This window comes from Nocardia nova NBRC 15556 (assembly GCF_001613005.1).
Taxonomy (GTDB): Bacteria; Actinomycetota; Actinomycetes; order Mycobacteriales; family Mycobacteriaceae; genus Nocardia; species Nocardia nova.
Map to the genome: position 1 here is coordinate 173,015 of NZ_BDBN01000001.1, position 56,770 is coordinate 229,784.

At 67.6% G+C, this 56,770-nt stretch carries 52 protein-coding genes and 2 tRNA genes (2 of these 54 cut by a window edge); 27 read left to right on the forward strand and 27 right to left on the reverse strand.

The features are described 5' to 3' along the window. The 4 genes from egtA to egtD form a co-directional block, all read left to right on the forward strand. Positions 1-422: the 3' end of an ergothioneine biosynthesis glutamate--cysteine ligase EgtA gene (gene egtA / locus NN2_RS00770; protein ID WP_063009339.1), read on the forward strand. Its footprint begins 865 nt before the window's first position; only the last 422 of its 1,287 coding nucleotides appear in the window; its start codon lies off the left edge, out of view; it ends in the stop codon at positions 420-422. A gap of 70 nt (positions 423-492) precedes the next feature. Next, on the forward strand, positions 493-1,830 hold the full coding sequence (gene egtB / locus NN2_RS00775; RefSeq protein WP_063009341.1) for an ergothioneine biosynthesis protein EgtB: 1,338 nt from the start codon (positions 493-495) through the stop codon (positions 1,828-1,830). Then, positions 1,830-2,675 carry an ergothioneine biosynthesis protein EgtC gene (gene egtC / locus NN2_RS00780; protein ID WP_063009343.1) on the forward strand — a complete coding sequence of 282 codons (846 nt, stop codon included), beginning with the start codon at positions 1,830-1,832 and terminating at the stop codon, positions 2,673-2,675. The genes egtB and egtC overlap by 1 nt, the downstream gene beginning before the upstream one ends. Beyond that, positions 2,672-3,643 carry an L-histidine N(alpha)-methyltransferase gene (egtD, locus tag NN2_RS00785; protein ID WP_063009345.1) on the forward strand — a complete coding sequence of 324 codons (972 nt, stop codon included), beginning with the start codon at positions 2,672-2,674 and terminating at the stop codon, positions 3,641-3,643. Before egtC ends, egtD begins: the two co-directional genes overlap by 4 nt. A 27-nt stretch (positions 3,644-3,670) precedes the next feature. On the opposite strand, the gene NN2_RS00790 is transcribed toward egtD, so the two are convergent. The 5 genes from NN2_RS00790 to NN2_RS00810 all read right to left on the reverse strand — a co-directional run bounded on the left by NN2_RS00790 (position 3,671) and on the right by NN2_RS00810 (position 7,698). After that, complete coding sequence (locus tag NN2_RS00790) at positions 3,671-4,306, reverse strand: DUF2461 domain-containing protein (protein ID WP_063009347.1); 636 nt, start codon at positions 4,304-4,306, stop codon at positions 3,671-3,673. Positions 4,307-4,367: 61 nt separating this feature from the next. After that, positions 4,368-4,682, reverse strand: coding sequence for a hypothetical protein (locus NN2_RS00795; RefSeq protein WP_051043132.1), 315 nt, complete (start codon positions 4,680-4,682; stop codon positions 4,368-4,370). 276 nt (positions 4,683-4,958) lie between these two features. Then, positions 4,959-5,939 carry a ribose-phosphate diphosphokinase gene (locus NN2_RS00800; RefSeq protein ID WP_030515237.1) on the reverse strand — a complete coding sequence of 327 codons (981 nt, stop codon included), beginning with the start codon at positions 5,937-5,939 and terminating at the stop codon, positions 4,959-4,961. After that, positions 5,936-7,426: a bifunctional UDP-N-acetylglucosamine diphosphorylase/glucosamine-1-phosphate N-acetyltransferase GlmU gene (glmU, locus tag NN2_RS00805; protein WP_063009349.1), complete on the reverse strand. Its 1,491-nt coding sequence runs from the start codon at positions 7,424-7,426 to the stop codon at positions 5,936-5,938. Before glmU ends, NN2_RS00800 begins: the two co-directional genes overlap by 4 nt. A gap of 201 nt (positions 7,427-7,627) precedes the next feature. After that, a tRNA-Gln gene (locus tag NN2_RS00810) sits at positions 7,628-7,698 on the reverse strand. 351 nt (positions 7,699-8,049) lie between these two features. Here NN2_RS00810 and NN2_RS00815 point away from each other — a divergent pair. From NN2_RS00815 to NN2_RS00830, 4 genes are all read left to right on the forward strand, one after another. Next, entirely contained in the window at positions 8,050-8,664 is a 615-nt protein-coding gene (locus tag NN2_RS00815; RefSeq protein WP_063009351.1) for a TetR/AcrR family transcriptional regulator, read from the forward strand. Positions 8,665-8,880: 216 nt separating this feature from the next. Further along, positions 8,881-9,528, forward strand: a complete 648-nt coding sequence (locus tag NN2_RS00820) for a TetR family transcriptional regulator (RefSeq protein ID WP_040721767.1) — start codon at positions 8,881-8,883, stop codon at positions 9,526-9,528. Positions 9,529-9,774: 246 nt separating this feature from the next. After that, positions 9,775-13,389 carry a transcription-repair coupling factor gene (gene mfd / locus NN2_RS00825; protein WP_063009353.1) on the forward strand — a complete coding sequence of 1,205 codons (3,615 nt, stop codon included), beginning with the start codon at positions 9,775-9,777 and terminating at the stop codon, positions 13,387-13,389. Positions 13,390-13,484: 95 nt separating this feature from the next. Beyond that, complete coding sequence (locus tag NN2_RS00830; RefSeq protein WP_081879464.1) at positions 13,485-14,153, forward strand: nucleoside triphosphate pyrophosphohydrolase; 669 nt, start codon at positions 13,485-13,487, stop codon at positions 14,151-14,153. A gap of 34 nt (positions 14,154-14,187) precedes the next feature. Here the strand turns inward: NN2_RS00830 and NN2_RS00835 are convergent, their stop codons facing one another. From NN2_RS00835 to NN2_RS00865, 7 genes are all read right to left on the reverse strand, one after another. Next, entirely contained in the window at positions 14,188-14,487 is a 300-nt protein-coding gene (locus NN2_RS00835; protein ID WP_030515242.1) for an MTH1187 family thiamine-binding protein, read from the reverse strand. 4 nt (positions 14,488-14,491) lie between these two features. Continuing rightward, positions 14,492-14,968: a pyridoxamine 5'-phosphate oxidase family protein gene (locus tag NN2_RS00840; RefSeq protein WP_030515243.1), complete on the reverse strand. Its 477-nt coding sequence runs from the start codon at positions 14,966-14,968 to the stop codon at positions 14,492-14,494. A gap of 133 nt (positions 14,969-15,101) precedes the next feature. Then, entirely contained in the window at positions 15,102-16,496 is a 1,395-nt protein-coding gene (locus NN2_RS00845) for an MATE family efflux transporter (RefSeq protein WP_063009355.1), read from the reverse strand. 28 nt (positions 16,497-16,524) lie between these two features. Beyond that, the gene (locus tag NN2_RS00850) at positions 16,525-17,571 is read right to left on the reverse strand and encodes a PLP-dependent cysteine synthase family protein (RefSeq protein WP_063009357.1); all 1,047 of its coding nucleotides are present in this window, start codon (positions 17,569-17,571) and stop codon (positions 16,525-16,527) included. A gap of 35 nt (positions 17,572-17,606) precedes the next feature. Next, positions 17,607-18,983 (reverse strand): type III PLP-dependent enzyme domain-containing protein, encoded by a 1,377-nt coding sequence (locus NN2_RS00855; protein WP_245658473.1) that lies wholly within the window; start codon positions 18,981-18,983, stop codon positions 17,607-17,609. Positions 18,984-19,170: 187 nt separating this feature from the next. Beyond that, entirely contained in the window at positions 19,171-20,160 is a 990-nt protein-coding gene (locus tag NN2_RS00860; RefSeq protein WP_227463031.1) for an ornithine cyclodeaminase family protein, read from the reverse strand. 25 nt (positions 20,161-20,185) lie between these two features. Beyond that, entirely contained in the window at positions 20,186-21,283 is a 1,098-nt protein-coding gene (locus tag NN2_RS00865; protein WP_063009359.1) for a TauD/TfdA family dioxygenase, read from the reverse strand. Between the two features lie 156 nt (positions 21,284-21,439). Here NN2_RS00865 and NN2_RS00870 point away from each other — a divergent pair, with 156 nt between their 5' ends. The 7 genes from NN2_RS00870 to NN2_RS00900 all read left to right on the forward strand — a co-directional run bounded on the left by NN2_RS00870 (position 21,440) and on the right by NN2_RS00900 (position 27,715). Further along, positions 21,440-22,246: a lytic transglycosylase domain-containing protein gene (locus tag NN2_RS00870; RefSeq protein WP_082856620.1), complete on the forward strand. Its 807-nt coding sequence runs from the start codon at positions 21,440-21,442 to the stop codon at positions 22,244-22,246. A gap of 164 nt (positions 22,247-22,410) precedes the next feature. Then, complete coding sequence (eno, locus tag NN2_RS00875) at positions 22,411-23,700, forward strand: phosphopyruvate hydratase (RefSeq protein WP_063009361.1); 1,290 nt, start codon at positions 22,411-22,413, stop codon at positions 23,698-23,700. A gap of 126 nt (positions 23,701-23,826) precedes the next feature. Continuing rightward, on the forward strand, positions 23,827-24,480 hold the full coding sequence (locus NN2_RS00880; protein ID WP_063009363.1) for an FtsB family cell division protein: 654 nt from the start codon (positions 23,827-23,829) through the stop codon (positions 24,478-24,480). Next, positions 24,477-25,070 carry a DUF501 domain-containing protein gene (locus tag NN2_RS00885; protein WP_063009365.1) on the forward strand — a complete coding sequence of 198 codons (594 nt, stop codon included), beginning with the start codon at positions 24,477-24,479 and terminating at the stop codon, positions 25,068-25,070. Before NN2_RS00880 ends, NN2_RS00885 begins: the two co-directional genes overlap by 4 nt. Next, positions 25,063-26,010 carry a Ppx/GppA phosphatase family protein gene (locus tag NN2_RS00890; RefSeq protein WP_063009367.1) on the forward strand — a complete coding sequence of 316 codons (948 nt, stop codon included), beginning with the start codon at positions 25,063-25,065 and terminating at the stop codon, positions 26,008-26,010. Before NN2_RS00885 ends, NN2_RS00890 begins: the two co-directional genes overlap by 8 nt. 99 nt (positions 26,011-26,109) lie before the next feature. Next, positions 26,110-27,585 (forward strand): peptide MFS transporter, encoded by a 1,476-nt coding sequence (locus tag NN2_RS00895; protein ID WP_063009369.1) that lies wholly within the window; start codon positions 26,110-26,112, stop codon positions 27,583-27,585. Between the two features lie 56 nt (positions 27,586-27,641). Next, positions 27,642-27,715: transfer RNA gene (locus NN2_RS00900), tRNA-Leu, on the forward strand. A 500-nt stretch (positions 27,716-28,215) separates the two neighbouring features. On the opposite strand, the gene NN2_RS36840 is transcribed toward NN2_RS00900, so the two are convergent. After that, a complete protein-coding gene (locus NN2_RS36840) occupies positions 28,216-29,148 on the reverse strand; it encodes a DUF8453 domain-containing protein (protein WP_063009371.1) in 933 nt (310 codons plus the stop codon). 140 nt (positions 29,149-29,288) lie between these two features. Between NN2_RS36840 and NN2_RS00915 the strand changes: the two genes are divergently transcribed. Continuing rightward, on the forward strand, positions 29,289-29,792 hold the full coding sequence (locus NN2_RS00915; protein ID WP_156511179.1) for a DUF3558 family protein: 504 nt from the start codon (positions 29,289-29,291) through the stop codon (positions 29,790-29,792). 12 nt (positions 29,793-29,804) lie between these two features. After that, positions 29,805-30,200, forward strand: coding sequence for a hypothetical protein (locus NN2_RS00920; RefSeq protein ID WP_063009375.1), 396 nt, complete (start codon positions 29,805-29,807; stop codon positions 30,198-30,200). A gap of 41 nt (positions 30,201-30,241) precedes the next feature. Here NN2_RS00920 and NN2_RS35920 read toward each other — a convergent pair whose 3' ends face one another. From NN2_RS35920 to NN2_RS00935, 3 genes are all read right to left on the reverse strand, one after another. Continuing rightward, positions 30,242-30,955: a DUF3558 domain-containing protein gene (locus tag NN2_RS35920; protein ID WP_169812361.1), complete on the reverse strand. Its 714-nt coding sequence runs from the start codon at positions 30,953-30,955 to the stop codon at positions 30,242-30,244. 155 nt (positions 30,956-31,110) lie between these two features. Further along, positions 31,111-31,407, reverse strand: a complete 297-nt coding sequence (locus tag NN2_RS00930) for a hypothetical protein (RefSeq protein WP_030518204.1) — start codon at positions 31,405-31,407, stop codon at positions 31,111-31,113. Positions 31,408-32,448: 1,041 nt separating this feature from the next. Further along, positions 32,449-33,711, reverse strand: a complete 1,263-nt coding sequence (locus tag NN2_RS00935) for a helix-turn-helix domain-containing protein (protein ID WP_063009379.1) — start codon at positions 33,709-33,711, stop codon at positions 32,449-32,451. 852 nt (positions 33,712-34,563) lie between these two features. Between NN2_RS00935 and NN2_RS00940 the strand changes: the two genes are divergently transcribed. After that, positions 34,564-35,181 carry an endonuclease domain-containing protein gene (locus NN2_RS00940; RefSeq protein WP_063009381.1) on the forward strand — a complete coding sequence of 206 codons (618 nt, stop codon included), beginning with the start codon at positions 34,564-34,566 and terminating at the stop codon, positions 35,179-35,181. A 171-nt stretch (positions 35,182-35,352) separates the two neighbouring features. Here the strand turns inward: NN2_RS00940 and NN2_RS00945 are convergent, their stop codons facing one another. Beyond that, positions 35,353-35,934, reverse strand: a complete 582-nt coding sequence (locus NN2_RS00945; RefSeq protein ID WP_063009383.1) for a hypothetical protein — start codon at positions 35,932-35,934, stop codon at positions 35,353-35,355. A gap of 206 nt (positions 35,935-36,140) precedes the next feature. On the opposite strand from NN2_RS00945, the gene NN2_RS00950 reads away from it, so the two are divergent. Beyond that, entirely contained in the window at positions 36,141-36,992 is an 852-nt protein-coding gene (locus NN2_RS00950) for an alpha/beta fold hydrolase (RefSeq protein WP_063009385.1), read from the forward strand. A 78-nt stretch (positions 36,993-37,070) separates the two neighbouring features. Here NN2_RS00950 and NN2_RS00955 read toward each other — a convergent pair whose 3' ends face one another. Beyond that, positions 37,071-37,787 (reverse strand): class I SAM-dependent methyltransferase, encoded by a 717-nt coding sequence (locus tag NN2_RS00955; RefSeq protein WP_063009387.1) that lies wholly within the window; start codon positions 37,785-37,787, stop codon positions 37,071-37,073. Between the two features lie 129 nt (positions 37,788-37,916). Here NN2_RS00955 and NN2_RS00960 point away from each other — a divergent pair, with 129 nt between their 5' ends. Beyond that, entirely contained in the window at positions 37,917-38,297 is a 381-nt protein-coding gene (locus tag NN2_RS00960) for a DoxX family protein (protein WP_063009389.1), read from the forward strand. Positions 38,298-38,477: 180 nt separating this feature from the next. Here the strand turns inward: NN2_RS00960 and NN2_RS00965 are convergent, their stop codons facing one another. Beyond that, positions 38,478-39,695: an acyl-CoA dehydrogenase family protein gene (locus tag NN2_RS00965; protein ID WP_063009391.1), complete on the reverse strand. Its 1,218-nt coding sequence runs from the start codon at positions 39,693-39,695 to the stop codon at positions 38,478-38,480. Positions 39,696-39,922: 227 nt separating this feature from the next. Here NN2_RS00965 and NN2_RS00970 point away from each other — a divergent pair, with 227 nt between their 5' ends. Continuing rightward, the gene (locus tag NN2_RS00970) at positions 39,923-41,140 is read left to right on the forward strand and encodes a cytochrome P450 family protein (RefSeq protein WP_082856624.1); all 1,218 of its coding nucleotides are present in this window, start codon (positions 39,923-39,925) and stop codon (positions 41,138-41,140) included. A 55-nt stretch (positions 41,141-41,195) separates the two neighbouring features. Here NN2_RS00970 and NN2_RS00975 read toward each other — a convergent pair whose 3' ends face one another. Both NN2_RS00975 and NN2_RS00980 read right to left on the reverse strand, forming a co-directional pair. Beyond that, a complete protein-coding gene (locus NN2_RS00975) occupies positions 41,196-42,665 on the reverse strand; it encodes an MDR family MFS transporter (protein WP_063009395.1) in 1,470 nt (489 codons plus the stop codon). 239 nt (positions 42,666-42,904) lie between these two features. Next, positions 42,905-43,909: a phosphatase PAP2 family protein gene (locus tag NN2_RS00980; protein WP_064902079.1), complete on the reverse strand. Its 1,005-nt coding sequence runs from the start codon at positions 43,907-43,909 to the stop codon at positions 42,905-42,907. A 268-nt stretch (positions 43,910-44,177) separates the two neighbouring features. On the opposite strand from NN2_RS00980, the gene NN2_RS00985 reads away from it, so the two are divergent. Next, the gene (locus tag NN2_RS00985; RefSeq protein ID WP_063009397.1) at positions 44,178-45,059 is read left to right on the forward strand and encodes a hypothetical protein; all 882 of its coding nucleotides are present in this window, start codon (positions 44,178-44,180) and stop codon (positions 45,057-45,059) included. Between the two features lie 6 nt (positions 45,060-45,065). Here the strand turns inward: NN2_RS00985 and NN2_RS00990 are convergent, their stop codons facing one another. Next, a complete protein-coding gene (locus NN2_RS00990) occupies positions 45,066-45,920 on the reverse strand; it encodes a DUF1266 domain-containing protein (protein WP_063910627.1) in 855 nt (284 codons plus the stop codon). Positions 45,921-46,042: 122 nt separating this feature from the next. Between NN2_RS00990 and NN2_RS00995 the strand changes: the two genes are divergently transcribed. Then, a complete protein-coding gene (locus tag NN2_RS00995) occupies positions 46,043-46,867 on the forward strand; it encodes an alpha/beta fold hydrolase (RefSeq protein ID WP_063009399.1) in 825 nt (274 codons plus the stop codon). A gap of 22 nt (positions 46,868-46,889) precedes the next feature. Here the strand turns inward: NN2_RS00995 and NN2_RS01000 are convergent, their stop codons facing one another. Both NN2_RS01000 and NN2_RS01005 read right to left on the reverse strand, forming a co-directional pair. Beyond that, positions 46,890-47,753 carry an N-acetyltransferase gene (locus tag NN2_RS01000; RefSeq protein WP_063009401.1) on the reverse strand — a complete coding sequence of 288 codons (864 nt, stop codon included), beginning with the start codon at positions 47,751-47,753 and terminating at the stop codon, positions 46,890-46,892. Positions 47,754-47,889: 136 nt separating this feature from the next. Continuing rightward, entirely contained in the window at positions 47,890-49,194 is a 1,305-nt protein-coding gene (locus tag NN2_RS01005; RefSeq protein ID WP_081879853.1) for a glycosyltransferase 87 family protein, read from the reverse strand. A gap of 84 nt (positions 49,195-49,278) precedes the next feature. Between NN2_RS01005 and NN2_RS01010 the strand changes: the two genes are divergently transcribed. The 3 genes from NN2_RS01010 to NN2_RS01020 all read left to right on the forward strand — a co-directional run bounded on the left by NN2_RS01010 (position 49,279) and on the right by NN2_RS01020 (position 53,415). Beyond that, positions 49,279-50,643 (forward strand): purine-cytosine permease family protein, encoded by a 1,365-nt coding sequence (locus NN2_RS01010; protein ID WP_063009403.1) that lies wholly within the window; start codon positions 49,279-49,281, stop codon positions 50,641-50,643. A 47-nt stretch (positions 50,644-50,690) separates the two neighbouring features. Further along, entirely contained in the window at positions 50,691-51,800 is a 1,110-nt protein-coding gene (locus tag NN2_RS01015; protein ID WP_063009405.1) for a phosphotransferase enzyme family protein, read from the forward strand. An 88-nt stretch (positions 51,801-51,888) separates the two neighbouring features. Continuing rightward, on the forward strand, positions 51,889-53,415 hold the full coding sequence (locus tag NN2_RS01020; protein WP_063009474.1) for an amino acid permease: 1,527 nt from the start codon (positions 51,889-51,891) through the stop codon (positions 53,413-53,415). Here the strand turns inward: NN2_RS01020 and NN2_RS01025 are convergent. Genes NN2_RS01025 through NN2_RS01035 form a run of 3 tightly spaced genes read right to left on the reverse strand, consistent with a single transcriptional unit; the run spans position 53,313 to position 56,465 of the window. Then, on the reverse strand, positions 53,313-53,966 hold the full coding sequence (locus NN2_RS01025) for a hypothetical protein (RefSeq protein ID WP_063009407.1): 654 nt from the start codon (positions 53,964-53,966) through the stop codon (positions 53,313-53,315). The genes NN2_RS01020 and NN2_RS01025 overlap by 103 nt on opposite strands. An 11-nt stretch (positions 53,967-53,977) precedes the next feature. Beyond that, on the reverse strand, positions 53,978-55,213 hold the full coding sequence (locus NN2_RS01030; RefSeq protein ID WP_063009409.1) for a PucR family transcriptional regulator: 1,236 nt from the start codon (positions 55,211-55,213) through the stop codon (positions 53,978-53,980). A gap of 22 nt (positions 55,214-55,235) precedes the next feature. Continuing rightward, the gene (locus NN2_RS01035; protein ID WP_063009476.1) at positions 55,236-56,465 is read right to left on the reverse strand and encodes a PucR family transcriptional regulator; all 1,230 of its coding nucleotides are present in this window, start codon (positions 56,463-56,465) and stop codon (positions 55,236-55,238) included. Between the two features lie 188 nt (positions 56,466-56,653). On the opposite strand from NN2_RS01035, the gene NN2_RS36845 reads away from it, so the two are divergent. After that, a protein-coding gene (locus tag NN2_RS36845) for an esterase/lipase family protein (RefSeq protein WP_063009411.1) crosses the window boundary here: on the forward strand, positions 56,654-56,770 show its beginning. Its footprint extends 1,014 nt past the window's final position; only the first 117 of its 1,131 coding nucleotides appear in the window; it begins with the start codon at positions 56,654-56,656; its stop codon lies beyond the right edge, outside the window.

The following is a 56,770-nucleotide window of genomic DNA, read 5'->3' on the forward strand; positions in this document are numbered from 1 at the left end:
CGCTCGACGACGAGATCGGCCGCCGCCCGGAGGTCGAGGATCTCGACTACCACCTGACCACGGTCTTTCCCCCGGTGCGGGCGGCCGGACATCTCGAGGTCCGCTATCTGGACGCACAGCCGGGTGATCAGTGGTCGGTGCCGATCCACGTCGTGGACGCGCTGATGTCGGCGCCGGCGGTCGTCGCGGAGGCCACCGCGCTGGCCGAGCCGGTCGCCGACGAATGGGCCTCGGCCGCCCGCTGCGGCCTGGCCGATCCCGAGATCCGTTCCGTCGCAGTCGAATTGCTGACTCTCGCCGCCGAACACGCCCGCAGCGACGAGGCGGCCGAGCAGATGTGGGCCGCGGTGCGGCGATGTCGCCGCGGGCGCATTCCGGACGGGGAGGTCGCCCGCTGCGCACCCGCCGAGACGGCCGAATGAGTACGACCGGCGGCGCGCACCTCGCTGCGGTGCGACGAGGCCGCCGGGCACGACCCTTGGGAGAGCACTGATGACCGTTCACATCGGAACCGATCACGCCGCGGCCGAGCGATTACGCACACAGATCGCGGAGGTCCTGACCCGCGCCCGCGCCCGCACGACGGTGCTGACCGAGGCGGTCGACGAGGCCGAGCTGGTTGCCCAGCATTCGCCGCTGATGAGCCCGCTGGTGTGGGATCTGGCGCATATCGGCAACCAGGAGGAACTGTGGCTGGTCCGCGATGTCGGCGGGCGTGAGCCGGTGCGGGCCGATATCGACCACCTCTACGACGCCTTCCGGCATGCCCGCGCCGACCGTCCGGCGCTGCCGCTGCTGGATCCGGTGCAGGCACGCGGGTACGTGCGCACCGTGCGTGACAAGGTGCTCGATGTCCTGAATTCCAGTCCGCTGCGGGGAAACCGTCTGGTGGACAGGGGTTTCGCCTTCGGCATGATCGCCCAGCACGAGCAACAGCACGACGAGACCATGCTGGCCACCCATCAGCTGCGCGCGGGCGTCGCGGTGCTGACAGCCGCGCCCGCACCGGCCGCGCGCGTCGCGGTCGGCGACGAAGTCGTCATTCCCGCAGGCGAATTCACCATGGGCACCTCGTCTGACCCGTGGGCACTCGACAACGAGCGCCCCGAACATCGCGTCCAGCTGCCCGGCTTCGCGATCGACGCGGCGCCGGTGACGAATGCGCAGTATCTGGCGTTCATCGACGACGGTGGCTATCACCGGCCCGGGCTGTGGTCGGAGCGTGGCTGGGCCTATCGTGTGGAGGCCGATCTGACCGCACCCCAGTTCTGGGAGCGAGACAGCGACAACCGCTGGTGGCGACGGGTTTTCGGCACCCTGGCGCCGGTGCGCCCGCAGCAGCCGGTGGTGCATGTGTGCTGGTTCGAGGCCGAGGCCTACGCCAACTGGGCCGGGAAGCGTTTGCCCACCGAGGCCGAATGGGAGAAGGCCGCGCGGTTCGATCCGGCCACCGGGCGGTCGCGGCGATATCCGTGGGGCGACGCCGAACCCGACGAGACCACCGCCAATCTGGGGCAGCGCCATCTGGAACCGGCCGATGTCGGCGCGTACCCTGCCGGTGCGTCACCGTCCGGGGTGCATCAGTTGATCGGCGACGTCTGGGAATGGACCGCATCGGGTTTCGAGCCGTATCCCGGATTCGCCGCGTTCCCGTACCGCGAATACTCCGAGGTGTTCTTCGGCGGTGACTACCGCGTCCTGCGCGGCGGATCCTTCGGCACCGACCCGGTCGCCTGCCGCAGCACCTTCCGCAACTGGGACCACCCGATCCGCCGTCAGATCTTCTCCGGCTTCCGCCTCGCCCGCGACCTGCGACCGGACGAGCGCTGATGTGCCGACATCTCGGCTATCTGGGACCGCCGGCTCCGGTCGGCGAACTGCTCACCCGTGGCACGCATTCGCTGCGCACCCAGTCGTGGGCGCCCGACGATATGCGCCACGGGGGAACCGTCAACGCCGACGGTTTCGGAGTCGCGTGGTGGACCGGGGCAGGAACCGCGAGCCGCTATCGCAACCCCGCGCCGATCTGGACCGACCCCGCGGTCGAAGAGGTGCTGCCGCAGCTGTCCTCGCCCGCGGTGCTGGCCGCGGTGCGTTCGGCCACGGTCGGCATGCCGGTGGAGCGAACGGCCTGTGCTCCGTTCACCGACGGCGGATGGGCGTTCAGCCACAACGGCGTGATCCAGAACTGGCGCACGGTATTGCCCGCGGTGGCAACGCGATTCGGGTCGCCGGATCTGCTGGATGCCGAATCCGCGACCGATTCGGCCGCGCTCTGGGTGGTGCTGCGTGCCGCGTTGAACGGAATCGGCGCGATGTCTTCGACCTTCGCAGGCCGCAGCGAGTCCGACGCCCGGCTCCGGGCGGTCGCCGCCGCGGTGTCGGCGACGGTTCGCGCCGTACTGGCGCAGGCGCCGAGTGCCCGGCTGAACCTGTTGCTCGGGGACGGCGAAACACTCTGGGCCACAACCGTTCACCATTCGCTGTCGGTGCTCGTCGCCGACGATTTCGCGGTGGTGTCCTCCGAACCGTACGACGACGACCCGCGCTGGCAGGCGATTACCGACCGGCAGCTGCTGACGGTGCGGCCCGGCCTTCTCGTGGTCGAGCCGCTGGACGCGGCACAACCTGTTCTCTCCGCAGGACCTGATGAATCCGAAAGGGCCCGTACATGATCGAACCGACGCTGGACATCCACCTCACCGACGACGATCTCGACGCAGCCCTGCGATCGGACGCTCGGATCGGACTCACCGCGAATCCGAAAACGCTGCCGCCGAAGTGGTTCTACGACGCGCGCGGCAGCGAACTGTTCGAAGCGATCACCGAACTGCCGGAGTACTACCCGACTCGCACGGAGCGCGCGTTACTGGAGCGGGTGGTCGGCGAGATCGCGCGCACCGCCCAGGCCGAGGTACTGGTGGAGCTGGGCGCCGGCTCGGCCGCCAAGACGCGTCTGCTGCTCTCGGCGCTGTTGTCCGAGGGGCCGCTGAAGACCTATGTGCCGCAGGATGTGTCGGTGTCGGCGCTGCGCGGTGCCGCCGAGCAGATCAGCACCGAATTCCCGAATCTCGCGGTGCACGGGGTGGTCAGCGATTTCACCCGAACCCTGCACAATCTTCCGCGCGGCGGTCGCCGCATGATCGCCTTCCTGGGCGGCACCATCGGCAATCTGGTCCCGCAGGAGCGGGCCGAATTCCTGGCCGGCGTTCAGCAGGTGCTCGAGCCGGGTGAGCAACTGCTGCTGGGGGCCGGACTGGTCACCGATCCGGCCGTGCTGGTGCCCGCCTACGACGACGCCGCGGGAGTGACGGCCGAATTCAACCGAAACGTCCTGCACGTGTTGAACTCTCGATTGCATGCCGACTTCGACCCGGACGCCTTCGCCCATATCGCCCACTGGGACGCGGAGAACGAATGGATCGAGATGCGGTTGGCGGCAACCCGGGATATGAGGGTCACGGTCGCCGACCTCGACCTGGTCGTGGACTTCGCCCAGGGTGAGCAGATGCGCACCGAGATCTCGGCCAAGTTCCGCGTCGACGGACTCGGCCGGGAACTGGACAGCGCCGGATTCGCCACCGAACAGGTGTGGACCGATCCGGACGACCGCTTCGCCCTGGTCCTCGCCGAACGACGCTGATCGCCCGGCGCGGGTGCTGCGCCGAGGTCAGTTGCCGATGACCGCGGCCAGCCACTCGACGGCCGGCCGCAGGTCTTCCCAGGCGGCTCGGACTTCGGTCGCGGCGCGCGGTGTTTCCAGCCAGGGCGGTGCGCCGAAGTCCTTGTGGATCACGAGAGATTTGTGGCGCAGCAGGTCGATGCGCGGATGGTCGGCGGGGAAACCCTTGGGACGGGTCTTCAGTTGCTCCCCGCCGATCACATAGCCGACTGCCGCCAAACCGTCCAGCAGCGCCTGCAATTCGTAGCCGCGCACCTCGTCGTCGATGGTGGTGCGCAGCCGCGCGAGCTGCTCGGGCGTGGGCGCGTACACCCCACCGGCCACATACAGCCCGGGCGCGCCGATCTGGACGTACCACCCCGCTCCCGGGGCGGTACGGACCACCGCGCCCTGATGGTCCTTGTAGGGCGCCTTGTTCTTGGAGAACCGCACGTCGCGATACGGCCGGAAGATCTTCGCCGGTCCGAAGTCGTTCTCCAGTTCCGTGGTGAGCGCGATCATCGGCGCCCGCACGGACTGTTCGTAGACGTGTTTGTTGGCGGTCCAGAAAGCCTTCGAGTTGTCGGCTTCCAAATCCTCGTAGGAGTCGAGCCCGGCGAACGGGAACCCCGCGAATCCGCTCATACCGCCAACTTAGCGACCGCCGCGGACATATTCCGCGGCGCCCGCTCCGACCGGCCGCCGCTCAGTCGCCCGGCTCGTCGACCACCTCGATGGCGGCGACTTCGGCGGGCCGCTCGTCCTCGTCGCGCAATTCCTGACGATGCCGGCGGCGGGTCCATTCCTGGTCGAGTTCGCTGCGAATCCCCAGGCGGCCGTCGTCGTCGTTCTCGTGATACCTGATCTCCAGGTCGTCGGGCGGATCGTCGATGTAGCGCTGATATTCGCGGATCTCGTCGGCCTGTTCATCGTCACCGAGGTCGTAATCCAGGTCTTCGCGCTCGTCATCGCCCATTTCGAACACCTCGTCCATCAACGGGTAAGTGTCGTCGTCGGCCATCCGTGCCCACCTCTCTCGTAGGCCCGGCACACCCTCAACATTCGCGGTGCACCCTACAACCAACGCTACCGCTGATCACGAAAGAAGAGGAGAGAACAAAGACCAATACAAAATCAGCCGCCCCCTCGGATAGACACCCGAAGGAACGACTGATTTCGCAAGCACATGGGTAACTCCCCGGGCACGCCCGAAAGCCGACACGCCCCGAAGGCGAGACCGACTGCCAACTCACCGCCCACCCGACGACACGCTGAATACGCGGAGAGGCGGAACGGCTTAAGCGGAGCCGTTGAACAGGCCGGTGACCGACCCGTTCTCGAAGACCTCGCGAATCGTCCGCGCCAGCAGCGGGGCGATCGACAGCACGGTCAGCGAGGGGAACTTCTTGTCCTCGGTGATCGGCAGGGTGTTGGTGACGATGACCTCCTTGGCGCCGCAGGAGGCCAGGCGCTCCGCCGCGGGGGAGGACAGCACGCCGTGGGTGGCGGCGATGACCACATCGCCGGCCCCGGCCTCACGCAGCACGCGCACGGCCTCGGCGATGGTGCCACCGGTGTCGATCATGTCGTCGATCAGGATGCAGGTGCGGCCCGCGACGTCACCGACGGGACGATGCGACTTGACCTGGTTCGGCACCAGCGGGTCGCGGGTCTTGTGGATGAACGCCACCGGCGCGCCACCGAGCGCGTCGGCCCACTTCTCGGCCACCTTCACGCGACCGGCGTCGGGGGAGACGATGGTGACGTTCTCGGTGCTGTAGTGGTTGCGCACGTACTCCGACAGCTGGACCAGCGCGTGCATGTGGTCGACCGGGCCGTCGAAGAAGCCCTGGATCTGATCGGTGTGCAGGTCGACGGTGATGATGCGGTCCGCGCCGGCGGTCTTGAGCAGATCGGCGACCAGGCGAGCGGAGATGGGCTCGCGGCCGCGGTGCTTCTTGTCCTGGCGGGCGTAGGGGTAGAACGGCAGGACGGCGGTGATCCGCTTGGCCGAACCGCGCTTGAGCGCATCGATCATGATGAGCTGTTCCATCAGCCACTGGTTCAGCGGCGCCGGAAAGCTCTGCAGCACAAAGGCATCCGAGCCGCGTACCGATTCTTCGAAGCGAACGAAGATCTCGCCGTTGGCGAACTCGCGGGCGGTTTGCGGCGTGATCGCGACGTCGAGTTCCTTCGCGACCTGCTCGGCCAGCTCGGGGTGAGCGCGCCCCGAGAACAGCATCAGGTTCTTCTGGTTATCGGTGGAGAACGCGGTCACTCTGTGTTGCCATCCTTTTGCTCGGTTGCCTGACTCGCTCTGTCATCGGCCGCGATCGCCTCCGCCGCCGCCTGCGCCGCGGCCGTCCCGGGACGATACCGCTGCACCCAGCCCTCAATGTTCTTCTGCGCTCCGCCGGACACCGCCAGCGCTCCCGGCGGAACGTTTCTACGCAGCACAGTACCCGCTGCCGAATATGCGCCATCGCCCACGGTCACCGGCGCCACGAACATCGTGTCGCTGCCCGTGCGCACATGCGAACCCACGACGGTGTGGTGTTTCTTCACACCGTCGTAGTTGACGAACACGCTCGATGCGCCGATGTTGCTGTATTCGCCGATCGTGGCGTCGCCGACGTAGGTCAGATGCGGGACCTTCGAATGTGCGCCGATCGAGGCGTTCTTGGTCTCCACGAATGCGCCGATCTTGCCGGATTCGCCGACGATGGTCCCCGGTCTCAAATAGGCAAACGGCCCGATTGTGGCGGCGGCCGCGATGGTCGCGCCCTCGCCGTGGGTCCGGACCACCTTCGCGCCCTCGCCGACGAGCACATCGGTCAGGGTGGAATCGGGGCCGACCTCGGCATCCTCGCCGATCACGGTATTGCCGAGCAGTTGCACGCCGGGGCGCAGCACCGCGTCGCGGCCGATGCGCACACTCGCATCCACCCAGGTGGTGGCCGGATCGATGACCGTGACTCCGGCGCGCATATGGCGCTCGAGGATGTAGCGGTTCAGCGTGCGGGCGGCCTGGGCCATCTGCACCCGGTCGTTGACGCCGGTGACCTTGGCGGCGTCGACCAGACGCGCGCCGTGCACCGGATTACCGGCCTCGCGCGCCAGCTTCAGGACATCGGTCAGATACAGCTCGTGCTGGGCGTTGGCGGTCGTCAGGCGGCTGATCATCGTCCGCAGCACGGCGACGTCGAAAACGTAGACGCCGGAATTGACTTCGTTGATCGCCGCTTGCTCCGGCGTGGCATCGGCGTGTTCGACGATCTCGAGCACACCGCCGTCGGCGTCGCGCACGATCCGGCCGTACCCGTTCGGATCCTCCGGAACGAAGGTCAAAACCGTGACCGCGGAACGCGGTTGATAACTGCGATGCTCGTCCAGCAGGGCCGAAAGGGTGTGCCCGTCCAGCAGCGGCACATCGGCGGAGGTCACCAGCAGGTCGCCGGCGAAGTCCGCGGGCAGCGCCGTCAGGGCGCACTGCACCGCGTGCCCGGTGCCCAGCTGCTGTTCCTGCACTGCGGAGGTGATCTCGCGACCCAGTTCTGCCGCAACGGAATTCACCGCGGCGCCGACCTGTTCGCGGTCGTGGCCGATCACCGTGATCAGGGCGGTGGGGTCGATCTCGTTCGCCGCGTGCAGGGCGTGCTCGAGCATGCTGCGCCCGGCGAGCGAATGCAGCACTTTCGGTGTCTTGGACCGCATTCGAGTTCCGGCACCGGCGGCGAGAACGACGACGGCGGTCTGCTGTGGCATGGATCTCCCTCGGCTGCCTGTCATCGTGCTGGTACGCGCTGTCTTTGGCCTGCGGCTGTCGCTGCCTGCGCCGGACCTTCGCAGATCCGGCCTGCGGCGGGCCCGGCGGCTGGCCGTCCGCCCACACCCTAGTCCACTCGGGCCCGGGCCCCGGCTCGGGGCTTCACTCGATATTCACGCAGGTCACAGCCCCATCGCCAGCTCCGCCGCCAGGACTCGAACCTGAACTAACTGAACCAAAATCAGTGGTGCTGCCATTACACTACGGCGGATCGTCGCACCGATGAACCCTACGGGTCCACCACTACGCACGGCATGCGCGCAATATCCTCGCACGTTTCCCCGCATCTCCGCGAATTGCGGGCAGATTTTCCCACGCGTGGTCGCGGGTCTGCGAGATGGCCCGGTCGCGGTCGGGTAAATTTGCCCAACGCAACATCTGATTTCGAAAGCACATGGGTAACTCGTCGGGCACGCCCTGACCGCGGGTGCGCTGCCGACCGCCGGCCCGGCCGAGAAATCTCCAGGTACCTACGACCGGCAAGATTCCCGGAGAGGCGGGGGAGAGAGGCGGGGGAGCAGCGATGACTTCGGGTGATGCGGCGCGGGTGCCGCGCCCGCGGATGACCGGAACGCAGCGGCGCCAGCAGTTGATCGAGATCGGACGGGCGCTGTTCGCCGAACGCGGATACGACGCCACCTCCATCGAGGAGATCGCCCAGCGCGCTCAGGTCTCCAAACCCGTTGTGTACGAACACTTCGGCGGTAAGGAAGGGCTCTACGCGGTGGTCGTCGACCGCGAGATGTCGACGCTGCTGGACATGATCACCTCGTCGCTGACCCGGAACCGCTCCCGCGTCCGGCTGGAACAGGTCGCCCTGGCGCTGCTGACCTATATCGAGGAGCGCACCGACGGTTTCCGGATCCTGATGCGCGATCAGCCCGCCTCGGCTGCCGCCGGCACCTATTCCAGCCTGCTGAACGAGGCGGTCAACCAGGTCGCGCACATCCTCGCCGGCGATTTCGAACGCCGCGGCTTCGACACCAGTCTCGCCACTCTCTACGCGCAAGCCCTGGTCGGCATGGTCGCCACCGCGGCCACCTGGTGGCTCGACGAGCGGCAGCCCTCCAAAGAGGTGGTCGCCGCGCATCTGGTCAACCTGTGCTGGAACGGACTCACCCACCTCGAGGCCGATCCGCAGCTGGCCTCCGAATGGCCGAGCGCGACACCCGGCTGACCGGCGGTGGCGATGCCGGGGGGTAATAGGGGACCGAACTGGACGGTTAGCCCATTGTTTGCGAAGGAGACTGGTCTTAATGCTCGATTCCGCTGGCGACGGCCGGTCGGATGGTACGGTTCACCCATCCTTCAAGTGCTGTTCGAGCTGTGATGTCGGTCAACTTCGGGATATCGGTCTACTTCAGGATGGCTGGTTTGAGGACAGGCGGATCTGATGGCTAGGCAAGCGCGTGCGGAAATCACCCGCGATTCGGTGCTGGCAGGCGCGGCCGACGTCTTTCTGCGACTCGGTTACGCGAATGCGAGCCTCAGCGAGATCATCTCGCAATCCAACGTCACCAAGGGCGCACTGTACTTCCACTTCGGATCCAAGGAAGAACTCGCGCGCGCCGTAGTCGACCAGGGCAACGAACGACTGCGCGGCGCCTGCCAGGGCTTCTTCGACCCGCGCGTGCCCGCCCTCGAAGCCGCCATCGGCATCACCTACGTCGTCGCCGACCTCACCATGAACGATCCGATGGTGGGCGCGATGCTCAAACTCACGCACCAGATCGGTGACTATCGCGGCGCCTCGGGCGAGAACATCACCAAGACCTGGGGCGAAACCCAGATACTGCTCGCCGAGCGGGCCATCGCCCAGGGCGATCTCAAGCCCGACCTCGACCCCGAAACCATCGGCCTTCTCCTGCAGGAGATGACCGCCGGAGTCCACATCACCGCCGTCGGCACCGAATCCATCGACCAGATGGCGGTGCGCATGGAACGCATGTGGTACTTCCTGCTGCCCTCGATCGTGCCGGACGAGAAGGTGGCGTACTTCCGGGAATTCGCGGCCCGGCGGCTGCGCAGGTACGTGCCGTAATCGGTCGCGACGTCAGACGACGGTACCTGTGAACGCCGGAGCCCCGCATTTGCGAGATGTGCGCCTGAGTGGTTCTCGGCCGCCTCGATTGTGGACTGACGGAGCGAGGGAGCGCAGCGACTGAGCGGAGGAGGGAAAAATCGAGGCCTGAGGGCCGAGAACCCCGCCGGAGCGAAGCGGAGGCCGAAAACATAGACTCGATTGGTCGCTCTGATTCGCCGATCTGTGCAGCCGGGAGTTTCTTTCATGCCGAGCCATCGCCCACCTCTTGCGGGACTGGCCGAGGTGGCCGGTGCCGATGCCGCGCTGAGTCAGGTTCGGGAATTGATCGGGCGCTCCTCGGTGCAACTGGTCGCGCCCTCGGCGATCCGGCCGTTCGTGGCGGCGACCGTCGCGGCCGCGCGGCCGCTGGTGGTGGTGACCGCTACCGGGCGGGAGGCCGACGATCTGACCGTCGAGCTGAGCGAGATCATCGGCGATCGGGTCGCGCTGTTCCCGTCCTGGGAGACGCTGCCGCACGAACGATTGTCGCCCAGCGCCGACACCGTGGGCCGGCGGTTGCAGGTGCTGCGGCGGCTGGCGCATCCGGAGGATCCGGGCCATCCGGAACCGCTGCAGGTGGTGGTCACCACGGTCCGGTCGCTCATGCAGCCGATGGCCCCCGGACTGGGCGAGATCGAACCCATCGTGCTGCGCGTCGGCGCCGAATTCGATTTCGACGAATTGACCACGCGGCTGGTCGAATTCGCCTACGAGCGCGCCGATATGGTCGGCAAGCGTGGCGAATTCGCGGTCCGCGGCGGCATTCTCGACATTTTCCCACCCACCGCCGATCACCCGGTGCGTGTGGAATTCTGGGGCGACGAGATCAGTGAACTGCGCGCGTTCTCGGTCGCCGATCAGCGTTCGCTCACCGAGGTCGAGGTGGATCTCGTTGTGGCGCAGCCCTGCCGGGAACTGTTGCTGACCGAGGACCTGCGCGAATCCGCGGCGAAGGTGGCCGCGGACAACCCGGCCGACGCGGCGCTGGTCGAAATGCTGGAGAAGCTGGCGCAGGGCATCCCCGTGGAGGGTATGGAGGCGCTGCTGCCGGTGCTGCGGCCGGGCGAGCTCCAGCTGCTCACCGATGTGGTGCCGACGCAGTCGCATGTGCTGCTGTGCGATCCGGAGAAGATCCGCACCCGCGCCGCCGATCTGGTCCGCACCGGACAGGAATTCCTCGAGGCGTCGTGGACGGCCGCCTCCTTCGGCGGTTCGGCCCCGTTGGGTGCGCACGGTCTGGATCTGGCGTCCTCGGCGTATCGCGGCCTGGATGTCGTGCGGGCCGGTGTCGAGTCGCGCGGATTGCCGTGGTGGACGCTGAGCCCGCTGGCCGCCGACGACCCCGCGGAGATCGTGCTGCCGGTGCTGTCGGCCCCGGCGGCCCGCGGTTCGGAGGAACTGGTCGCGACCGTCTTCGCCTCGCTGCGCGCGCACGTGACCACCGGTGGGCGCGCGGTGATCGTGGTCGCGGGACACGGTACGGCGCAACGCATTCAGGAACGCCTCGCCGATGCCGAGGTGCCGGCCGCGGCGCTCGAGCCGGGCGCCGAACCGGTGCGCGGGCTGGTCGGCGTGCTGTGCGGTTCACTGCACGACGGCATCGTGTTCGACGACGCGAAACTGGTCGTCATCGCCGAATCCGATCTGACCGGCAACCGCGTCACCGCGCCCGGCGAGGGGAAGAAGCTCCCCGCCCGCCGGCGCAATCAGGTCGATCCGCTGGCATTGAGCTCGGGCGATATGGTCGTGCACGATCAGCACGGCATCGGCCGGTTCGTGGAGATGATCGAACGCACCGTCGGCGGCGCTCGGCGCGAATACCTGGTGATCGAATACGCGCCCAGCAAGCGCGGCCAGCCCGGCGACCGGTTGTACGTGCCGATGGACTCGCTGGATCAGCTCTCCCGCTACGTGGGCGGGGAGATGCCGAGTCTTTCCAAACTCGGCGGATCCGACTGGGCGAATACGAAACGCAAGGCGCGCAAGGCCGTTCGCGAGATCGCCACCGAACTCGTGCAGTTGTACGCCGCGCGGCAGGCCGCGCCCGGCCACGCGTTCGCCCCCGATACGCCGTGGCAGCAGGAGATGGAGGACGCGTTCGCGTTCACCGAGACCCACGACCAGCTCACCGCTATCGCCGAGGTGAAGGCCGATATGGAGCGGCCGGTCCCGATGGACCGGGTGATCTGCGGCGACGTCGGCTACGGCAAGACCGAGATCGCGGTGCGCGCGGCGTTCAAGGCCGTTCAGGACGGTAAGCAGGTCGCCGTACTGGTGCCGACAACGCTGCTGGCACAGCAACATCTGCAGACCTTCGCCGAACGCGTCGCCGGATTCCCGGTCACGGTGAAGGGTCTGTCCCGCTTCACCGATCCGGCGGAATCGCGCGAGGTGATCGACGGTATGGCCACCGGTGAGGTCGACATCGTGGTCGGCACGCACCGGCTGCTGCAGACCGGTCTGCGGTGGAAGGAACTCGGCCTCGTGATCATCGACGAGGAGCAGCGGTTCGGCGTCGAGCACAAGGAACACATCAAGGCGCTGCGCACCCACGTCGACGTGCTGACCATGTCGGCCACGCCGATTCCGCGCACCCTGGAGATGAGTCTGGCCGGGATCCGCGAGATGTCGACCATTCTCACCCCGCCCGAGGAGCGCCACCCCGTCCTCACCTACGTCGGCGGCTACAACGACAAGCAGGTGGCCGCTGCCGTGCGCCGCGAACTGCTGCGCGACGGCCAGGTCTTCTACGTGCACAACCGCGTCTCCTCGATCGACAAGGCCGCCAAGCGAATTCGCGATCTGGTGCCCGAGGCGCGGGTGGCGGTGGCGCACGGCCAGATGAACGAGGACACGCTGGAGAAGACCGTGCAGGGCTTCTGGGAGCGCGAGTTCGACGTGCTGGTGTGCACCACGATCATCGAGACCGGTCTGGACATCTCCAACGCCAATACACTGATCGTCGAACGGGCCGACGCTCTGGGACTTTCGCAGCTGCACCAGCTGCGCGGCCGGGTCGGGCGCAGCCGGGAACGCGGATACGCCTACTTCCTGTACCCGGGCGAGAAGCCGCTCACCGAAACGGCCTACGACCGCCTCGCCACCATCTCGCAGAACTCCGATCTCGGCGCGGGTATGGCCGTGGCGATGAAGGACCTCGAAATCCGCGGCGCCGGAAACGTTCTCGGCGCCGAACAGTCCGGACATGTCGCCGGCGTCGGCTTCGATCTCTACGTGCGCCTGGTCGGTGAGGCGGTGGAGGCCTATCGCGCCGCCGCCGACGGCCGGCCGATCACGACCGAGGAAGAGGTCAAGGAGGTGCGGATCGACCTGCCGGTGGATGCGCACATTCCGCCCGACTACATCGCCAGCGACCGGCTGCGGCTGGAGGCCTACCGCAAACTGGCTGCGGCACAGGATGATTCGGCGCTCGCGGCCGTGGTGGAGGAGCTCGTCGACCGGTACGGCCCGCTGCCGGTGGAGGTCGGCCGGTTGGTGTCGGTCGCCAAGTTGCGACTGCTGTGCCGCGAGTACGGCATCCAGGAGGTCGGTGTCACGGGCACCACGCTGAAGGTGTCGCCGCTGCAGCTGCCCGATTCGAAGCAGATGCGGCTCAAGCGGCTGTATCCGAGTGCGAACTACCGGCCCACCACGGGCATCGTGCAGCTGCCGCTGCCGCGGGTGGAGGACAGCGTCGGCGCGGCGCGGGTGCGCGATGTGCAGTTGTTGCAGTTCGTCGCCGATCTGCTGCTGGCGCTCGACGGCAAGCCGAAGGGCATGGTCGACCTCGCGATGGGCGCGGAGGTCGCGGTCGGGTGAGCGAGGACCGGGGCGAGCGCCCGTCGGGCGGAACCGACGACGCCGCGGCTGATTCCGCACGGGTCGCGCACGGCCTGACCGAGGCCGTCGAGGTCATGGACCGGCTGTGGGATTTCGGTGGCTGGGAGGTCACCCAGACCCACGACTCGCTGCGGCCGTATCTGCTGGAGGAGACCTACGAACTCCTCGACGCCATCCAGCACGGCGATGCGGAGACGATCAAGGAGGAACTCGGCGATCTGCTGCTGCAGGTGCTGTTCCATTCCCGGATCGCCCAGGCCGCAGGCGAATTCACGGTCGACGATGTGGCCGCGGCGTTGGTCGCGAAACTGGTGCACCGCAGTCCGCATCTGTCGGATCCGGTCGTGGACGCCGGTGCGGATGTGGCCGCGAAGGTCGCCGCCCAGGAAAGGGCCTGGGAGGAACGCAAACTCACCGAGAAGGCGCGCCGCTCCTGCCTGGACGGGATCGCGATGGCGCAACCCGCGCTGGCGCTGGCGGAGAAAGTTCGCTCCCGTAGCGCGAAGGCGGGATTGCCCGAGGATCTGGTCCCGGAGGAGCTGCGGGTGATTCACCTGGGCGGACCCGAAAGTGCCGAGGAGCGGCTCCGCAAGGCCACGCTGGACTTCGCGGCGCGAATCCGGGCCGCCGAGGACGCGGCCGAGCGGACCCGCGGCGTACGCGGACCGCTGGGTCCCGACGAGTGGCGCGCCCATTGGGAAACCTTCGCCGACTCGCTGGGGGACCGGCAGCGCCGGCCGTGAGGTCGCGCCCGGTCGGCTCGCCCGTGTCGGGTGGTCAGGAGCCTTCCGCGAGATAGCGTTCGACGGTCTCGACCTTCGACGTGAGGGCGCCGGTGACTCCCGGACGAATATCGGCCTTGATCACGAGGCTGCAGCGCGGCGCGACCGCGAGGACGGCGTCGGAGGCCTGCTTGATGACCGCCATCACCTCGTCCCATTCCCCCTCGAGCGTGGTGAACATGGCGTTGGTTTCGTTCGGCAGCCCGCTGGCGCGGACGATGCGGACGGCTTCGGCGACGGCACGGCCCACATCGGCGCCGGTGCCGAGCGGGGTGACCGAGAAGGCGGCGATCATGCCGTCAATTCTTCGCGTCGACCATCTGCTGCAGGGTGGCGACACGCGAGCGGAGGTATTCGAGTTCCGGTTCGTCGAGAACCGTGCGCTGGATGCCCGCCTCGACCTCGAACGCGCCCTGGCGGTGGTCGTCGATCACCTCGACATCGATGGCGACGGCCACATAGTCCTCGGCGCCGGGCATCGGATCGGCGATCACTCGCGCGCGACCGCGGGCGCACAGGGCCACATTGCCGCCGCCGAGGATCAGCAGCGCGACGTCGGGACGTTTGCGCAGCCGGGCCAGGGACCCGCGATCGAACTTGAGGCTCAACAGGATTCGCCGATCGTCGGCGCGCACCGGCCAGCTCACGGGAATCGCGTGCGGCGACGGATCGGTGGTCACCAGGACAGCGATGGTGTCCAGCGGCCAGGTGGGCAGGATGTCCAGTTCGGGATGCTCGGTCGCGGGCTGCTGACGTTCTCCGGCACTGGCTACCATCTCGTCACCTCACGGTCGGCTCACGCGGCGGCATCGGCCGCGACTGGCACCCCAGTGTAAACCGTTGTGCCGCTTACTTGCTGGGGTGCGAGCCGCCGAGGTGAACCGCACTGGTGGTAGGGGTGCGTACGGATCAGTTGAGGCTGTCGGCCAACTGGCGGGGTTCGGCGACCTCGCGGTGATGCAGCAGCGAGAAATATCGCCGCAGCATCAGCGCGGCCGTCGCGGCCAGGCCCGCGGTCAGCCCCCACCACACGCCGCTCGCGCCCAGACCCAGCGGGAAGGCGAGCAGCAACGCCGTCGGCAGTCCGACGATCCAATAACCCACCAGCGACAACCGGAATCCGGCCCGGGTGTCCTTGATCCCGCGCAGCAGGCCGTTGCCGATGTTCTGCGCGGCGTCGAAGAACTGCAGGACGACGGCGATCAGCAGCAGGCTGTGCGCGAGCTCGATGGTGGCCCCGTCGCGGCCGGTGAGGAACGGACGCAGCACCAGATCGGGCGCCGCGACGTACAGGACGCCGACCACGGCGGCCACCACGGCCGCCTGCCGCAACACCAGCCAGGCCAGATTCTGGGCGCGGCGGAACTCGTCGCGGGCCACGGCCCGGCTGACCAGGATCGAGACCCCGTGCGAGAGCCCCACCGCGACCTGGAACACGATGTAGACGAGCTGATACACCACGTTGTGCGCGGCCAGCGCCGCCGGGCCGAGCGTGCCCATCGCCAAGGCCAGCACCGAGAACATGCCGGCCTCGGAGCCGTAGGTGAGGGCGATCGGCGCGCCGAGCCGCAGTTCCGCGGTGACCGTTGGCCGGCGTACCGGCCACATCCGCATCGGCAGCGTCGGCCCCAGCGCGGCGTCGCGGCGCACCATCACCCAGAACACCGCGAAGGTGACGAGGAAGACGACCGAGGACGCCACGCCGACGCCGGTCAGTCCCAGGGCGGGCAGTCCGGCCCAGCCGTGGATCAGCGCCAGCGCGACCACCGCGTTCAAGGCCACCGAGCCGAGCGTCACCACCAGCAGTGCCTGCGGCTTTTGCATGCCGACGGTGTACTGGCGCAATACCTGGAACCACAGGCACGGCAGCAGGCCGGGGGCGAGCGCCACCATCATCGGCCGGGCCGCGGCCAGCACCGCCGCGTCTTGGCCCAGCCACTGCAGCGACCAGCCCAGGCCGACCAGGATGAGACCGCCGAGCAACCCCGCCGCGGTCGCGATGAGGAAGCTCGATCGGACCACATCGCGGATCTCGAGCTCGGGGCTGCGGTGCTGCTTCTCGGCCCGGCTCACCACGGTTGCCACCTGATTGCCACTGGCGGTGATCAACCCGACGCACATGGTGCGGATCTGGTTGAACAACACCAGTGCCAGCCCGCCGGCCGCCACCTGGTCGACGCCGAGGCTGCCCATCAACGCGATATTGGTGGTCGAGATCGCGACCTGGGCCAGTTGGGTCAGCGCGATGGGCGTCGCGAGTGCCGTCAGCCGGCGTCCGTCGCCGCGGGGTGTGGCGGCGGTCATGCCCGGACCTCCCGGGCATCGCCCGGATTCATCGAGCCCCCACGAGATTTCGTGCTTCGGACGCGGCCGGGGCTCCGGGGGCGTAGCGGTCCAGCAGGTCGGTGACCGCGTGCTCGGCGGTGCGATCGAGCAGATCGCGATCGCTCATCCATTCGTCGTCGAAGACCGTGTCGAGATACTTCTCGCCGCTGTCGCAGACGATGGTGACGATCGTCGAGCCCGGTTCGAATTCCTCGAGCCGCTGCAGTGCCACGTACACCGAGCCGCCCGCCGATCCGCCGATGAGCAGACCGGAACGCTGCGCGACCGCGCGGGCGGTGGCGAAGGCGTCCACGTCCGAGACGGTGACTCCCTCGTCCAGCAGCGAATAGTCCACGGCCGTACCGACGGTCGCGCCGGGCGGGGTGCCGGTGCCGGACTGCCAGTACGGTCCGCCCGGCCCGCCGAAGGCGATCGATCCGACCGGTTCCACCCCGATCACCCGCGCGGGATGGCCCAGGTCGCGCAGCCGTCGCGCGGTGCCGAACAACGATCCGCCGGTGCCGACCGCCGACAGCAGGATGTCGACATGTCCGAGGTCGGCCAGCAACTCCTCGGCGACGGCGTAGTAGCCGACCGGATTGGCCTCGTTGTTGTGCTGCTCGGTGAAGTAGGCGTCCGGCCGCGCGGCCGCCATCGCCTCGGCCAGATCCTCCCGGGCGGAGGTGGCCAGGCTGTCGTCGCCCTCGGCGGCGACGTAGACGAGGTCGGCACCCATGGCTCGCATCGCGCGCAGTTTGTCCTTACAGGCGTGGTGGTCCACGACGGCGGTGAATCGATAGCCGCGTTCGGCCGCGACCACCGCCAGTCCCAGTCCGGTATTCCCGGATGTGGACTCGATAATATGTCCGCCATCTCTCAGCAAACCCCGGCGTTCGGCATCGAGCACCATTTCGCGGGCCATCCGGATCTTCGCCGCGCCGGTCGGATTGCACTGTTCGAGTTTCAGTAGCAGCCGAGTGCCGCCGTCGGTGACGGCCAGCTCGAACAGGGGAGTGTTTCCGATCAGGTCCGTCACGCGCGTGACGATCGGCATGCGAGTCTCCTCGGGGTTGTGGTGGGGAAACGGGGCTATCGTTCGAGCGCCCAGCGCAGCCGCGGCGGCTGCGCGGGATCCGCGTCCGGGCTGCTCGACAGCAGCACCTTCGGCGGGATGGGGAGATCGTGGAACGACGATTCGTTCGAATCCATCTGATACCCGGCGGTATTCGGGTAGACGAGCAGATCGCCGACCACGGCCGGACGTGGCAGCGGAATGCGCCGCCAGCTCAGCATGTCCGATTCCAGGCAGGTCGCGGCGCCGACGCAGGCCGGAGTCACCGCACCCGGCCGCATCGGCCACAGCACCGGGTCGGGCAGATATTCGCTGTCGAACCATTGCTCGGACAGGCTCAGGCTGGTGCCGTCGACGGTGAGCAGCTGGTAGGGAATCGACTGTGCCGTCCGCGTTTTCACGCCCTGAACGCGGAACACGGTGCTGCCCGCGCGGTCCAGCAGTGCGCGCCCCGGCTCGACGGCGAGCCGAATAGCATGGGCGCGAAGAACTTTCACCAGATCGCCGTGGTCGAGGATGGCGGCCAGCGCGGCCGATCCGGCGGGACGCTGGTGGTAGGGGTAATACGAATCGAACGTCTTGTCCGCGTGGAACCAGTGCGGACCGTGTGCCTCGGTGAAGGCGCGCCAGGCCGTGTCCGGCAGGTACTCGACGCCGAATCCGCCGCCGATGGAGATGGTGGTGACCGGATGTCCGAGGGCGCGGGCGTGCCGGCAGCGGTCTACCAGTGCGGCCGCCAATTCCGAACGGGCGATCGGGTCGTAGCCGGAGAGGTGAAAGCTGAACCCCTCCAATCGGATCGGGGCCGGATCGGCGCGGTGCAGCACCGTGTCGAGCTCGATGTCGGTCATGCCGAATCGGCTGGTCGAATCCGGCGGGAGTACCCGCAGCAGCACGCGGGCGGTGGCGCCGAGGCCGGTGAGCCGGGCGAGTTCGCCGGGGTCGTCGACGGCGATCAGGGCGCCGTGCCGGGTGGCCAGCCACAGCAGATCATCGGATTTGGCCGGTCCGGTCACCACCAGATCGTGACCCCGGATGCCGTTGGCCAGAGCCGAACTCAGCTCGCCGACGCTGGCGACATCGACGCCGGCGCCGTGTTCGGCGCACACCCGCACCACGGCCGCGGACTTGTTGGCCTTCTTGCCGTAGTAGATCGCGCCGTCCACCCCGTGGCGCCGGAACTGCTCGCGGAAGCCGTCGATGTTGACTCCCACCCGCTCCGGGTACAGCAGGTGGAACGGGCCGCCGACCGCATAGGCGATGTCGTCGAGCAGATGGGCGTCGGCCAGCAGTAGGCGCTCCCACTCGTCCCGGTGAGCGGGGAGGGGCGGCGCTGTGATCGAAGGAGAGGTCAACGTATCGTTGGGCGCCTGCGTACTCCGGCTCGCGGTCACCGCGTCGTCTCCGAGGCCGACGACCGCTTCGAGTCGCCGAAAGTTGTTTGCGCAGTGGGCATACCGCATGGGCGCGCTCGCCGCGCTGTCGCCGGGCGGCCCGCGCGTGGTGTAGCGGGCGGCTGGATCGTCGTCCGGTTCGCGGCCGGCCGGGACGAACGCGTAGCGCCAGGGGTGTGCGCCCCGGTCAGTCCCACAGCGGCACCTCCGTGCCCCGGCCCTCGGCGATGGCGCGTTCGGCCAGCGCGTGCGCGACGGCGATATCGGTGAGGACCAGGCCGCTGTTGTAGACGAACAGACGTTCGTCGGGCCTCGTGCGCGCCGTCGCCCGACGTCCGAGAATCGCGGGCAGTTCCGCGTCCACCGACCGCAGCCGACCGTCCGGCCCGGCCATATCGGTGCCGGTCAGCGCCATCTGTTCGGCACTGGTCGCGACCACCCGATCGGCATCGGTCAAAGTCGACGGCGCCAGTCCGTAACCGACCAGCACGGCCACCGAACCCGGTGCCAGATCATCGGATTCGAGGGCGACCTGCGTGCCGGGCCCGGCGGTCGCGAGCACCACATCGGCCGTCGCCGCCGCGGCGCGCGGATCGTCGACCACGTCGAGATCCAGGTGCGGCGCGTGCGCGCGCAGGTGGGTGCCCACCGCTTCCAGCCCCTCGGGGTGGGTGCCGAACACCATCAGCCGGTTCAACTGCGGATTCGCGGCGAGCAAGTGCGGCAGGGCGTTTCGGCCCTGGGTGCCGGTGCCGATCAGCAGCACGCTGCGCGCGCCCGGCCGCACCGTCTCGCGAACCAGCAGCGCCGACACCGCCGGTGTGCGCAGCGCGCCGACCCGCGCGCAGTCCATCATCGCGATCGGGGTGCCGGTCGCGTCGTCGTAGAGGGTGATGGTGGTGTAGTAGCGCTTGGTGCTGCGGTCGTGGCTCGGATCGAATTTGTACGAGGTCTTCATCGCGACCACCCGGCGGCGGCCGTCGCGCCCGAGCATCGCGTACGCCACCGACCAGCCGTCCGGATGCGCCACGCTGAGCTTGCGGGGGTTGTCCGAATCGCCCTGTGCCAGGGCCAGATAGGCGTCCTCGACAGCGCGCACCACCTCGTTGGGCGCGATCGGGACATCGGCGAGATCGCTGCGGCTGAGTACGCGCAACGGGGTGGGGCGGCTGCTCACTGCGTTCCTCGGTTCACTGGTCGGTTCATCGGGGCGAGATATTCGGTGCCGCATAGCGATTCGGCGTGAACGGCCGCACCGTCCTCTGTCCGTATCCGCTTTCGCCGGACTCGGCCGGTGCGCGACGGCGTGCCAGCCGGATGTTGACCCGCTTGAGCCAGCGGTCGGTCCCGTCGTATCGGGGCGTGAAGGGAACCCGGCCGTGCACGACGACATCATTGTCCATCAGCAGCAACTCCCCCGGCTCCAACACCGCACGGTGACAGACTCGTTCCAATTCGACGCCGAGATGGGAGTAGGCGCAACGGTATTCGGCCCCCGCGTCGTCGAGTGGAGTGTAGGCGGGGTCGTAGCGCAGGGTCGGCCCGCCGTCACCGGCGCCGACGGTGGCCACCGGGGCGGGGTGGTGCTCGCCGAAATCCTCGCCGTAGGAGACGTCGGGCAGGATCGGCAGTGTCGGTTCGGCGAGCAGCCGGCGCCCGTCCGCATCCAGGTTCACCTGGCGGACCGAGGAGATGGTGGTACCCACCCGGTCGGGATTGCGCAGACAGCCGAGCAACAGCAGATGTGCGCGCTCGGGATGGAAGGCGTCCTCGGTGTGCGGGCTCAGCAGCGTGGTGCTGCTGGCGCCGGACTGTTCGTGTTCGTGGCCGGGTGTGGGCAGGATGTTGTTGACCAGCCGCCCACCCTGCTGGCCCTGCCAGCCGAAGGGTTCGCCGGCGCAGCGGGCGAGCAGCAACAGGGCGATATCCAGGCGAAACGACTCCGGGCACGCCGGTTCGGCGGCATGGGTCCAGTCGGGCGGCGTGGGGCCGAGCTCGTCGTCGCGCACCGGCAGGCGGCCGATGATCGTCGCACCGGCGGGGGTGTCGGGCGGTCGCAGGGCGGTGCGCACCGCGGCCGGAAGTTCGGCGGCGTAGGCGTTCACGAGCCGGATCAGCGCCGGATCGGCGAGGGTGCGGCGGATCGGCGCGGAACCACCGGGGGTGCGGTCGAGTGTGATCGCGATCTCTTCGGCCGAACAGAACACGGCCGCCGCGGCTTCGGGGGCGAGCGTACGGCGGTCGATCGGTTCGATTTCTTCGTGCTGGGGTGTCTTACGTTCGCGGAGAACGTTTTTCACCAGGAGTTCCCTTCCTCGCAATGGGGATGAAGCAGGTGGTGAAGACTCGGACTGCGAAGTTAGTCGCTCCGTTGATCTTAAGCAAGGCTTACCTAAAGTACGCCGCTGGACATAGCGTTTCGATATGGAACGGATGCGGGAAAGGTAGCTGCTCGTATGCCGGAGTCGGGTGGAGTGCGCCGTCACGGTGCGTGCCATCCGCGCGCGAATCTGGATGATGGAAACGTGCGTTCGACCATCCCCGGATTCCGGCCCCTCGCGTTCGCCGCCGTCGCGGCGGTCGCGCTGCTGTCCGGATGTGCGGGAACCGACAACCTGCCCCCGATTCCGGACGGCATTCCGCCCGGTGCGGGGGCACCGGTTCCGCCGATCGACCTCGATGCGCCCGGTCGCAGTGCCGAACAGTTGCGTGACTGGGCGCAAGCGCAGTCGGACGCGCTCGGCATCCCCACGGTCGCGCTCGAGGCCTACGGATACGCGACCGAGGTCATGGCCCGGTCGCGTCCCGACTGCGGCATCGGCTGGACCACGATCGCGGGTATCGCGAGGGTGGAGAGCAAGCACGGCCGCCACGGCGGTTCCGCGCTGGATGCCGACGGCGAGGTCCGCCCGCCGATCCGCGGCATCCCCTTGGACGGATCACCCGGTGTCGCAAGGATTCTCGACGACGAGGCCACCGCACGCGCCGGCGCCCCGGTCTACGTGCGCGCCGAGGGGCCGTTCCAATTCCTGCCCGAAACCTGGCAGCACTGGGGTGTGGACGCCAACGGGGACGGTCGCGCGGATCCGGACAGCATCGACGACGCCTCGCTGACCGCCGCGCGCTACCTGTGCGCCAGCGGCGGCGATCTGCGCACCGCGGAGGGCTGGCAGAAGGCGGTGCTGACCTACAACCAGTCCACTACCTATATGGCGACCGTGCGGACGAAGGCGGCGGCATACAGCGTCGGCCGCCGCGCCTGACGACCGCGCGCCGGGCGACCGGGACCGCGTGCCCACCTGTGTCGTGCGGTCCGGACCGCACCCATTAGGCTCGCAGGCGCACGGGCCCGCCGTGCGACCTGCTCGTGGACGGCGGTGGGCAGGGCCCCCGAATTGATTGCCAGCAGCCGAAGGAGTGTCGTTTCGTGGCCATCATCGAACAGGTCGGAGCTCGCGAGATCCTGGATTCACGCGGTAACCCCACCGTCGAGGTCGAGATCGCTCTCGACGACGGCACGCTGACCCGCGCGGCGGTGCCGTCCGGCGCTTCCACCGGCGAGCACGAGGCCGTGGAGCTGCGCGACGGCGGCGACCGCTACGGCGGCAAGGGCGTTCGCAAGGCCGTCGAGGGTGTGCTGGACGAGATCGCACCGGCCGTGATCGGCTTGGACGCGGTCGAGCAGCGCACCGTCGACCAGGTGCTGCTGGATCTGGACGGCACCCCGGACAAGTCCCGCCTGGGCGCCAACGCCCTGCTGGGTGTATCGCTGGCGGTGGCCCGCGCGGCCGCCGAGTCCTCGGGCCTGGAACTGTTCCGCTACCTGGGCGGGCCGAACGCGCATGTGCTGCCGGTGCCCATGATGAACATCCTCAACGGTGGCGCCCACGCCGACACCAGTGTCGACGTGCAGGAATTCATGATCGCCCCGATCGGTGCGCCCACCTTCCGCGAGGCGCTGCGCTGGGGTGCCGAGGTCTACCACGCCCTCAAGGCCGAGCTGAAGTCCAAGGGCCTGTCCACCGGCCTCGGCGACGAGGGCGGTTTCGCCCCGGATCTGGCCGGCGGCACCCGCGAGGCGCTGGACCTGATCGCCTCGGCGATCGGCAAGGCCGGCTACAACCTCGGCAGCGATGTCGCGCTGGCTCTCGACGTGGCCGCGACCGAGTTCTACACCGCCGGAACGGGCTACAAGTTCGAGGGCACAGAGCGCACCGCCGAGCAGATGGCCGAGTTCTACAATGACCTGCTGGGCGCGTACCCGCTCGTCTCGATCGAGGACCCGCTGTCGGAGGACGACTGGGACGGCTGGGTCGCGCTGACCGACCTGATCGGCGACAAGATCCAGCTCGTCGGCGACGATCTGTTCGTCACCAACCCGGAGCGGCTCGAGGACGGCATCGCCAAGGGCGCCGCCAACGCGCTGCTGGTGAAGGTCAACCAGATCGGCACCCTCACCGAGACGCTGGACGCGGTCGAGCTGGCCCACCGCAACGGCTACAAGTCCATGATGAGCCACCGCTCGGGCGAGACCGAGGACACCACCATCGCCGATCTGGCGGTCGCGGTCGGCAGCGGTCAGATCAAGACCGGCGCCCCGGCCCGCAGCGAACGCGTCGCCAAGTACAACCAGCTGCTGCGCATCGAGGACGCGCTCGGTGATTCGGCTCGCTACGCCGGTGACGTCGCATTCCCCCGGTTCGTCTTCGAGGGGTAGTAGCCTCGTCAACGGTTGTGGCGTGCGGGGCCGGTCGATACAGCGGCCGGTCACCGCGCGGAACCGTTGCGCTGTGCGGTCGAATCGCAGCGCCGCTATGGAGGCAGGCGATTTCGAGGTGTGGGGATGACGGAGCGACGGGCGCGCGGTACCAGTCCGGCAGGACGCGGTGACCGCCGCTCGACGCGGTCGCCCCGGCCCGAGCGGACCGCGAACGGCTCCGCGCGCACGTCCGCCGGCAAACGGGCCGCGCAACGACGCCCGGCCGGCACGAAATCCGAACCGCGCACCACGCGCGCGAAGTCGAAGAAGTCCGAGGATCGCCACGATCGCCGGATTTTCGGGCTGTCGACCGGGCGGGCCGTCATTCTGGCCGCGGTGCTGTGCGCGCTCGCGCTGACCCTCGCCGTACCGATGCGCACGTATTTCAGTCAGCGTTCCGAATCGGTGCAATTGGCCGAACAGCGCCGCGATCTGGAAAACGATCTGACGCGGCTGCGCGACCGCCGCGCACAACAGGAAGATCCCGCCTACATCCGCTCCGAGGCCCGCGACCGGCTGCGCCTGGTGATGCCCGGCGACACCGCCTACATCGTGCAGGTGCCCGGCATCGAGCAGCCCGCGGTACCGGTGCCGACGAGTCAGGCGCGCCGCCCCGACCCCTGGTACACCCAGCTGTGGCGCAGTATGTCCAACCCCCAGCCCACCCCCACCGCCACGCCGGCGCCCCCGCCGCCCCCTCCACCGCCCCCGCCCGATCCTGAAGGAGAACCCCGGTGACCGACCCCGCTACGCCCGAGCCCTCGACCGGCGAGGCGCGTGCCGAGCAGGGTACGCCCGCCGAGGCGGATCTCGAGATCGTGGCCCGCCAGCTCGGCCGTGAGCCACGCGGGGTCCTCGCGATCGCTTATCGCACGCCCGACGGCCAACCGGCGGTCGTGAAGACCGCGCCGCGCCTGCCCGACGGCACCCCGTTCCCCACGCTCTACTACCTCACCGATCCGCGCCTGACCGCCGAGGCGAGCCGGCAAGAGGCCGCCGGACTGATGCGCGGGATGACCGAACGCCTGGCCGCCGACCCGGAACTGGCCGCCGCCTACCGCGCCGCGCACGAGAGCTACCTGTCCGAGCGCGACGAAATCGAGTCGCTGGGAACGGATTTCAGCGGTGGCGGGATGCCGGAGCGGGTCAAATGCCTGCACGTGCTGATCGCGCATTCGCTGGCCAAGGGCCCGGGGCTGAATCCGCTCGGTGACGAGGCCGTCGCGCTGGCCGCCGATACCGGACTGCGCGGCACCGCGATTCCGCAGGACTGGCCGAAATACGAGCAGTACCAATCGAATACCGATGCGGGAGACAGTGATGAGTGACCGGGTTGCCGCCGTCGACTGCGGCACCAATTCCATCCGGCTCCTGATCGCCGATGTCGGCGCGGACGGCCACCTCACCGACGTGCACCGCGAAATGCGGATCGTGCGACTCGGCAAGGGCGTCGACGCCACGGGCGAACTGAATCCGGAAGCGATCGAACGCACCCGCGTCGCCCTGCACGACTACGTCGACCGCATGATCGAGACCGGGGTGAGCCGGGTGCGGATGGTCGCCACCAGCGCCACCCGCGACGCACGCAACCGCGACGACTTCTTCGCCATGACCGGAGTGGAACTGGGCCGCGTGGTGCCGGGCGCCCAGGCCGAGGTGATCACCGGCGACGAGGAGGCGCGGCTCTCGTTCGCGGGCGCGGTGGGCGAATTGTCCAGTGCCGAAGGGCCGTTCGTGGTCGTCGATCTCGGTGGCGGGTCCACCGAGGTGGTGCTCGGCGACAGTTCCGGCGTGCAGGAGGCGTACTCGGCCGACATCGGCTGTGTGCGGATCACCGAACGCTGCCTGCACGGTAATCCGCCGACCGGCGAGGAGGTCGCGTCCGCGCGATTCATCGCCTCACAGCAGCTGGCCCAGGCCTTCGGCGTGGTTCCGGTCGAACGCGCCCGCACCTGGGTCGGTGTGGCCGGCACCATGACCACGATCGCCGCGGTCGCACTGGACCTGCCCGAATACGATTCGGATCGGGTGCATCTGACCCGTCTCACGTTCGATCAGCTCCGCCAGGTCTGTCACCGTCTGATCGGGATGAACCACGACGAACGCGCCGCTCTCGGCCCCATGCATCCGGGCCGGGTCGACGTGATCGGCGGCGGTGCGGTGATCACCGAGGTGCTGGCCGACGAGCTGGCGCGCCGGGCGGGGATCTCCGAGCTGATCGTGAGCGAGCACGACATTCTCGACGGGATCGCGCTGTCGATCGCCTGAGGCGGGCCGGAGGCGGCGCCGCCTGAGGGTGCCGCGACATCCCCGCGTGATCGGCGTTTTGTGCGATCGGTGTCCCTCGTTGCTGGACAATTGCGTCTCATGAGCAGGGTGGAACCCGTCCCGGGAGAGCAGGCGTCGCCGGAGACACGCACGATATTCGGCCATCCCATCGGGCTGGTCAATTTGTTCGGAGTCGAGCTGTGGGAACGGTTTTCGTTCTACGGCATGCTCACCATTCTCGGGTACTACCTGTACTACTCGCTGACCGACGGCGGGCTGGGGCTGGAGAAATCCACCGCGACGGGCATCGTCGGCGCCTACGGCGGGCTGGTGTATCTGTCGACCGTGCTCGGCGGCTGGCTGGCCGACCGGGTGCTCGGGATGGAGCGGACCGTCTTCTACGGCGGCGTGGTCGTGATGGCCGGGCATATCGCGCTGGCGGTGCTGCCGGGATTGACCGGTGTCGGCGTGGGGTTGGTGCTCGTCGCGCTCGGCTCCGGGGCGTTGAAGGCCAACGCGTCCTCACTGCTGGGCACGCTCTACGAGAAGGGTGACCCGCGTGCCGACGGCGGTTTCACGCTGTTCTATCTCGGCGTGAATCTGGGCGCGTTCGTCGGCCCGCTGATCACCGGGCTGCTGCAGACCCACCTCGGATTCCACTACGGATTCGGGGCGGCGGCGGTCGGCATGGCGCTCGGACTCACCCAGTACGTGATCTTCCGGCGCAATCTGGGTACCCACGGGCGGGAAGTGCCGAACCCGTTGCCGCGCAGCCAGATCGGGAAAGTGATCGCCTTCGTGCTGGTCCTCGTGGTGGTGGTCGCCGTCGCGATGTGGACCGGGCTGGTCCGGTTGTCGAATCTGTCGTGGGTAACCACCGGCGTGATCGCGGCGGTATCGATACTCTATTTCGGATTGATGTTGACCAGTCCGAAAGTGGTTGCGGTGGAACGAGTCCGAGTGCGGGCCTTCATACCGCTGTTCATCGCCAACGCCGTGTTCTGGTCGCTGTTCCAGCAGATCTTCACGGTGCTGGCCGTCTACTCCGACGAGCGGATGAACTGGACGCTGTTCGGCTGGACCGCGCCGGCGAGCTGGATCGGCTCGGAGGAACCGATCTGGGTCATCGTGCTGTCGCCCTTGTTCGCGCTCATGTGGACCCGCCTGGGCACCAGAGCCCCCACCACGCCCCGAAAGTTCGCCTACGGCGTGATGGGGATGGGCGCATCGTTCCTCCTGTTCGTCCCCTTGGCCGGCTTCGAGGACAAAACCGTTCCCGCCCTGCTCGTCTTCGTGATCCTGGCCGGCTTCGCCATCTCCGAACTGCTGCTGTCCCCGATCGGCCTCGCGGTTACCACTCAGCTCGCCCCCGAGGCCTTCCGAGCCCAGATGATGGCCCTTTACTTCTTCTCCGTCGGCATCGGCACCTCGATGTCCGGCGTCCTGTCCGAGTTCTACGACACCAGCCACGAAGTCGCCTACTTCGGCATCACCGGCCTGGTCGCGATCGCAGTGGGAATCGTCGTTTACTTCCTAGCCCCGCAGGTCAGCCGCTTGATGGAAGGCGTGCACTGAGCAAATCTCCGGACAATTCCGAGACGGACGTACGACTTAGGTACGCTATCCCAGCCGCCCCCGTAGCCCAATTGGCAGAGGCAGCGGACTTAAAATCCGCACAGTGTCGGTTCGAGTCCGACCGGGGGCACCTCATTCGGCCCGGTAGAGGCGTTTTCTGGGGCCTTCAGTTGCCTTGCGGAGCCTTGAAATCCGACCCCCATGCGACCCCCACGGCGGACCGCCCCCTAGTCAGCGCCGGGGGCGGGCAAGTTGTCCAGGAGAGCGCCGGGGGTCGTCTTGAGCCCGGCCGCAAACCGCAGGACGCGGGAGCTGCGCTGCCCGCGTTCGACCTGACCGAGATGGGTCCAGTGCACTCCGATTTCGTGAGCCGCTCTTTCGCCCGGCTCTGGTGGCGGTAGGGCTGCGAGCGCCCCGGCTAGGGGTACTACCCCCGCCACGCGCGGCATCCGCCTCCACGACCTCCGGCATACGTTCGCGGTGATGCAGTTGATGGCCGAGGTGCACTTCATGCAGGTGTCAAGTGGCTCGGGCACAGCACCTTCACGCTCACCTTGAATACCTACGGCGACTGGATCCCCGAGGAGGAAAGCGGAGCAGGCAATCAGCTCCCCGAACCGCCCAAGGCGATTACTCCTCCGGCGCAGGCGATTCCGGATTCGGCTCCGTCGAACGTGGTGCCGTTGTTTGGTCGTCGGTCGGCGGGGTAGTGGCCAGTCGTTGATTTCGGAGAGCGACGCGTTCGCGTCGCTTCTCCTCGATGTGGCGTTTGCGTTCCGCCTGTCGCCGCTCACGGCGCTGCGCTTCGGGAGCGGCATCAGCGGCATATACCCACACGCCGGAGTTCTCACTGCCGAAGTTGTTCAGCGCCCTGGTCATCGACTCAAGCAGGTCGTTCTGCCTCTGCAGAAGCTTGGCTACGTGATGAACTGTCTTCACCTCCATCCGTATCGTGTCTTTCAGGGTGTCCCAGTCGAGGACCGCCTTCGTCGTATACGGCTTGCCCTGGCTGTCCGTATAGGCAACGGTCCCCTCGTGCCGTGTGGCGAGTCCTTCTGCCTGAAGCCGCTCCGGCGCGTAATCCCAACTCGTACGCCATTCCTGCGCTGGAGCCAGAATCGGAATCACTTCCGGATAGCTGAGGTCGGTCACGCCCTCGCTGGGCGCCATAGGATTTGGGCTGACCTGTGGTTGAGTGTCGAACGATAGCCGCACATCGTAGGCCGGTGTTGCGCCGAAGTTCTTGACGACTAATTCTAGATCTTCCCAGAAGGTGTGGTTCGGCTCGGTAAACATGACGACATTTGGCTGAGATTGCTCGTCGCGGGTCTTCTGCGCCTCGCGGGCTTCATGTTCCAGCGTTTCTTGAGCTAGTCGCGCCTGTGTCGCCAGCGCAGTTTGGGCTTGCTCGTCCTGCTTTCGCTGCGCATCACGTGCTGCTTCAATCTGCCCCAACGCTGCTTTGACCTGCTTGTTCGCGAACCATCCCGCAACGATCACGGTCACGAGAGCGATTCCCGCAGTGACCCATGCCGCCAGTGCCGCCCACGCATCAGCCCTCATGTCCAAAGCGTATCGAGCAGGACTGACAACTCGCGCGCTGGCGATGAGGGAACCGTGCCGGGCTCGCGGGCGTCCTATAGGTTCGTAGCGGTCGTGTTGGTCGAGCGGGAGGACGTCGGGTGCAGCGACGAGTGGCAGGGGTGGCGGTCGCGATCGGGGCGGTGCTGGCGGTGATGACAGCGGGGTGTAGCTCGACTACGGACGGTGCGGCTACCTCGACCACGAGCGATGCTGCTGCGGCAGTGTGGGATCCGTGTACGCAGATTCCCGATTCGGCGTTGACGGCCGCGCAGGTGGACCCGAGCACAAAGGATTCCGGTATCGCGGGGGTTCACCAGCACGGATGGGAGATTTGCGGATGGAAGGGCTCAAAGTACGCGATTACCGTCTACTCCACCGGCAAATCCGCTTCGGAGGTCGCCAACAAGACGGGCAATACCGGCCAACAGAGTGTGACGATTGCTGGTCGTTCGGGCACAGAGTTCAGGCAGGGTAGCGATACCGAATGTGACGTGGTTTTCGGTGCGCAGCAGGGCGCGGTGCAGCTCCAGGTGATCGGACGGCTCGCCGAAGACCATCCGATCGATCCGTGCCAAACCGTGGCCAGCGTTGGGGAGTCGCTCGTTCCGGTGTTTCCGAAGTAGCAAGGGGGCGGTATGGCAAGTAGTGATCTTTCGGCATGGCAGCAACGCGTAGCGGAGGCCAGGTCCGGTGATCTGTACCTCGACAACGAGCAGGTGGCTCGTGAGTGCCTGGCTGCGTGCAACAAGCGCATCGAGGATTTGCAGGACCTCCACATTTATGTTCTGCGAGCTCAAAGCGTTTCCGGCTTCGGTGATTTCGATATGGGCCACATGCTCGAGGGACAGTTCAAACTTCAGGCCACGGGTGATGACAACTCCATCGATAAGATCGTGGAGGATCACATCGAGACCGTGAAGAATATGCGGGAGGTCATGGCGATTTCGCTGGCTCGGCTCACCGGCCAGGACTACACGAACTCGACCACACTGAACGGAATCATCGACCAGAACCCCGCGCCGAAGAAGTAGCCGGACTGAGTCATTCGGACCGAACTGCCTTGTCGCACTTCCTATTCCGGAAACCATGGGACGAGGCTCTCGCCGATTCGAGCCAGCAGTTCACAGGGTTCCGGCGGATTATCCAATGCTGCGCGGATCAGTACCTGAAGTTGGATGACGCCCTGCTGTGCAGCGAATACAACGTTGCAGTTGAGATGTTTCGATGCTCCGTCAAGCCTGAATTGCCGACCGCTGCGGCCGGCGATCGTCACGTCGGTGAAATCGACGTTGCCGGGCTTGTTCTCGAACTGATCGACGGTGCGCGCGGTCGAGTAGACGGTGATCGAGTACTCGGGGCCGCGCCATCCGCAGATCCTCCAGCCGATCTGCTCGACCCCGGCGATTCCGGATTCGCTGCTCGACGCATCGACGTTCGACGCGCGCAAGGCATCGGCGGGTATGCCGGTAGACGGATCCCACAGAGCGGTTGCCTCGGCGGTTGGTGTGGCTCCGGCGGTAAGCCAGCGCCCAGCCGCTTGCAACGCTGTGCATATCGCCGTCGCTATGACATGTCGCCGTATTGATTCCTCTACTCCGCCAGTCGGATACAGATCAGCCTGAACTGGACCGCCCCCATGCGGTTTGGGTGCTGCCGCGATTGTTTGTAGGACGAAGCGGACTGCCGCATCGAGGCCCCATGTGATCGCGATCGCGACTGCCGCCGGCGCGCGCTGCGCCCACTTGTCGGCGAGGTCGATGCGCCGGGCAGGAAAATTGGGCTTCATTGTTCTCCCTATCATCGAGAGGTTGTGTTCGTGCCGTGCAGGTGCGAGTACGACCAGGGCACAACACAGCTGGTTGTGCGGTGTGCGGGGGCGGCAATGGGCACGCCCGCGTGGCACTTCGACAGCGGACCGCGGCTGCGAGACTGTGGTTTCGGTTAGCCGCTGGTGGCCCAGCGGGCGAAGGACAGCCTTGGGTGGACGGTTTCGACGTCGGCGAGCATCATCACCGCGTTCAGGGTGAGGAAGTCGAAATGATGTGTGGACGGGGCGATTACGGCTTCGGCGCCGGTGGCGCGGACCTGGTCGACCAGGGGGATGCGGCTGGATTCCGGGGCCCAGACAAGGCGGTAGCCGAGACGGGTGGCCAGGCGGCGTACTTGGGCGGTGTCCCAGTCCGGGGCGGTGGATTCGGGATGTACCCAGCCGAGCGCGATCGGATGAGCGGGCGTCACCGCTGGGAGTCCTTGCGGCGGCGTTCACCTCGCAGGGGTAGGCGCGCTAACGCGAAGGTCAGTCCGAGCAGTGCTGCGATGAGCAGCAACAGGATCCAGTCACAGCCTTTCATAACGCACCCCTCCATCCCCGCGGTCGGCAAGAGCGCCCACCGCCGAGGAGCCAGGGTTCGGCCGGCTACGGACCCGGCGATGGGGCCGTATCTCAAGGTATGAGAGGAGTCACGCGCCTTCTGTCCTGAAAGGACAAGGGCGACAGAGGATGCGCTCGGGAAGAGCGCTCGGGGGCAGCGCTCGTATACGCCGTGTGGGATCGGCGTACGGACCCGCAACTCGGACAAGGTGTGCGGGGTCGCGCCAGAAATCGGCGTGCAGGGCCCAGGTGCACGGACTCGGCATGCGGGCCATGTGCGCGGGCTCGGCGTGCGGGGATGACCTGCGGACTCGATGCTCGGTCGAGGCGCGCCGGGGGCCGACGCGCGGCCCCGCTCTCGGACTCGCCGTGTGGGTTGGGCGCGCGGAATCAGCGGCGGATCTCGCTGAGGTCGGGGCGATGCCGTCGCGTGGACTCGGGATCCGGGGCAGCGCTTCGGCTCAGTGCTCGGGTTCGGCGTGCGGGGGTTAGCGGCGGGTCTCGCCGGAGCCCGGGGCGATGCCGATTCGCCGTGTGAGGCCGCGTGGTTCGCGGGGGGACCGGCATCGCAGCGGCGGCGCGGAATTGGTCGGCCACTGCTTTTCGGGGAAATCGTCTGCGTAGATGCGTTCGCTCGCCACCGCGGCGGCTGTGGCGCAGGTTTCCGGACTGGCGTCTAGGGCGTTCTGTTCGGATGAGGACGGTGATCTCTCGTCGCGCGGACTCGGCGCTCGCACTTGTCGCGTGGGGTCGACGAGCGGACCCGACGCTCGAACCTTGCTTGCGGCCTGTGGGATCGGCGTGCGGACGTGGCATGTGGGGTCGTCGGTCGAACTCGGCGTGCGGATTCGACGGCTAGGAGGGCAGGGGCCGGCGTGCGGACTCGACGCTCGAGCTCGGCGTGCAGGTTAGCGGCGGGTGTCGCCGGAGTCGGGGGCGATGCCGATTCGCCATGCCAGGCCGCGTAGTTCGCGGCCGCCGGCATCGCGGCGGGCGGCGCGGAGTTGGTCGGCTACCGCTTCCCGCACGAAGACGTCGGCGTGGACGCGTTGGGGTGCAAGGCGTTCCGCTCGCATCAGGGTGGCGATTCCTTCTTCCCGCCGGCGGCGATCCGTCAGAAGTGCTCGGCCGATCTCCATGTGGAATTCGGCCTGCCTCGAAGCGCTCGGCAGCGCAGCCACGTTCACCCGGTGCGCTTGATCGGCCACCTTCCTGCTGTCGCCGAATTCGTTCCCGATCGTGGCCTTCCAGATCCCGACATTCGCGCGACCGAAGAACATATGTCCGAACGAGCCCACCTCCGTATCGAGGCGTCGAGCGATATCGTCGGCCTCGCCGAGATGTGTTTCGGCGGTGTCTCGATCGCCCTGTACGGCTGCTGCCAGGGCCGCGGACAGATGAAGCATCCCGTACGCCTGCACGACATCATCGTCATCGAGATGTGGGCGCAACTCGTCGGCCACGCGCACGGCGCGCCGATACTGTTCCGGCCGTGACAATCCGCCTGTTGCGTCTCCGCGCAGCCATGCCGTGAATCCCTGCCATGCAGGCGATTCCAGAGCCTCGGCGCAGTGCTGCGCCTCTTTGGCTGCCAGCAGAGGAAGGCCGCGGCCGCCGAGGCGCTTACTCGTCCACATCGCAGCTGCATAGCACCAGATCATCCCGATCAGGGTTTCGCGTCGATGTACGGGAGAACGGACATAAGCCGCATGCAGTTCACCGAGCAGCTTCGGCATCAACTCCGCCTGCGCAGCGTAATCCGCTGTGCCCTGCGACAGTCCGATCAGCCGCTGGATGTCCGCAGCGATGGCCGGCCACTCCCGCATCGGTAGCCCGGGGTCTTCACCCAGTTCGAAGATGTCGAGCACGTTTTCGATCGCGACCAGTCCGGCATAGGCCGCATCGTTGGCGCTCGGGTGCTCGGCTTGCCATGGCACCGGTGAGAACTCGCTCGGCGCCACGCGTAGTGCGGCCGCGATCGCCTCGAGGGTGCGCCGGTTCTCCAGCGACTTCTCGCCTCGCTCCAACTTTCCGAGGTATCCGTAGGAGATTCCGGCGAGTCCGGCGGCGGCTTCGAGGCTCAGGCCGCGCCAGGCGCGGATTTCGCGCAGGCGGCGGCCGAGGTCGTTCGGCGGGATGCCGCTGTCGTCGTATTTCTGCCCCACACCCATGGTTACCACGCTACGACCAGCGGCTCGTTCGTGCAGTAAGACCGTTGATATGCGCGGGGATCGTGAGGCCCCGCTTCGAAGCCGCGCGTCGCGGTACCACGGCTCCGGCTGTCCGGTCCCAGCGGTGTTGGGGCAGGCGGATGAGCCGGGGCTGGTTAGCGCGAAGCAACACCTGTCGACTTCGCGCCGGAGGCCGATCCAGCGGCGTGCGGGCGCGGTTGCACTTCGATGAGTTCGGACAGCTGAGGCTCAGGCATGGAGAACATCCGGACGCCAGCCCGGCGGTAAGGCGCCCATTTGGCCGGAAAGCTTCATGTAGGCCGGCAGGTGGCGAATATATTGCGGAAGAGACTGTCAGGGACATCGTGCGCTTGTCTGCTCTGCGATCGTCCGTGACGTCGCTAACGGCCGGTACGGAAGTCGGTCGGTGGTGATTTCATGGTCCGGCCGAACTCCTTGCACGGCTCCAACCGTCGAGGAACGGTGAATTAATCGTGCAAACCGACCCTGATTCTGCGGTTTTCTCGCATTCTTGCGGAGGTTTGCTCGATTTGTTCGCCCCATCCACAGGCGCGTGCTGATTCACAGGTCTGCCGTTCGACCAGGTGAGCTTCGGATCCCCCTGTCACCGAGCCGGAATCATCGGTGACCGTGATTCGAACCAGGGCGGAGTTGATGCGCGAAGTCTCGGCGGCCACGATCACCGCTCGCTGTCGCCGCGGGGAATACACACGTGTGTTGCCGGGGATCTATGCGGTCGGGAGGGTTACCCAGCGCACCAGGTGTGAGGCGGTGATCGCATGGTTGCCGGAGGCGGTGTTGAGTCATCGCACTGCGGCGTGGTTGTGGGGAATGTTGCCGGAACCCGAATCGGTCGAGGCGACTGTGCCTCGGGCGCGGTATCGAGCGACGCCGGAGTGGCTTCGGTTGATCCGGCGCAATTTACGGTCCGACTGGATCGATGAGGCCTGGGGGTTTGCGGTGACAACTCGGTCCCGCACGTTGCTCGATTGTCTGCCGATCCTGCCCGCCGCCGAGGCGGGCCGCATGGTCGACAACCATGCCCGTGCGGTGGCCCCCGCCTTGTCGGACCTGACCGCCGGCCAGTACGGCTCGGCGCATTTGCGGGAGCATTTGCGTTGCGCCGCATTCGATGCCGCCTCGGAGCCGGAGCGAATGTTCGCTCGCGCGCTGGCGCGGCGCGGTCTTCGTCTGCTCCTGAATCAGCCGATCGGACAGTACATCGGTGATCTCGTCGATGAACGGTCGCGGACGATCATCGAGATCGACGGTCGTGAATTCCACAGCGATGCACTGACATTCCGACTTGATCGGCGGCGTCAGAATGCCCTGCTGGGCGCCGGATGGTTCGTGTTGCGATATGCCGCCGCCGATGTGAACAGGTACCTCGATGCGTGCGTCGAGGAGGCCGCGCGGGTGATTCGACGCAGGCGCAGAAGCCGCAGATAGTGCGGACCACTTTGCCATCTGATACGCCTTGGCTCATCCATCCGGCCGGACAGCGCTCGGATAACCCGCGGCGCCGCGCAAGGAATTCCGCCCGCATCCGCCACGCGGGTCTGCCCACGTATCCGGAGCATCGGGTGCGGATACGTGAGCAAGGGCTGGAGTCGCGGAGGATCACTCGGCGACAACCGGAGTCGATCGTCCCTTCCAGACCAGGAGCGCGGCCTGGGCGATGAAGAAGACGCCGCCACCGGTTGCGTATACCGACAACACATCCAATGTCGGTGCGTCACCGAAACATTGGCCGATGTAGAACAGGCCCACCAGGAACGACAGGCCGCCGGCGATGAGCATCGGCCACTGTTTGCCGAGTTCGGGTCCGCGGCGGTACAGGCCGACGGCGACCTGGGCAGCACCGGAGAGGACCGCCCACGCGCCGAAGGTGGCGAGGGTTGGGCCTACGCCGCCGGTGATTGCGGCGGTACCGGCCGCGACGGCTGCCAGGGTGCTCAGGGCGGCGTTGAAGGCCGTTACCCGGCGTTCGGGGCCCGCATCGGTCCCCTTGTAGTCGATCAGCGACGAGACGGCGTCGATCAACGGGTACGCCGCCAGCAAGGCGACGGCGAGGGCATCGAGGGTTTCGTGTGCGGCGGCGAAGACGGCGGCCCATGCGAGGGCGAGCACGCCGCGGCTCACGTACAGGCGGATCAGTGCGGCGCGTTCGGTTTTCGCGGTAGCGAGGGTGGGGGTACTCATCGGATTCTCCTCGGTTGGAACGACAGAACTCACTGTCGTCCGGGAATCCGGCGGCGACATCCGTCGCATGACGCTGATGACGACGTAATCGCGGGGGCCGGGGCTGATTACGTCGCCGACAGCGTCATCCGACGGATGCCTGGCTGCGGGCCGGCCACGCAGAGTGGATCGCATATCCGCACCACTCGTTCGAAGGGCGTAATCACATGGTCGTAGTCGGACGTGGCCGCACGCGGCGGCGCGTTGTCCGGACGGTTTCGGCGGTCGCGGCGGTTGTCGTCGCGGGGAGTGTGGTCGTTGCCTGCGCTGCCGAAACGACATCCCAGGCCGGTCCCGGCGAGGATGCGCCGAAACCGACGATCGTGCTGGAGCACGGCGCGTTCGCGGACGCCTCCAGCTGGGACGGTGTCATAGAGAAGCTGCGCGCTGACCACTATCCCGTTGTCGCCGCGGCGAATCCGCTCCGCGGGCCCGCCGCGGACGCCACCGGGTTGCGTGGCTTGATCAGCCATATCAACGGGCCGGTGATTCTGGTCGGGCATTCCTACGGCGGGTCGGTCATCAGTGCGGCGGGTGCCGGGAATGATCAGGTCAAGGGCCTGGTCTATGTGGCGGCGTTCCTGCCGGCGACGGGGGAAACAGCACTGGGATTGACCAATCGGTTCCCAGGTTCCACCTTGCCGGGCACGCTCGATCCCGTGCCGATCACGAATATCGACGGCAGCACCGGCACAGACCTCTACATTCAGCAGGACAAGTTTCGTGACCAGTTCGCCGCCGACGTCGCCCCGGACCGCGCCGCCCTGATGGCGGCGACGCAGCGGCCGATCGCACAGTCCGCGCTCGAGGAGAAGGCCGCGGTCGCCGCGTGGACCGAGAAGCCCAGCTGGGATGTGATCACGACCGAGGACAAGAACATCCCGGTTGCGGCCCAGCGCTTCATGGCCGAACGCGCCCACGCCCATGTGACCGAGGTAGCCGCATCGCACTCTGTCGCGGTGTCCCAGCCCGATGTGGTGGCCGGGGTGATCGAACAGGCGGCCCGGGACTCCCACTGAGCGACGGTCGGCCGAGGCAGCCGGGAGCAGCCGGCCGGCTCGACCCGAGCGCCGCCCCTCGTCCGAGACCCGGATCGGTTACACCCGCCGCGCCTCCAGCAAGTGAACGGGAAGGCGCAGCCCACCGGTCTCGTCCACGTCTGGACGAAAACCCTTCGAGGCAAACAGTTTCCGGATCTCCTCCGGCGGATTCACTGCCTCGATGAACTCCGGTCTCAGGGTCGCGATGTTCCAGTCCGGTGTGGTGAATTCGCTGCGTAGTTCGGGCTCGGACAGCGGGTAAGGCGCGTACAGCCGCGCGTGTTCCGTTGTGGCGAAGCTGAATTGGATCAGGCGGCCGCCCGGCTTCGTCACTCGGGCGAGGGCGGCGATGTGGGAGCGGCGCTGGGTGGGGGAGAGGCAGTGGAGGAGGGCGCTGCTCACCACCGTGTCGAAGTGGCTGTCGTAGCCCGCGAGGGTGGTCGCGTCGGCGACGGCGAAGGTGACGGGGAGATCGCGGCCCGCGGCGCGGCTGCGGGCCTGGTCGATCGCGGTGGGGGCGATGTCGAGACCTGTCACTCGGTAGCCGAGTTCGGCGAGGTGGATGGCTGTGTCTCCCGGGCCGCAGCCGACGTCGAGCACCTCGCCGGTGATCCGGCCGGCGCGTTCCATGGCGGTGAGCAGCGGTTGCGGGCGGCCGATATCCCACGGTGGTTTCTCCAGTCGAAGGCCGGGGGCCAGGGCGGCGCCGCTGTAGAGCTGCTCGAAATCGACCGTCGTGGGATCGATTCCGGAGACGGAGAGGTCATCGGACATGTGCGGTCCTCCGCTCGGATGGGAGCGTCGCCGTGGCGACTGCTCGGCGTACGAATCCACTCTATCCCATATCGTATGAAAACGATATAGTTGGGAAACCGTATTAATTGTCGACCGAGCGAGGCTCCGATGTTCGTCGCCTATCTGACCGTCATGCTCGTCACCATCGCCGCCAACACCTTCTCCGGGGTCGCCGCCGTCACCCGATTCACCCCGGTCATGGCCACATTGGCGCCCGCGATGGAGACCGCCGGGATTCCGCAGTCCTGGCTCACCTTTCCGATCGGAACCTTGAAGCTCGCCGGTGCGGCCGGCCTGCTGCTGGGTGTGCTCGGGGTGCCGTATGTGGGTACGGCCGCCGCGATCGGCCTGGTGCTCTACTTCGTCTGCGCGGCCTATACCCACATCCGCGTCGCCGACTATGCGCAGACCTTCTATCTGGCCGTGGGGCTGTTCCTGCCTCTGGCCATCGCCTGCCTGGTGTTGCAGCTCGCGGACCAGCGCATCTGACGCGGAGGGCCCCGGTCACGCGGACCGGGTCCGTGGCCCGGCGGTGAACTGATCGTGCAAACCGCGCCCGATCGCGCGGTTTTCTCGCATTCTCGCCGAGGTTTGCACGAAAAGTTCGGTGCCGAAGCCGGGCGCAACGGATCCCAGTCCCCTGCCGGTGGTGCGGCAGGGGCCTGCGGGTCACGCGTTCAACAGGCCCTTCGCGATGTGCGTGACCTGGATTTCGTTGCTGCCGGCGTAGATCATCAGCGACTTCGCGTCGCGGGCAAGCTGTTCCACCTTGTACTCGGACATGTAGCCGTTGCCGCCGAACAGCTGGACGGCCTCCATGGCGACCTCGGTGGCGGCGCGGGAGGAGTAGAGCTTCATGGCGGACGCTTCGGCGAGAGAGACGGATTCGCCGGCCGCGGTGCGTTCGATGGCGTTGAAGACCATGTTCTGCACGTTGATCCGGGCGACTTCCATCTCGGCGAGCTTGAGCTGGATGAGTTGGAAGTGGCCGATCTCCTTGCCCCACAGCGTGCGCGATTTCGCGTAATCGACACAGAGCCGGTGACATTCGTTGATGATGCCCAGCGCCAGGGAGGCGATGCCGATGCGTTCGGCGGCGAAGGATTCCTTGGCGCTGTCCTTGCCGTCGCCTTTGGCGGGATTCTCGGTTTCGCCGAGCAGGCGGTCGGGCGTCAGGCGGACGTTGTCGAAGACCAATTCGCCGGTGGGGGACGAATTCATGCCCATCTTCTTGAACGGCGCGCTCTGCACGAAACCGGGCATGCCCTTGTCGAGGACGAAGGTCAGCACCTTGCGGTCGCGGCGATCGGTGCCGTCCTCCTCGTCGAGTTTGGCGTAGACGACGGTCACGTCGGCGTACGGGCCGTTGGTGATGAAGGTCTTGCGGCCGTTGAGGATGTAGTCCTCGCCGTCGCGGCGGACGTAGGACTTCATACCGCCGAATGCGTCGGAGCCGGAATCGGGTTCGGTGATCGCCCAGGCGCCGACCTTCTCGAACGTCACCAGCTCGGGCAGCCAGCGCTTCTTCTGCGCGAGGGTGCCGCGGCTGCGAATGGTGCCGACGGCCAGGCCGAGGCTCACGCCCATCGACGCGACGAGGCCCAGGCTCACTCCGGCCAGCTCGCTGTTGAGGATGACGCCCATACTGCCGGAACCGCTGAAACCGCCGGACTTCCCCGGCGTTCCGGCTTCCTCGCGGGCCAGCGATTTCGCCAGCCCCTCGCGCGCCATCTCGTCGAGGCCGAAGGTGGCATAGAGCTTGCGGATGATGTCGAACGGCGGCAGTGCCCCGCTTTCGAGCCGGTCGACATGCGGTTCGATCTCCTTCTTGATGAAGCCGCGCACGGCGTCGCGAAGCATCAGATCTTCGTCGGACCACTTGTACATGTCGTCAACTCCCGAGTATCGCCGGAACGGTCGTCTCGAATATAGAACACGTTCTAATTCGGAAGTGCCGCCGCGTCGTCGCGCGCGACCCGAGCCGAAGGGAATCGACTCTCCCCACCGGTGGTGCTCGACCGGCTCCCGCGGCACCGCGATTCTGAGATGATCTCGCGGGCAACAGGTCTCATCCCTCGCGTGCGCAGGCACGTCGACAGTCGAAGGGTTCCGTGATGACGAACCGACCTGCTTTTCCCGATGCGAACGAACGCCCCCTCGATACCTGCCTACGCCTACGCAAGACCGCTCCGGTGGTCGAAGTCGACTTCCCCGGCGGGGTTCCGGCCTACCTCGCGCTCTCCCATCGGGCGGTCGAGGAGATCCTCGCCGGCGACAACAAGACCTTCGCCCGGGATCCGAAACACTGGCCCGCCCTCTACGACGGCTCGATCCCCGAGGACTGGCCGTTCCGGGCGATCGTGCAGGGCGATCATCTGTCGACCAAGGACGGTGCGGACCATCGGCGACTGCGCGGCCTGGTCGGGAAGGGATTCACTCCGGCTCGGGTACGGGATCTGGAGCCGCGGATCCAGGCGATCATCGACGGCCTGCTCGACGGTGTGGCGGCCGCGGGGGATCCGGTCGATCTGGTGCCGGCGTTCTGCGACGCGCTGCCGATGGCGGTGATCAGCGAGCTGTTCGGCGTACCGGAATCGGAGCGGGCGCAGCTGCGGCAGTGGACGTTGACCTCACTGTCACAAGAGATTTCGGCCGAGGAGGCGTTCTCGACGCAGGTGGCGCTGCGCGGCTATCTCTACGAGTTGGTCGAGCGCAAGCAGCGCGAGCCCGGTGACGATCTGACCTCCGATCTCGTCCGGGCGCGGGACGAGGGCGATCGGCTCACCACGGACGAACTGGTCGCCATTCTGTGGCTGATGTTGATCGCCGGCCACGAAACCACCGTCTACCTGATCGGGAACGCGGTCGTCGCGCTGGGACGGCATCCCGACCAGCTGGCCCTGGTGAAGGCGGAGGATCGGTGGGCCGACGTCGTAGAGGAAACGCTGCGCTACCGGCACTCGGTGATGATGACGAGTTTCCGATTCACGCTGCAGGACGTGACGATCGACGGGGTTCCGATTCCGAAGGGCAAGGCGGTCGGCGTCGTCTACCAAGCCACCGGAGTGGACACCGCGCAGCACGGTGAGACCGCCGACGAATTCGACATCACCCGCCCGCCGCGGCCGCACCTCGGATTCGGGCACGGACCGCGCTACTGCATCGGCGCACCGCTGGCCCGGCTGGAGGGCCGGCTCGGGCTGGCGAGCCTGTACCGGCGGTTCCCGGACCTGAGTCTCGCCGTGGATCCCGCCGAAATCCCTTATACGCCTTCGTTCTTCACCGTGGGGCCGGTGTCGATACCGGTTCGTCCCGGCGCCGATCGCGGCTGAGCCGACACGACGACGCCCGCGAGACCGGTTGTCTCGCGGGCGTTTCGGGCCGTGGTCAGCCGCGGATCATCTCGGTGTCCTCGACATCCTCGGAGTCGAGGACGACCGCCTCCGAGGAGGCCGAGCGGTTGGGCAGCAGCACCGCCATCACGATGACGATCAGCGCCAGGCCGGCGGATATCCCGAAGGCCAGCCGCATACCCGACAGATGGGCGACGAGCGGTGCGATCCCGCGATCGGTGAGGGTGGTGGCGCGGGCGGTCATCACCGTGACCACCAGGGCGGTGCCGAACGCCGCGGCCACCTGCTGCAGGGTGCCGAGCATCGAGCTGCCGTGCGAGTACAGATGCTGCGGCAGCGCGCCGAGACCGAGGGTGAAGACCGGGGTGAAGGCCGCGGCCAGCGACACCATCAGCAGGATGTGCAGCGCCAGCAACTGCCAGTACGGCATGGTCAGCGAGATGCGGGTGAAGCCGGCCAGGGCCGCCGCGATGCCGACCGCACCCGGAATCACCAGCATGCGCCCGCCGAAGCGGTCGAACAGGCGCCCGATCGTCGGCCCCAGCAGACCCATCGCCAATCCGCCCGGCATCACCAGCAGACCGGTTTCCAGCGGTGACAGCGACCGCAGGTTCTGCAGGTACAGCGGCAGCAGGATCATCGAGCCCATCATCGCCAGGAAGGCCACCGCCATCAGCACGAGTGCCTTGGTGTAGGTGCCGGACAACAGGATTCGCAGATCGAGCAGGGGAGATCCGGTGCGCTGGAGGTGGATCTGGCGGGCGGCGAACACCGCGATGAAGGCCACGCCGGCGGCGACGATCAGCGCCGGGATCACGATGTTGCCCACCTCGAACCGGCTGAGGCCGTAGACCAGGCTGCCGAAGCCGAGGGCCGCGAAAACAACACTGGCCCAATCGATCGCGCCGCTCTCGGGTTCGCCGACGTTCTCCAGTTTCCGCAGGCCGAAGAAGGTCACCGCACCGGCGATGGGCAGCACCAGCAGGAAAAGCCAACGCCAGGAACCGATCTGGAGTACCAGGCCGGAGATGACCGGACCCATGGCCGGAGCGACCGAGATGGCGAGGGTGACGTTACCCATGACCCGGCCGCGATCGTGTTCGGGCACCACGGTCATCAGGGTCGTCATGAGCAGCGGCATCATCACCGCGGTGCCACCGGCCTGTACGACGCGACCGACGAGCAGCACCGCGAACGACGGCGCCGCGGCCGACAACAGGGTGCCGGCGAGGAACACGCCCATCGCGAGCGCATAGGCGCGGCGGGTGGTGACACGCTGCAGGAACCATCCGGTGACGGGGATGACGGCCGCCATGGTGAGCATGAACGCGGTCGACACCCACTGCGCGGACCGCTCGGTGACGTGCAGATCGGTCATCAGGCGGGGGATCGCGTTGATCATGATGGTCTCGTTGAGGATCACCACGAAGGTCGCGAGGACCAGCAGCCGGATCACCGCGGGGGTTCTTCGTCCGGCCGGGTGATGGACTGGTTCGGCGGGCATGTGTACCTCCGGGTGTTGCGACGCAGAATGTCCGACCGACGTCGAGCCACTCCTCTGTGCCTCGAACGCCACACCAGACCTGACGACCGTGACCCACTCAACTCATCGGTGCCGCGCAAGTATTCCGGTGAACCGGACACGTGAGCACGTGGTTTTTCGCGCCGAACCGCACTGATAGCCGCGAGAAACGACTGCTCACCTGCGCCTGTTCCGTGGGGCGCGCAGGGGAGAGACGCTCGTCACACCGTGGTGGCCTGGGCCGCGGGCACCACGGCCTCCGACCCGTCACCCCGGCCGGTCGCGGGCAGCGGACCGAACAGTGCCCGCCCCGCCCGCCAGTTCTCCCACAGGCGCGTGATCAGGATCGTGAACGCCGTGTACCCGCCGCCGAGCAGCACATCGAAGACCCAGTGCTCGCCGCCGTAGACGAGGGTGAAGCCCATCGCGCACGGATAGATCACCAGGATCGCGCGCAGCCACCAGTGCCGCGTGAGCGGCCACAGCGTCGCGGCCACCAGTACCGAGAACGCCGTGTGGAGCGAGGGCACGGCGGCGACGTAGTTGCCGTGGTCCTCGAGCCATTGCGCGCTCACGTTGGGATCGACCACGCCGAGCCCGAAACCGGATATGCGCCGCACGTGTTCCGGGATGGCGCCTTCGCGCCCCGCGTACCAGGGCGGCGCCGCGGGCACCAGCACATAGGTGACCAGCGCCAGATACGACAGCAGCAGAATCCGGCGCATATACCGGACCCACAGCGGCCGGGAGTAGACGTAGAAGATCGCCGCGACCGCCCAGGGCAGGATGAAATGCGTCGTGTAGACCACGCCGATGATCGGCGTCCACGAGGGCTGGCCGTCGCCGGCCAGATGGTCCTGCAACCAGATCGTCGGCAGGGTGCCGCCGAACATCCAGCGATCGGCGGTGACGAGTTCGTGCATGCGCAGCGGCATGCCGAGTTTGTCGGCGAGGTCGCGGGTGTAGTCGTAGACCATGAGCGCCGCGATCAGCGGCAGCCAGTCGGTCAGTACCCGGATGTGCTCGCGCCAGGGCCGGTCGACGGTGAAGGCGAGAACGCCGCCGATCATCCACGCGGCTTCCTGCACGCGGCCACCGGGTAGTGCTCCGGTGATCAAGGCCGCGACCAGTGCTGCCAGGTAAGCGAACCGCACGGCGTAGCGGATCAGCCGCCGTTGGCTGGTCGGCTCCGCGATTTCGGTTGTCTCCGGCTGTACACCGAGCATTCGGCCAGTGTGCCACCCACATTCACGGGCCGGACACATCCATCCGGTTCGCGTGTCGGGGAATGTGGTGTCCCGGAGTAGCACATACGCACTTCTCATCGCCGCACTCAGCACGGGCAGCACCGCCGTGGCGACCGCCACCGGACTCGCGAGCATGTTCGCCGGAAACCTCTGATCGGCGTTCGCCGGATACCCGGAACGGCGGGGGTCTCTCGGTAGAATCCGTCCCCGATGAGGTCTCACCGGGTCGGATGGGGAGGATGCGGCAGTGCTGGAGGTGTGGGGGCGTCGGACCGCGGTCAGATATGCCGACGGGCGGATCACCACCACGCCGCTGGGCGTCGACGACGATGTCGCCATGGATGTGCGGGTCTGCGATCTGCGTGACGCCTGCCTCGCCGAGGCCGACAGCGGTGACCTGCTGATCCTGCTGTATTTCCGGGCGCCGGACTATGTGATCAAAGGCGTTGCCACCCGGCGCAATCCGGCGACGATCTTCCTCGAACCCGAGGTGTTCACGCAGGCCGCCACACTGGTCCGCGCGATCGGCGACGATCTGCTCGAGATGCGGCGCATCGTGCGGCAGCGGCCGAATCTGACCCCGCCCCGGCCGGTTCCGGGGCAGTACGGTCCGATCCGTCCAGACGTGTCGCGCGCGGCCGAGCGGATGCGCACCCCGGAAATGTGCGCGCGGGAGCTGGCGGCCCTGCACGCCTACGCCCGACCGGACGAATACGTCCTCGAATGCGCACCGTGCGGCCATCGCGGGGCGCCGGGGCTGGTGGTGATCACCACCCTGCGGCTGCTGTTCGTATCGGCCGGGGCCACCTACGAATTCCCGGTGGCCGCGCTGGATCGCACCGATGTGGCCGCGCCGCCCGGATCGGTGGCGACGCTGCGCGTTTCGGACGGCAACACGGATCTGGAATTCGTCTCCACCGAGGCCGAGGATCTGCTGCGCGTCGACGGTGCCGTGCGGCTGGCCTGCGAGATCGAACATGTCGACGGTTCCATCGTGATGGCGCGTCCGTCGTCGCTGGACCTGTTCGGCGAATGGCAGTTGCTGGTGGAGCGGCGCAAACTCGGCATGGTCGACACCGAGCAGTTCAAATGGGAGGGCATCGGCATTCTGCGCGCGATGCCGCAGTAACCGCCGTCAGTGGAACGGGGAGAGGCCGAATACCGGCGCGCCCGGATGCAGCGCCACCCGCCGCCACGGACTCGACGGACGCATCAGCAGGCCGCGGATCATCCAGCGGCGTTCGTCGACCTGCTCCTTGGCCGCGGCGAGGTCCTGGGTGGCCGCCCAGAAGATGGCGCCGGTGAGGAAGCCGGCCGCGAACTGCCGCCAATTGCGGTAGTGCTGCTGGGCTTTGGCGAGCGCGCGGCCCAGCAGCGTCCACGCCTCGTCCTCGTCCAGATATCCGGCGGTGTGCGCGGCGCGGGCGATGAAGACGATGCGCGAGAGGTCCCAGGCGGTGGCATCGGTGTTGAGCGGTTGCGGTAGCCGGTCGACGATGCCGAATTTGATGGCCTGCAACCAGGCGTCGTAATCGCGGTCGATGCCGTTGACGCCACGGTAGCCGCGCACCTCGGACACGGTGTGCAGGAATTCGCGGTGGCTGTCGGCGAGGCCGGTGCGGTCGACGCGGGTGGTGTCCTGGGCGGCCGCGGTCGCCAGCGGATGCACCATCGCGAACAGCGGTGCGTGCATCCCGCTCAGCAGTCGGCCGATGGTGTCGCGCGCATCCTCGGCGTTGTCGACACCCCACGATTCGTGCAGGCCCTCGATGGTGGATTCGCGCCGGGTCTCCGAACTTCCGGGGTGTTCCGGCTGGAAGGCGACGGTGTCGTTGTAGGAGCTCCAGCTGCGGCCGTAGTACGCCCCGATCGCCAGCGCCCGGATGCGATCCTCGCCGATCGCGACACCCGACCATTTGTCCGAGCCGGGATCGAAATCCGAACTCGGAAATCCGCTGACGCGCGGCAGTCCGTGCGGTCCGGCGACCATCGTCACCACTGCACCCCCTCGCCCGTGAATACTGTCCGTGCGAGCCTACCGACCGGCCCCGCCGGAGCTCGTGAACCCATCGCGTACTTTCGAACCGAACCCGGCCCGCGAAGGAGTAGGACATGCAGACCGTGACGTCGCAGGACGGCACCACCATCGCCTTCGACCGGATCGGTTCCGGCAGTGCGGGAACCGTCGTGCTGATCAGCGGCGCTTTCGGTTATCGGCAGGTCCCCAACACCGTCGAGCTGGCGCAGGCGCTGGCCGAGAACTACGGCCTGCGCGTGCTCAACTACGACCGGCGCGGGCGCGGCGACAGCGCGGACTCGCCGGGGGTCTACGACAGCGCCAACGAGATCGCCGACATCCGCGCGCTGGTCGAGGCCGAGGGCGGATCGGCCGCCCTGTTCGGCTGGGGCTCGGGCGCGATCCTGGCACTGCTGGCCGCGCGCTCGGGCGCGATCACGGGAATCACCGACGTGGTCGCGTTCGAACCGCCGTTCGTGGTCGACCCGAAGGATCACGTGCCGCCCAAGGACGCGGAGGAGAAATTGCGCGAGCGCGTCGCGGCAGGCAAGCGCAGCGGTGCGGTCCGGTACTACATGACCAAGGTGATGGGTGTGCCGGGGCTGGTCGTCGCGGTCATGCGGATGTCGTCGGTGTGGAAGAAGCTGGTCGCCACCGCCGATTCGACGGCCCACGATTTCGCTGTGCTGAAACCGTTTTCGCGCGGTGAGACCATTCAGCCGGAAGACTGGGCCGCGCTCACGGCGCCGACCCTGCTGCTGATCGGCGATCGTTCCGCCCCCGCGCTCACCAAAGGGGCCAAGAAGATGGCCGAGGTGCTCCCGAATGCCGAATTGCGGGAGCTGCCCGGCGTGAGCAACGATCCGGTCGCCGCCGAACTGGCCCCGGCGATCGGTGAATTCCTCACGCGCACACGGTGATCGGCGCGGCCACGACGACCGGCTAGGGGATGCTGGCGGGTGCTCGCACGACCCGCCCGCCCAGGCGTTCGGTCACCTCGAAACCCTGCTCGCGGAACCAGCGCGCCAGGATCGGGACCGCCGAATCGTCGTCGCGGAACGTGGGGACCAGCTGCGCGACGATATGCATGCCGTGGGCGTCGGCGGTGCGGCACAGATGGCGCAGCGTCGCGGTGCCCAGGCCCATCCGGCGCAGCGGCGGAATCACATCGATGTGATCGAGTTTGACGGTGCTGGCATAGATTTCGAACTGGACCGCGACCGGTCCCTGATCTCCGGCCAGCGTCGCCGGATCCGCCGGCACCGGGCGCACCTCGCCGGGCAGGTGCACGACGAGCCGGCGTCGCGCCTCGTCGTCGGGCGCCATGCGGACGGCTTGCACCACGCGATCGGTGATATCGCTGACGGCCGTGCGGTCACCGTCGGCGGCGAGCGGACGGATATCGGTGGTCCTGCGCGCTGTTTCGCGCAGGGTGCGCACCCAATGCGGATCGGCCTTGCCGTAGCGCTCGGCGAGCTGACCGATGGTGTGCTCGAGTCCGAAACAGCCACCGAAGGTTCCGGTGTCGCCGCCCGACAGCACGCCCCACCGACGGTCGTCGGCCCCGACGCAATGTCGCGCCAGTTCGGCGCGGATCTCGTCGCGGCGGCGTTCGGCCTGATCGACCGCCGCGCCGGGCAGAATGCGCAGCCAGCGTTTCCATCCGTCGAGATTGGCGCGGATCCGGGTACCGGCGAGATCGGCGCAAGCCTGCTGGTAGTTGCTCCAGGCTTGCTCTCGTCGCTGGATCAGCTGCCGATCCGGGCGGGTGGGATCACCGTCCGCGGTCGGCGTGTTGTCGTCCATATTTATCTACGGTACGACGGAAGTGCAGGGTGACCGGGGTGTTGGGAAATCGCCGGTGGTGTGTCGCCGACGCCGGGTGGCAGGCGGCGGAGGATGCCTCGGAGATTTACCGATCGATTGCGCCCGGCGTGTCGGCTCAGGACTCGGTGGGCACCTTGGTGCGCAGCGAACGCAACGACGCGGGCAGCAGCGGTTCTGCCGTCGTGGGCCGCGGTGCGGTGACGACATACAGGGCGACCAGCAGCACGCTCAGCCACACATAGGTGTCGCCGACCAGATGCTGCCACGGCGTCCAGGCCAGTTCGCGGTTGTTGTCGCCGGGTTCCCAGTTCTGCGGGCCGATGGTGAACACGACCGCGGTCGCGATGATGATCGCGTACCAGATCATCGCCGACCGGCGCGGCAGCCGAGTCGCGACGCCGACCGCGGCCAGCAGGCCCGGCGCGATCCAGACCCAGTGGTGCGACCACGAAATCGGCGAAACCAGCAGGGTGAAGACGGCGTTGAACGCCAGGGCCAGCGCCGGATCGGCGACCGCGCGCCGCATCGCCGCCACCACCAGCACCAGCAGCGCCAGACTCAGCAGCGCCCACAGGGCGGTGAAGGCCGGTTCGGGGACCTGGAAGCGTGACAGCACGCCCTGAATCGACTGATTGGTCCGGAAAGCCGACCCGCTGAGGCCCGAGACATTGCCCATACCGCCGAACCAGTACTTCACCGATTCGTGCGGCATCAGGGCGAACGCGATGCCGGTGGCGACGGCACCGGTGATCGCCGCGGTGAGCGCCGAGCGGTAGTCGCGGCGAACCAGGAAATAGAGGACGAAGGCGGCCGGGGTCAGTTTGATCGCCGCGGCGATGCCGACCAGGACGCCGCGCGGCCAGCGGGTGCGTTTGGGCAGGCAGTCGGCGGCGACCAGCACCATCAGCAGCAGATTGACCTGCCCGAAATCCAGTGTCGAATGCACCGGTTCCAGCAGCATGCCCAGCGGAATCGCGCAGGCGCTGGCCCACAGCACCACCTCGGTGCCGCCGCTGCCCCAGACCCGGCGGGCCACCAGATAGAGCGTGATCGCCAGCGCCAGCGTGGAAACCACGAAGAAACTGATCGCCGCGGCATTCCACGGCAGCAGTGCGAACGGGCCGAGCGCCACCGCGGCGAAGGGCGGATAGATGAACGGCAGACTGATCCCGAGCGTGGTTTTCGGCAGACTGCCGTACATATCGGCGCCGTCCCACATCGCCTGCACGCCCAGGCGATACACCTGGAGGTCGATGAATTCGCGCTTGATCGGCTGCAGGGGCCAGCTGGGCCGCAACAGCCAGAACACGCTCAGGGCGACCAGCAGTACCGGAACCAGCCAGACGAGCCGACCGATGCGGTGGGCTCCCGGCATGCGAGGTCCCGACAGCGGCCGGGCGGATGTGGAGACGCTAACCATCCGGGACGAGGTTACCGACTGCGGGCGCCGGAGCGAAGCTGGGGGCGAATTTCCACCGGAGGCACCCGATAGCATGAATTCGCTATGACGACTCTGCCCGAGCAGCCGGGAGACCGCTCGGCCGAGGCCCCGCTGCTGCTGACGAACGCTCCGCCGCGCACCCTGTCGTTCGGTGATCAGGCCGCGTTCTGGGCCAACCTGGGCGTGAGCCTGATCGGCTTCACCGGAGCCTTCTACGTGCTGCAACCGGCCGGCCATCCCCAGTTGCCGGTCACGGCGGCGGTCCTCGCCACCGCGGTGGGAACCGTGCTGGGCACCGCGATGGTGGCGGCCGCCGGCGCGGTGGGCGCGCGCACCGGCGCGCCGGCGATGGCGAACTTCCGCGGACTGTTCGGCACCCGGCTGTCGTATGTGCCGACCGTGGCCAACATCGTGCAGTGCATCGGGTGGGGTGTGTTCGAGCTGACCGTGATCGCGGGCGGGGTCGCGGCGCTCACCCACGGGAATCTGCCGCACGGTGCGGTGATTGTCGGGGCCGGTGCGTTGTGTACGGCGATGGCGATCTGGCCGTTGAACGTGCTGCGCATTCTGCGCAAGTACGTGACGGTCGCGGTGGCGGTGGCCATGGGCTGGTTCACGATTCAGTTCCTGCGCCAACCGCTGCCGCCGGTGACCGGTACGTCGTGGAGCGGATTCTTCCCCGGCGTCGATACCGCGCTGGCGGTGGCGGTGTCGTTCGTCCCGCTGGCCGCCGACTACACCCGCCACGCCCGCGGCGCTCGCGCCGCTACCGGGGCCACGATGGCCGGCTATTCGATCGCGCAGACCTGGTGCTATCTGCTCGGCATCGTCGCGCTACTGCAGGCCGGCGGTGATCCGGACCGGATCTTCGACACCTTCCTCGGCGTCGCGGCCGGATGGCTGTTCTTCGCGGTGCTCGTGCTGCGGGAATCGGATCAGTCGTTCGCCAATGTGTATTCCACCGCGATGTCGCTGCAGAATCTGCTGCCGCGGGTGGATCGGCGCTTCCTGGCCGCAGCGGTGGGTGCGCTCGCGACCGTGCTGGCGCTGGGGGTGCACGACTTCACCGGTTTCTCGAATTTCCTGCTGCTGATCGGATCGGTGTTCGTCCCGCTGTGCGCGGTGCTGGTGGTCGACTTCTTCCTCGGTCGCGGCCGTCGTGGGTGGAATCTGTCCGAGAACGCTCCCGCCCGTCCGCTCCTGCTGGTGCCGTGGCTGCTGGGCTTCGTCGTGTACCAGGTGCTCAATCCGGGATCGGTGGATTGGTGGGCGCGGATCTGGCTGCGGGTGCAGGACCTCGTCGGTGTGCATCCCGGCTGGTGGTCCTCCGCCTCGCTGTACTCGTTCCTGGCCGCGGCCGCCTGCACCGGTGTGCTGGCCCGTCTCGAACGGCTGCCCGCCCGGGCCGAGCCGGAGCGGACGTCCTGAGCCGGGCGGGAGACGAGTCCGCGGAGACGGGCGATCAGGTCTTCGCGATGGGCGAAAGCGGGTCGGCCGCACCGGCATTCTCCCCGCTGACTCCCGGCGAGCTGGGAGATCTGTTCGCCGAGCCCGGCGCGACACCCGTGATCGAATGGCGCAGCCGGCGGCCGTTGTCGTCCACGGCCCGGGTGCGGCTGGGTGACGGAACGCAAGTCGTGGTGAAGCGGATGCCTTCGGCGCTGCGCGATCCCGGGACCCTCGCCCCCGAACACGCCTTCATGAATCATCTTCGAGCACAAGGCATTCCGATTCCTCGCGTGCGGGCGACCGAGCGCGGCGAGTTCACCTACGAAATCCAGGAACTCGGGGCAGGCGAGGACCGGTACCGCGACGACTTCTCGTGGAGCCCCTATCACTCGGCCGCCGATGCGGCCGCGGCCGGAGCGATGCTCGCGCGCCTGCACCTCGCCGCGGTGGGATTCGAGGCACCGGAGCGCCCGCCGCATCCGTTGCTGGCCGGGCTGTGCACCGATCCGGCCGCGACCGTCGACCGCTACGTCGCCGCCCGCCCGGAGGTCGGCCGATTTCTGGCCGCCGAGCGATACTCGGACGCGGTGCGGTCGCAGGCCGGACGGCCGATGGAGCTACCGGGCGCGACGCATGCCCCCGCATCCGAACTCGCCGCCGCGGTCGCGACGTTGCCCCCGCTGTGGACGCACAACGATTGGCACGGCACGAATCTGCTCTGGTCGGACGGCGGGGTCACCGCCGTCCTGGATTTCGGCCTGGCGAACCGGACCGTGGCCGCCTTCGATCTCGCCACCGCGATCGAACGCTTCGCTGTCGACTGGCTCTCGATCGCCGCGGGCGGCCCGGCCCGGGTGCAGGCCGGGCAACTGGGCGCGTTCCTGCGGGGTTACTGCGAGATCAGGCCGCTGCATCGGGTGGAGCGCGAGGTCCTGCCCGACCTCTTCCCGCTCGTGCACATCGTCTACGAATTGTCCGAAATCGATTACTTCCTCACGATTCCGCCTCGTCGGCAGGTGCGCAATGCCCGGATCGCTTACCGTAACTACTTTCTCGGTCGCTCGGTTTGGGCCGCATCGGCCGAGGGCAAGGCCTTCACGACCATGTTGCGACGACTGACTGCCGAGTGCTGTTAGGTTGCTGTCTGCGGGTCACGGGGGATCGGTGACAACGGAGGAGACGGGTGTGGCTGAGCCGACGCCAACGCAGAACACGGCCGGATCGGTGCCGAACCCCCGGTGGGGTGGTCTGCTGCGAACCAAATCGGTCGAACAATCGATCCGGGATACCGATGAACCCCATTCCAAACTCCGCAAGGATCTGACCGCCTGGGATCTGACCGTCTTCGGTGTCGCCGTGGTGGTCGGCGCGGGCATCTTCACGCTGACCGCGCGCACGGCCGGCAATGTGGCGGGGCCGTCGGTCTCGCTGGCCTTCGTCTTCGCCGCCGTCGCCTGTGGACTCACCGCCCTGTGCTACGCCGAATTCGCCTCCACCGTCCCCGTCGCGGGCAGTGCCTACACCTTCTCGTACGCGACCTTCGGCGAGCTGGCGGCGTGGATCATCGGCTGGGACCTGATCCTCGAATTCGCCCTCGCCGCATCGGTTGTCGCGAAGGGATGGTCGCAGTATCTGGGTGAGGTAATGGGCTCGCGCTCGCCGATCGTGCATTTCGGGTCGGTCGAATTCGATTGGGGCGCGGCCCTGTTGATCGTCATCCTGATGGTGCTGCTCGTGATCGGCACCAAGGTGTCGTCGCGGGTGTCTGCGATCGCGGTCGCGATCAAACTGTCGGTTATCGCTGTGGTGATCGTGGTGGGGCTGGCCTATTTCGAGCCGTCGAATCTGAAGCCCTACATTCCGCCGTCTCAGCCCAGCAGTACCGGGGAGGGCCTGCACCAGACACTGTTCCAATGGCTGACCGGCGCCGGTGACAGCAACTTCGGATGGTACGGACTGCTGGCCGCGGCCAGCCTGGTGTTCTTCGCGTTCATCGGATTCGATGTCGTGGCCACCACCGCGGAGGAGACGAAGAATCCACAGCGCAATGTGCCGCGCGGAATCCTTGGCTCGCTGTTGATCTGCACCATCCTGTATGTGGCCGTGACGCTGGTGCTGACCGGCATGGTGCCCTACACCGAGCTCGCCGGCAACGACGCCACCCTCGCCACCGCGTTCAAACTGCACGGGGTCACCTGGGCCAAGAACATCATCTCCGTCGGCGCGCTGGCCGGTCTGACCACCGTGGTGATGGTGCTGTATCTGGGCCAAACCCGCGTGTTGTTCGCGATGTCGCGCGATGGCCTGCTCCCGCGTCGCCTGGCCCGGACCGGGCGCTTCGGCACTCCGGCTGCGCTCACCATCGGCGTCGGCACGGTCTGTGCCGTGCTGGCCGGATTCGTGCAGTTCGGCACGCTCGAGGAAATGGTGAACATCGGCACGCTGTTCGCATTCGTGCTGGTGTCGGTCGGTGTGATCATCCTGCGGCGCACCCGCCCCGATCTGCCGCGCGGATTCCGGGTGCCGCTGGTGCCGCTGATCCCGATTCTCGGTGTGCTGGCGTGCCTGTGGCTGATGTTGAATCTGTCGGTGGAGACCTGGCTGCGATTCCTGATCTGGATGGTAATCGGGTTGGTCGTCTATTTCACCTACGGTGTGCGGCATTCGGTGCTGCGCTCGACACCGATCTCCGACACTCCCGCGGCGGCGTCCGAAGGCCGAGCTACCGAGGGCCGAGCTACCGAAGGCTGACTTTCCGGGGGCTGGTCATCCGGAGGCTGGGCACCCGCAGACGCCGCGAAGGCCAGGGCGCGGGCTCGATCGAGCTGGTCGATCACCACCTCCCAGGCGGGGTGCCCGGCATCCGGCGCGTCCAGCAGATCGCGATGGATACGCAGCAGCGTGCGGGTGGCCTCGGCGGTATGCGCGGCCGCCTGCAGCGCGGGGGCCGACGGCACGGTGGTGAAGTGCAGTCCCGCGATCCGATGGGCGAGCCAGTACGCCTCGAAATGCGCCTGGGCGCAATGCTCCTCGCGTTGTTCCCGATCGTCGGTGGCGTAGGTCGCGGTACCCGGCCCGGCGGCGCGGGCCCGTTCCTCGAGTGCGGTGAGATCGGGAGCGCCGGTCAGGGAGTGGCGTAGATCATCGCCCATCATCCGGTACAGCAAACCGGCGAGCAGGGCGTGTTCGACCGCTGCCGAATCGGTTCCGGACATTTCCGAAATACGGGCTTGCTCGGCGGCTTCGTCGGTATCGGCGCGGAGCACCGCCAGCGCGGCCCGCAATTGCGCAGTGGTAGCCATCGCGAGACAGGCTACCTCCTAGCAAACGTTTTGCCCATACCGTCCGGCGAATGATCCGCGAGGTCCGCCACGGGCGGTCCCTCGGCGTCCCGATACGTGCGCGCGACCAGTGCGGCGCGCAGATACCAGAGGCCGCTCGGCTGCGAGGGATCCAGTCCGGTGAGCTGACCGATCCGTTTGAGCCGATAGTCGACGGTATTGGTGTGCACCTGCAACTGCCTGGCGGTGCGGCGGCGGGACAGGCCCGTGGCCATGTGCCGCCGCAGGGTCTCGAGCAGATCCGGGTGGTCGTCGAGCGGATCCAGCAGTGTCCCCAGCCGTTCCAAACCCGGTCCGGGACGGGTCAATTGATATTCCATCGCCAGATCCGCGAAGCGGTACAGCCCGGGCGGGCTGGCCAGCCGCAGCACGGTGTCGAGCAGTTCGTGCACGCGGTCGGCGGCCGCGGAGATCTCCTCGGTGGGCGTCGCGAGCGCGGTGGCGGTGAGCCCGACCTGCGCCGCCTCGGACAGTTCGGCGATCAGCTCGTCGAGTTCGTCCTCGCCGAACATCGCCTCCGGGACCAGGATCGTGCCGCCGTCCACGCTGAGCAACGACAGCACCCGCCCGCCGCTGCGATTGGCCAGTGCGGTCTGCAACCGGCGCAGTTTGCGGCGCGCCACCACTTTCCCGTCCACGTTGGGATGGGATTCGTCGGGGTGCGGCGGAATGCTCATCGCCACCACGACATACGCGGGTTCGATCTCGATCCCGCTCGCCCGGGCCATCGTCGAGGTGGGGTGCCCGGCCAGCAGCGCCGAGACCAGCGTGTGCACCGCGGTGTGGTGTTCGGTGACCGCGGCCTGATGTTCGCGCACATAGGCGAGCGCGACCGCGGGGGTGATGGTGTCGAGAATCCGCAGCAGCAACTGCGCCGGATTCTCGGGCCGCTGCTTCGGATCGGTCTGGGTGAGCAGCAGATCGAAGGCCAGCCGGAATCCCTCGTGCACCGCGTGGTGGACGGTATCGATCGGAATGCCCTCGCGTGCCCAGTTCGCGGCCGCGCGCTGCAGGCGCCCGACCTTCTCGTCCGGCTGCCGGCCCTCGAGGATGTCGACGGTCAGTTCCAGGCAGACCCTGGTCACCGCGGTGATGTCGCCGTGCAGGGCGTCGCCGGGCAGTGTGGAGCACGGGGCCACATGTTCGGCGAAATGCCCGACCAGTTGGCGGGAGAGCACCCGGACGTCGTGGCGGGGGCGGGCGTTCATCGTCGTACTACCTTCTCACTGCTCAGGAGGTGACCGGCCGGGCGGGCGCCGGACGCAATCGATGGGCGACCAGCGCCGCGGACAGCAATCGCGATCCGTTCGGATCGCTCGGGTCGACGCCGGTGAGTTTCTCTATGCGGCGCAGCCGATAGCTGAAAGTGTTGGGGTGGATGTGGATTTCGGCGGCGGCGGCCTTCCGATCGGAGCCGTGGCGCAGATGCGCGTCGAGCGTCTCCATGAGATGCGGTGCCCGGCGCAGCGGTTCGATCCGTTCGGCCAGCCGGTCACGAGCCACCCCGGGCCGCGTGAGCTGATACTCCAGCAGCAGATCGTCGAGTCGGTACATCCCGGTCGGCCGCCCCGACATACGTGCCAGCTGGGCCACCTCCGCGGCCTGATGCGCCGCTTCCGGCACGGATTCACGCCTGGTGCACGGGGTTTCGGCGACGAGGACATCGGCGCCGAACTGTTCGGCGAGTTCGGTTGCCAACTCCGCGCCGGCGCTCTCCGGCCACTCGCGAACGCCGGGGAGCAGCACGACCGCGGTGTCCCCGTCGAAGGTGTGCAGCGCGGTCGGCCCCGCCACCCGATCCAGAACGCGCTGCAGGATGCGGATGCGGCGGCGGACAACGAGATTCGCGGCCGCGGCGGGTTGCGGATCGGTGCGCACCTGGACGGCCAGCACCGAATACCGTTCGGCCAGCGCGGTATCGGCGCGCGCCGCCTGCTCCTCGGCGGGCTGTCCGCCCACCAGCGCCGCGCACAGGGCGCGCTTGGCCTCCCGTTCCGGATGGTAGATCGAGTGTTCGACCGCCGCATAGCCCTCGACCGTGATCAGGTTGATGTGCATGAGCAATTCGAGTGTGCGCGAACCGAACTCGATCAGCTGGTCGACATCCGCGGGCTCACTCAGCGCCACCGCCTCCTGCAGTACCTGCTGGGCGGAGCGGTGGACCGCCTCCATCAGCAGCGGCAGCGGCAGCCGATCCTCCGCATGCCGCTCGATCACCGGTTGCACGAAGGCGGCGACCTCGTCACGGGTGAATTCCCGCTGCTGCGCCATGGCGTGCAGGAAGGCGTGCGCACATCCGTAGATGGCCGGGAGCACCTCGACGAAATGGTCCGCGGGCAGATCTGCGGCCGATGCGGACGTACCCAGTCCGGAGGCCAGGACGCGTTCGGCGAACTGCGGCAGGCGCTCGAGGATGCGCACGGCGAGACTCGAGGGCGCGGAATTCACGGCAACCGGCATGCGCCGATTGTCGCGGGCCACATGGATTGCGGCAAGAGGTCGCGGCGCCGCGACCGGAATTCGTTTCCGGCCACAAATCCCGCCAGCGGATCTGTGTATCCGAGTGCAGTGACTTTCCCGCCGCTGCCGATGAGGCTGAATGTGGGCCGCCGAAAACGATTTCCGGTGTGCCGGCAGGGAAGGCAGCAATGAAGCTTCGACATCGAATCCCGGCGCTCGCCGCGCTGATCTGCGCGGCCGTCATCGGTTCCGGAACCGCGACCGCGGCGCCGCCGGACACCCCGGAAACGCAGCTGGCCGATCTG

What these genes read in the sequence shown, in the direction of transcription:
- egtB (WP_063009341.1), top strand. Translation starts at nt 493, where the DNA reads ATGACCGTTCACATCGGAACCGATCACGCCGCGGCCGAGCGATTACGC.
- NN2_RS00840 (WP_030515243.1), bottom strand. Translation starts at nt 14,968, where the DNA reads ATGGTAGCCAGTGCCGGAGAACGTCAGCAGCCCGCGACCGAGCATCCC.
- NN2_RS00830 (WP_081879464.1), top strand. Translation starts at nt 13,485, where the DNA reads ATGGACCGGCTGTGGGATTTCGGTGGCTGGGAGGTCACCCAGACCCAC.
- NN2_RS00945 (WP_063009383.1), bottom strand. Translation starts at nt 35,934, where the DNA reads ATGAGTACCCCCACCCTCGCTACCGCGAAAACCGAACGCGCCGCACTG.
- egtC (WP_063009343.1), top strand. Translation starts at nt 1,830, where the DNA reads ATGTGCCGACATCTCGGCTATCTGGGACCGCCGGCTCCGGTCGGCGAA.
- NN2_RS01035 (WP_063009476.1), bottom strand. Translation starts at nt 56,465, where the DNA reads ATGCCGGTTGCCGTGAATTCCGCGCCCTCGAGTCTCGCCGTGCGCATC.
- NN2_RS00795 (WP_051043132.1), bottom strand. Translation starts at nt 4,682, where the DNA reads ATGGCCGACGACGACACTTACCCGTTGATGGACGAGGTGTTCGAAATG.
- NN2_RS00845 (WP_063009355.1), bottom strand. Translation starts at nt 16,496, where the DNA reads ATGACCGCCGCCACACCCCGCGGCGACGGACGCCGGCTGACGGCACTC.
- NN2_RS00820 (WP_040721767.1), top strand. Translation starts at nt 8,881, where the DNA reads ATGGCTAGGCAAGCGCGTGCGGAAATCACCCGCGATTCGGTGCTGGCA.
- NN2_RS01010 (WP_063009403.1), top strand. Translation starts at nt 49,279, where the DNA reads ATGACGACTCTGCCCGAGCAGCCGGGAGACCGCTCGGCCGAGGCCCCG.
- egtD (WP_063009345.1), top strand. Translation starts at nt 2,672, where the DNA reads ATGATCGAACCGACGCTGGACATCCACCTCACCGACGACGATCTCGAC.
- mfd (WP_063009353.1), top strand. Translation starts at nt 9,775, where the DNA reads ATGCCGAGCCATCGCCCACCTCTTGCGGGACTGGCCGAGGTGGCCGGT.
- NN2_RS00970 (WP_082856624.1), top strand. Translation starts at nt 39,923, where the DNA reads ATGACGAACCGACCTGCTTTTCCCGATGCGAACGAACGCCCCCTCGAT.
- NN2_RS00880 (WP_063009363.1), top strand. Translation starts at nt 23,827, where the DNA reads ATGACGGAGCGACGGGCGCGCGGTACCAGTCCGGCAGGACGCGGTGAC.
- NN2_RS00960 (WP_063009389.1), top strand. Translation starts at nt 37,917, where the DNA reads ATGTTCGTCGCCTATCTGACCGTCATGCTCGTCACCATCGCCGCCAAC.
- NN2_RS00850 (WP_063009357.1), bottom strand. Translation starts at nt 17,571, where the DNA reads ATGCCGATCGTCACGCGCGTGACGGACCTGATCGGAAACACTCCCCTG.
- NN2_RS01030 (WP_063009409.1), bottom strand. Translation starts at nt 55,213, where the DNA reads ATGAACGCCCGCCCCCGCCACGACGTCCGGGTGCTCTCCCGCCAACTG.
- NN2_RS01025 (WP_063009407.1), bottom strand. Translation starts at nt 53,966, where the DNA reads ATGGCTACCACTGCGCAATTGCGGGCCGCGCTGGCGGTGCTCCGCGCC.
- NN2_RS00935 (WP_063009379.1), bottom strand. Translation starts at nt 33,711, where the DNA reads ATGGGTGTGGGGCAGAAATACGACGACAGCGGCATCCCGCCGAACGAC.
- NN2_RS00950 (WP_063009385.1), top strand. Translation starts at nt 36,141, where the DNA reads ATGGTCGTAGTCGGACGTGGCCGCACGCGGCGGCGCGTTGTCCGGACG.
- NN2_RS35920 (WP_169812361.1), bottom strand. Translation starts at nt 30,955, where the DNA reads ATGAAGCCCAATTTTCCTGCCCGGCGCATCGACCTCGCCGACAAGTGG.
- NN2_RS36840 (WP_063009371.1), bottom strand. Translation starts at nt 29,148, where the DNA reads ATGAGGGCTGATGCGTGGGCGGCACTGGCGGCATGGGTCACTGCGGGA.
- NN2_RS00890 (WP_063009367.1), top strand. Translation starts at nt 25,063, where the DNA reads ATGAGTGACCGGGTTGCCGCCGTCGACTGCGGCACCAATTCCATCCGG.
- NN2_RS01015 (WP_063009405.1), top strand. Translation starts at nt 50,691, where the DNA reads ATGGGCGAAAGCGGGTCGGCCGCACCGGCATTCTCCCCGCTGACTCCC.
- NN2_RS00940 (WP_063009381.1), top strand. Translation starts at nt 34,564, where the DNA reads ATGTTGCCGGAACCCGAATCGGTCGAGGCGACTGTGCCTCGGGCGCGG.
- NN2_RS01005 (WP_081879853.1), bottom strand. Translation starts at nt 49,194, where the DNA reads ATGGTTAGCGTCTCCACATCCGCCCGGCCGCTGTCGGGACCTCGCATG.
- NN2_RS00815 (WP_063009351.1), top strand. Translation starts at nt 8,050, where the DNA reads ATGACCGGAACGCAGCGGCGCCAGCAGTTGATCGAGATCGGACGGGCG.
- NN2_RS00975 (WP_063009395.1), bottom strand. Translation starts at nt 42,665, where the DNA reads ATGCCCGCCGAACCAGTCCATCACCCGGCCGGACGAAGAACCCCCGCG.
- glmU (WP_063009349.1), bottom strand. Translation starts at nt 7,426, where the DNA reads ATGCCACAGCAGACCGCCGTCGTCGTTCTCGCCGCCGGTGCCGGAACT.
- NN2_RS00965 (WP_063009391.1), bottom strand. Translation starts at nt 39,695, where the DNA reads ATGTACAAGTGGTCCGACGAAGATCTGATGCTTCGCGACGCCGTGCGC.
- NN2_RS00920 (WP_063009375.1), top strand. Translation starts at nt 29,805, where the DNA reads ATGGCAAGTAGTGATCTTTCGGCATGGCAGCAACGCGTAGCGGAGGCC.
- NN2_RS00990 (WP_063910627.1), bottom strand. Translation starts at nt 45,920, where the DNA reads ATGGTCGCCGGACCGCACGGACTGCCGCGCGTCAGCGGATTTCCGAGT.
- NN2_RS01000 (WP_063009401.1), bottom strand. Translation starts at nt 47,753, where the DNA reads ATGGACGACAACACGCCGACCGCGGACGGTGATCCCACCCGCCCGGAT.
- NN2_RS00955 (WP_063009387.1), bottom strand. Translation starts at nt 37,787, where the DNA reads ATGTCCGATGACCTCTCCGTCTCCGGAATCGATCCCACGACGGTCGAT.
- NN2_RS00995 (WP_063009399.1), top strand. Translation starts at nt 46,043, where the DNA reads ATGCAGACCGTGACGTCGCAGGACGGCACCACCATCGCCTTCGACCGG.
- NN2_RS00835 (WP_030515242.1), bottom strand. Translation starts at nt 14,487, where the DNA reads ATGATCGCCGCCTTCTCGGTCACCCCGCTCGGCACCGGCGCCGATGTG.
- NN2_RS00870 (WP_082856620.1), top strand. Translation starts at nt 21,440, where the DNA reads ATGCCGGAGTCGGGTGGAGTGCGCCGTCACGGTGCGTGCCATCCGCGC.
- NN2_RS00895 (WP_063009369.1), top strand. Translation starts at nt 26,110, where the DNA reads ATGAGCAGGGTGGAACCCGTCCCGGGAGAGCAGGCGTCGCCGGAGACA.
- NN2_RS00980 (WP_064902079.1), bottom strand. Translation starts at nt 43,909, where the DNA reads ATGCTCGGTGTACAGCCGGAGACAACCGAAATCGCGGAGCCGACCAGC.
- NN2_RS00790 (WP_063009347.1), bottom strand. Translation starts at nt 4,306, where the DNA reads ATGAGCGGATTCGCGGGGTTCCCGTTCGCCGGGCTCGACTCCTACGAG.